Source organism: Caballeronia sp. BR00000012568055, assembly GCF_029439455.1.
Classification (GTDB): domain Bacteria; phylum Pseudomonadota; class Gammaproteobacteria; order Burkholderiales; family Burkholderiaceae; genus Caballeronia.
Genome location: NZ_JAQFVG010000299.1, coordinates 1 through 56,144, shown reverse-complemented (window position 1 = coordinate 56,144; position 56,144 = coordinate 1). Strand labels below are relative to the sequence as shown.

Below are 56,144 nucleotides of genomic sequence, written 5' to 3'. Positions count from 1 at the left end.
GTCAGCAGCAAAACCAGTTCGGTCTGCGTCTGATTGTTGGCGCGGTCGCCGAAAATGCGGTCCAGCAGCGGAATGCGGCTCAGACCCGGCAGCCCCGAACCCGTATCGCGGTCATTGCGCTGGAGCAGACCGGCGAGCATCTGCGTTTCGTTGTTGCGCACGCTCATCACGGTTTCCGCCGTGCGCGTGCCGATCTGATACGCGATCAGTCCCGTCGAAGTCGTGATGGTGTCCGTAACGTTCGACACTTCCATATGCAGCTTCACCTGCACTTCATCCGGATTGACGATCACCGGCGCGACTTCCAGCGTCAGCCCGACATCCTGATAATTGACGCTCTCCGAACTGAAGTTGCCCGACAGCGTGGTCGTGACCACCGGCAGCCGGTCACCGATCAGCACTTTCGCCTTCTCGCGGTTGCGTACGCGAATGCTCGGATTGGCCAGCGTCCGCGTGAGGCCGTGCGTCTGCAAAAAGTTCACGCCGACCGGTCCGATGCGCACCAGCACGTCGCTGCTGTTCAGGTGATGCAGCTCCTGCAAGGTGACGGTGTTCTGCGGCAGCGTGGTCTGATCGTTGGCCTGTCCCGCCTGCAGGCCGAACTGAATGCCGTCCGGATACTGAATGCCCAGATGCAGCAGATCCGACGACGACACTTCGAGAATCTGCGCATCGATGACGACTTCGGCGGGCGTCACGTCCAGCGCGCGGATAATGCGCTCGGCCACTTTGATGGCATCGGGCGAGTCGCGCAGGATGATGGCGTTGGTGCGCTCGTCGAGCACGGCGTCGCGCGTCTTGACCATCTGCTTGAGCGAGGCGAGCACTTGCGCGGCCGTCGAGTTCTGCAGGTAGAACGTGCGCACCACCAGATCCTTGTACTCGGTCGCCTTGTCGGGGCGGTTCGGGTAGATGAGGATCGAATTGCCGCCTACCACTTTGCTGGCAAGCTGATTGGCTTGCAGCACCATCGCCAGAACCTGTTTGACGGGCGTGTTGGCGGCGAAGATTGTGGTGGGCGCGGCGGCCTGGACTTCCTTGTCGAAGGTGAAATTCAGCCCGGTGATATTCGACATCAGTTCGAAAATGCTGATGAGCGGCTGATCGCGGAACTGCACGGTGATCGGCTGATCGAGATCCTTGTTGAGCTTCGGCGCGAATTCCTGCGCTTTCGGCGCGAGCAGCGTGTCGCGCAGGCGGATGGCGCGGGCGTTGTCGGGCTGCTTCGACAGCACATCGGTGACGATGGACAGCGCCGCCTGCGGCTGTTCGCCGTAGATCGATTCGGCGTAGGTCATGGCGGTGTCGATCGGCGCCTGCTTCTGGATGTAGTCGATCATCTCGCGCGCATTGTCGTCGCCGGGCGCGGCTTGCTCGGCACGGCGCGCCCACGCCAGCGCCTGCGACGAATCGCCTGCGCGAAACGCGATCGTCGCGCGTTGCAGATACTCTGCCGACAGCTTGCGTTTCAGACTCAGATACCAACTGCGGATTTGCAGATCGTCCGGATACTGCGCGCTCTGCTGCGCGAGCAGATCGAGTTGCGCATCGGGCGGCATACCGGAAAGCCGATTCTGCAAGTCCTGCCGATGCAGCTCGCTCGCGCACGCGGTCAGCAGCGGAATCAGCACCCACACGGTGAGTTTTTTGAGCCGGCTCATTTGAGTTCTCCGAGTGGCAGCGTCTGCCGGCGCTTCAACGGCAAATACGTGAACAGCACTTGCTTGCGGCTGATGTCGTCGATCTTCCAGGCGTTGAGAATCACATCGCCCTTATGCAGAAAGCCTTTTTTCTGGCAGTCGATACACAAGGGAAACTCGCGCCCCGTTCCCGCGAGCACGATATAAAACACGCCGTTCTGATCGAGCCAGAGCGTGCGTACGGTAAAGGGCAGCGGCGGCGGTTCGGGCGGCGGCGGAGGCTTCACCGATCCGGGCGGCGGAGGCGGCGGGGGAGGCGGTGGCGGCGGCAGCCAGTTCTGGCTTGGAAACAGATCGACGATGGTCGCGGCAGGCGGCGCAGAAGCGGCATCCGATGCCGCTGCGGGCGCGGACGCGGGCGATGTCTTCGCGGCCACGCGCGGCGGCGCGGACGCGGGCGCAGGCTCGTCTTTGCCGCCCCGGAAATACGTGAACGCGATCAGACCCGCCGTGACCACCAGCAGACCGAGAATCGGCCACGAGACTTTCATGGTGCGCATGTCGAGGCGGTTCATTGCGTGGCCTCGACCAGAAACGAGCATTGAAGACGCACTTCGACTTGCGTCACCGATATGTTGGGGCGCGAGATCGTCAGCCGCTCGAAGCGCAGGCCCGGCAAGGTGCGCATCTCGCGCAGAAAATCGCGCAATTGCAGATACGTGCTCGTGAAGGTCGCTTCGACCGAATAGCGCCGGAGTGTCGAATCCTTGTCGGGCGCGGCGAGCGAATACGTGATCTGCGGCAGCGGAATATTGTTCTTCGCGGCGATCGCATGCAGGCTGTGCAGGAAAACGAAATAACGCTGCTCGGCGCTGACCGGCGCGACGGCTTCGTCGGGCAGCGGCGGCGGCGGTTGCCTCAGCTTCGCGGCGCGCGCATCGAGATCGATCTGACGCGCGGCGATGTCCTGATGCAAGGGCAGAATTTGCACCAGCGCGATCACGCCTGCCGCGCCGATCATAAGCATCGCCAGCAGGCCGAAGGTGCCGAGCCGCCATTGGGCGCGTCGCACTTCCCATAGCAGGCGGTTCATTTGCGCGCTCCCGGCGAAGCGGCGACGGCCGCTGAAGCAACCGAAGCAGCCGAGGCAACCGAAGCACTCGCCAGCGGCTTCGCCACGAACGGCTTCCACGTCACCTGCAAGGCGGTCTCGACCGACTTCACCGGCGGTCCGGGCGTTTCGGTCTGCCGCTTCACCGTGACGGTTTCCGTGCCCGGCTGCGCTTGTAACCAGTCCGCATAGGACAACGCTTCCTGCGCGGAACGCGTCTCGAACTGCATGTTGATCTGCCGCGACGCCGTAATCAGTTCGATGCTCAGGAAGGCGATATTCGGCGTCCAGCCGCCTTCGATCAGATCGCGCGCCGGTTCCGCCGCGTAACGCTGCTGCGCCATCAGTTCGGCCGCGTGCGGATTGGTCGCGCTGCGATGCGCCCGGCTGATGCGCTCGAACACCTTCTCCCGCTGCGCAATGGCGGACTCGCGATCATCGAGCGCCAGACCCTCGTCCTTGAGCGTGTCGAGGTAGCGCATCGCCATCATCAATACGACGATGCCGATCACCAGCGCCAGCAGTCCCGCCGCCGCGCCGGGCCGGTTCGGACGATGCAGATCGAGGGCGGGCGCTTTCATGCTGCGGCGTCCCACGGTGCGGCGAGCCATTCCACCATCGATGCCCCCGGCGCTGCCGCCGATGCCATCCAGCGGCTCGCATCGGCGGGGCCGATCACGTAGCGGCGCTCGGGCGGCTCGATGGCGCACAGCACGAAGGCATCGCGCAGGACATCGTCGAGCGGACCCGACACCGGCAACCCGATAAACCCGCTCCAGCCGCCCGCGCGCCGCATGCCGATATGCGCCAGCGCCGCATCGCCTTCGGTCGGTTCGAGCGTGACCACGGCGATCGCGCCATCGCGAATCCGGCGAGCGTGCTTTTGCAGCGCAAAGGTATAGGCCGGTTCGATGCCGGACAGTTGCAGCCGCCGCGACTTGCACAAACGCGCAATCCCGGCGCACAGCGATTCGGGCATCGCGGCGGCGAGCCGTCCGTGGCCCCACACGCCATCGCTGACGGCGTAGCGCCACGGCTCCGCGCCCGCGCCGGTCTGCGTCGTCTGGATGCGCGCCATCGATACCCAATCGGCCGGTTTCGGCAGCGCCTGCCACGGCAGCGCGTAATAGCGCGCGAACGGCGCGCCGACCACCACGCGCAACGCATGCAGACCGGGCCGCGCGGGTTTGGGCGCAAGCGCTTCGATGGCCTTCAGCGCCGCTGCGGTATCGCCGATGGAAGACAGCGGCACGGATCGGCCCGCATGATCGAGCACGCGCGCGCGTTCGCCGTCGATCCACAACGTGGTGCGGCTGAACATCGACGATCCCTTCGATGCCGCCTGCCTCAACGTTCCGATTTGATCCGACCAGCGCGACATATCAGGCCTCGACCATCGTCACGCGATTGACTTCGGCGAGCGTGGTGCGGCCATCGGCCACGGCGCGCAACGCGATCTGCCGGATCGGCACGAAGCCGCTCTGATACGCGAGTTGCTTCAGTTCCATGATCGGGCGGCGTTCGACGAAGCATTGCTTGATGGCATCGTTCAGGCGCAGCACTTCGGCAATCGGCTGCCGCCCGAGATAGCCGGTGCGTCGGCACATCTCGCATCCCGCGCCACGTCGAAAACGCCAACCCGCGACCTGTTCGCGCGTGAGTCCGGAAAGGCGCAGCGTGGCGTCATCGGGCGGTGTGTCGTCGGTGATGCAGTGCGGGCAGTTTTTGCGCATCAGGCGCTGGGCGACCGCGCCGAGCAGCGCGTCGATAAAACTGTGCATATCGACGCCCATATGCAGAAAGCGATCGAGCACGGAAAACACGTTATTCGCGTGCACCGATGTCAGCACGAGATGCCCCGTCAGCGCCGCCTGCACCGCGATGCCCGCCGTCTCGCCATCGCGGATTTCGCCGACCAGAATCTTGTCCGGATCGTGACGCAGGATCGAACGCAGGCCGCGCGCGAAGGTCAACCCTTTCTTGTCGTTGATCGGAATTTGCAACACGCCCGCGAGTTCGTATTCCACCGGATCTTCGATGGTGATGATCTTCTCGTCGCCGGTATTGATCTCGGTAAGCGTGGCGTAGAGCGTGGTGGATTTACCGGAACCGGTCGGCCCGGTGACGAGCAGCAAGCCATACGGTTCATGCGCGATCACGCGGATCGCATCGACGATCTCCGGTTCGTGCCCGATCGAATCCAGCCGCAGCGCGTTACTGCTGCCTTCGCCGCGTTGTTTATCGAGCACGCGCAGCACGGCGTCTTCGCCATGAATCGACGGCATGATCGAGACGCGAAAGTCGATCTCGCGCTGATTGATCAGCGCCTTGAAGCGGCCATCCTGCGGAATGCGCCGCTCGCCGATATCGAGATCGGCCATCACTTTCAGGCGCGATAAAACCTGCTCGGCAGTATCGATACCCGGCGCGGCGGCCGTCTCCTGCAACACGCCGTCGATGCGGTACTTGATGACCAGCCCCGTCGCGGTGCTCTCGATATGAATATCCGATGCGCGCGCCTTCAATGCGTCGTACAGCGAAGAATTGACCAGCCGGATCACCGGATGCACGTCCGAGGCCAGCGTCGCCAGCGTGATTTCGACGCCAGTATCCGCCGCCACGGTTTTGCCGCCCACGTCGATCTGCGTCAGCGCCTGATGCGCGGATTCATGCAGCGCGAGATAGGCCATCAACTCGGCGGGCACGCAGAACGCGAACGCGAAGGGCTTTTTCACGCGATGGATCGCCCATGTGCGCAGCAGCGGATCGAAGGGATCGGCGAGGACGAGCCATAGGCGCGCGGCGGGATCGGCGGCGAGCAGGCACTTGCGCGACATCGCTTCGCCGAAAGACAGCAGATCGAAACGCGGTTCGAGTGTTTCGAGCGTTTCGGCGTCGAAACCGGTCAGCCCGATGGCCTGCGTCACCAGCTTCAGATAGTCGAGCGGATCGTGTTCCGCTTCGTCCCATAGCCGCTGCTGGCGCGAACGCAGCGCCAGATCGGGTGTGTCGGCGAGAGTCTTGTCCACGATGTCACCCCACGCTTCCGGCGAGCTGAAAGATCGGCATGTACAGCAGAAAAATGATCGTCCCGACGATGCCGCCGACCACCAGCATCAGCACCGGCTCGACCACGCGCATCAAGGTGTCGATGGCGCGATCCAGTTCTTCGTCGCAGAACTCGGCGGAGCGCGTCACCATGCCGGCGAGTTCGCCGCTTTGCTCGCCCACGCGAATCAGCCGTTCGGCCACCGGCGTGGTCAGATTGGCGGCGGGCAGCGCGCCCGACAGCGGCTTGCCGGCGCGGATTTCATCGAGCGCCTGCGCCAGCGCGCTTTGCAATTGCGAGGGCAGAATCTGCGCGGCCAGTTCGAGCGATGTCACCATCGACATACCGCCCGCCAGCAGCAAGCCGAGCGTGCGATAAAAGCGTGTCAGCGCGAACAGCCGCTGATATCCCGCGAGCTTCGGCAGACGCAGAAACGCGCCGAACAGCGTCGCGCGCACCTTCGCGCTTCTCAGCGACAGCCCCGCGCCGACGATCGACGCCAGCACGGCCGCGAGGATCACGCCGCCGTGCGCCGCGACGAGGTTGCCCCAGATCAGCATCAGCTTGACGGTGACGGGCATCTCTTTCATGGTCGCGAACACCTGGCTGAACTTCGGAATCACGTAGAACGCCATGAACAGAATGATCGACGCGCCCACTGCAATCACGATGCACGGATAGACCATCGACGCCACCACTTTCTTGCGCACCGCCGCGAGCCGCGCGTCGTAGTGGTGATAGCGTTTGAGCGCCTCGGCCAGATGGCCGGTCTGCTCGGCCGATGCGACGGTCGCAACATACAGCGGCGGAAAGTGATCGGGCTGACGTTCGAGCGCGCGCGAAAGCGGCTCGCCTTCGTACAGCGCGGACACGATCTGCTGCAGCACGGTGCGGTTGAGCCCTTCCTTGCTTTTATCGCGCAGGGTTTCCACCGTTTCGACCAGACTCAGGCCCGCTTCGAGCAGCGCGATCAATTCCTGCGTGAACAGCGCGCGCTCGAATACCGGCTTTTTGAACGACAACGCCAGCTTCTTTTTTTCGACGGGCGATGCCTCGATCAGCGATAAACCCATCGCCGTCACGCTTTGACGGAGCTGAGTCTCGTCGGCGGCATCCAGTTCGAGTTCCTGTGGACCGCCGTCGGATTGGACCCGGACGCGATATCGCATGGCGGCCGCCGCGACGGTCATGGAGCCACGATATCCGCGTCCTCGCCGCTTCCCCCGGGCTTGCCGTCCGCGCCATAGGTCATCAGATCGTAGTCCTTGCCGTTTTCGCCGGGGGCGCGGTAAACATACGGCTTGCCCCACGGATCGTTGGGGACGGCGGTGCTCATGTAGGGACCATCCCAGCCGGACGCATTGCCGACGTTGGTCGTCAGTGCGGCGAGACCGGCTTCGGTAGTGGGGAAATGGCCGGTGTCGAGCCGGTATCGATCCAGCGCGCTCTCGATACCCTTCATCTGCGATGCCGCCGTTTTGCTGCGCGCCTTGCCCACTTCACCGAACAGCTTCGGGCCGACATAACCCGCCAGCAGCGCGATGATCAGCAGCACCACCAGCAATTCGAGCAAGGTGAAACCACGCCGGCGCAGGCCGATATCGCGTCTCGCCAGCGTTCCGTTCAGAACGGTCAATCGTCCGTGCATGACTGCCCCCGCTGATTCGCTTGCCTCTGCATGCGCGCGGCCGGCTCGCAGACTGCCGGGCGAGCCGCGCGGCCGTCGCGCCTTTACTTCAGTCCGTCACTTAGCACTTTCATCAACTCCGCGTTGGGGCCGTCGCCATCCAATTCCCAGGCGAAGCCGCCGCGCAGGCTTTGCGCCTTGATGTAGTCGGTCTTGAGTTTCACGGTGTTGGGGGTGTCGTAAGACCACCAGACCTTGCCGTCGTACTTGTAGGCCGTCTTCGCGACGGAGCTTTCATACACCGTGCCGGCAGCGCTCTTGAGGAGCTTGTAGTCCTGAATGCCGGATTCGTATTTGCCGGGCGCGGGACTGGTGGCCTTCTGGAACAGGCCGTCGCCCTTCGTTCCGGCGGCGACGCCGGTCCAGCCGCGTCCGTAGATCGGGATGCCGACCACCAGCTTGTTGGCGGGCGCACCGGCGGCGAGCAGCGCCTTCACCGCGCCGTCGATGTTGTAGGTCGGCCCGTAGCCGCCCGCCTTGCTGTTCGGGCTGTCGGGATCGTTATAAAGCGGCGCCTGGAAGTCGGTCGGCCCGGTGGCTTCCCAGCCGCCGTGGAAGTCGTAGGACATGATGTTGATCCAGTCGAGCGACTTGCTGTACTCCGCCGGTTCCGTCATGGCGATCTTGTCGCCGCCCGCACCGATGGCCACCGTCAGGTAATAGTGCTTGCCGCCTTGCGAGCCCATCGCGTCGAGTTGCTTGCGGAACTCGGCGAGCAGCAGCGTGTAGTTCTTCTTGTCGTTCGGGTCGATGGTGTTGTACGGCTGGCCGCCGCCGCCGGGGAATTCCCAGTCGATGTCGATACCATCGAACACGTCCGCGGCCATGCCGTCGCCACCGGCGTTCGAACCGGCATCGAACGGAATATTGCCCTTGATATAGACGTTGATGCACGACGTCACGAGTTGCTTGCGCAGCGCATCGGTGGCGGCGGCTTTGCCGAACCACTTCGACCAGGTCCAGCCGCCCAGCGAGATGATGATCTTCAGGTTCGGATACTTGGCTTTCAACTGCTTGAGCTGGTTGAAGTTGCCTTTCAGCGGACCGACCTTGCCACTGTTGTAGCGAGGATCGTTCGATGGGAAGTCCCAGGTGTCACCTTTCCCGTTGACCGATTCGTTCGCGCTGAAGTTCTTCTGGTAATCCGCCCAGCCGTCGCCGCCGGTTCCTGCATCGGCCGCGTTCGGATCGGTTGCGCCCGGTTCGGCCTTGGTGATGATGCCGCACTCGTAGCCGCCGTTCTTCTGGTAGATGTTGCCGAACGCGTAGTTGATGAAGGTCATCGCCTTGGCCGCGCCCGTGGTATCGACGTCCTTGACCTTGTAGTTGCGATCGTAGATGCCCCACTGCGCGAAGTAACCGCCGACTTCACGCCCGGTGATGTCACCGCCTGAGGGGCTGGGGGCGGGCGTTGGTGTGGGCGTCGGGGTTGGCGTCGGCGTTGGCGTTGGCGTAGGTGTGGGTGTTGGCGTCGGAGTAGGCGTTGGCGTCGGTGTTGGCACCGGGACCGGTACTGGAGTCGGTGTCGGAGTTGGTGTTGGCACCGGAGTTGGTGTTGGCGTCGGCGTTGGTGTTGGCGTCGGTGTCGGCACCGGAGTTGGGGTCGGTGTCGGCGTCGGCGTCGGCACCGGCATTGGAGTCGGTGTCGGAGTTGGCGTAGGCGTAGGCGTCGGTGTTGGAGCAGGCGTCGGCGTGCCCGAGCATGCGCCGATGTCTTGCCACACGCCGTATTGTCCCGATGACGCCGGGTTATCGCCCTGAGTCCACCACTTGTTCTGATAGTTGCGGCCGTTGTACGTCACCTTGCTGCCGGTGTTCGCATAGACCTGCGAACTCGACCATGCCGAGAAACATGCCGTCGGAGACGGAGTTGGCGTCGGCGTCGGCGTGGGTGTCGGTGTTGGCGTGGGAGTTGGCGTCGGCGTAGGTGTCGGCGAAGGAGCCGGCGTCGGCGTTCCGCCGCTTGCGCCCAGATCCTTCCACAGGGTCGGCGTGTTGGACGGCGTCCATCCCGCGCCCGGATAAGCGGTATGCGTCTGCAGCGCCTGATATGTGTGACCCTGATAGGTCACTTGCGTGCCCGCCGAATAAGTCTGGCCTTCCTGCCATTCGGCGCCGATCGCGCTAATGGAGTAAGCGGCGAGAAGCGCCAAGATCAGAGTAGTGGCTTTGGACTGCTTACAAAGGCGATTCATGACAATGGACTCCTTCGCTTGATACGTATGGTTTGTTTCGCTTCCTTGTATTTTCAGCGCCGGTCGATAATCCGAAGCGAGTCGCATCGACGGTCTTGCGAATATATAGATAGCCCAGGCCAATGGGCGGCGCAAGACTTAAATCGAATATTAGGTTTCCTATTAAAGCGATATTTTATATTTCCGATTTCGAAATCCACGCGGCATTTTGATTTGATCAATCGCAGTGGTAAATGTGAATCGGCCGTATCGAACGAAATGCAATAGTTCCTAAATCATGACCCGTCAGAAGACGACGGTAACGGTCGCCACGCCCAGCACGCTATCGGCGGGAACGATGAGGCTGGGGATGTCGCGCGCATCGAGCGTGATGTCGTAGGGCGTCGCGACCGTGGTGCATTCGACGCTGACGCGGCGTGTCGGATCGCGATTCAGATTCGGTGGAAACGAGTGAGTATCGAGCGCGCAGGTATTTTCTATAGTCAAAGAAATCTGCATTTGCGACGTTCTGCCAGTCGCTGACGATTCACCGGATGCGACGAAGGCTTCCGCGACCAGTATTGCAGTGACGGCGGCGTGTTTGAGTGTGCGGGTTTTCATTTTGGCGCTGGACGGTAAATCGGAACACGCCATCATGAATCCGTACCGCGATACCGGCGATGAGCAAAGTCTCAATCGCGATGTGATTTATTTGAATAAGCTGTTTCGCATTTCAAGACGGTGATGGATTTGCGCCATAAAACGCGCCATAAAAAACGGACCTTCGCAAAGGTCCGTTTCGATTTCTGATCAACGCGAGAATGCGTTTCAGCTCAATGCCGCACGCGCCGCTTTCGCCGCCGCGCGAACCTGGTCCGGCGCGGTGCCGCCCGGATGATTCCGGCTCGCCACCGACCCTTCCAGCGTCAGATACCCGAACACGTCCTCGCCGATCAGATGCGCGACGTTCGGCAATTCCTGCTTCATCTCCTCGAGCGACAAATCCGCGATATCGCAGCCGCGAACTTCACAAATACGCACCGCGTGCGCGACGGCTTCGTGCGCGTCGCGGAAGGGCAGGCCGCGCTTGACGAGATAGTCCGCGAGATCGGTTGCGGTCGAAAAACCCTGCAAGGCGGCCGCGCGCATATTGTCCGCCTTGACCGTGATGCCCGCCGCCATCTCCGCGAAAATGCGCAGCGTATCGGCCACCGTATCGACGGTATCGAACAGGGGTTCTTTGTCTTCCTGATTGTCCTTGTTGTATGCGAGCGGCTGGCCTTTCATCAGCGTGAGCAGCGCCATCAAGTGACCATTCACGCGGCCGGTCTTGCCACGCGCGAGTTCGGGCACGTCGGGATTCTTCTTCTGCGGCATGATCGATGAACCCGTGCAGAAACGATCCGCCAGGTCGATGAAACCGACGCGCGGGCTCATCCACAACACGAGTTCTTCCGAGAAGCGCGACACGTGCGTCATGACGAGCGCGGCCGCCGCGGTGAATTCGATTGCGAAGTCGCGGTCGGACACGGCATCGAGCGAATTGGCGCAGATGCCGTCGAAGCCGAGCGTCTTGGCGACCGCGTGACGATCGATCGGATAGCTGGTGCCCGCGAGCGCCGCCGCGCCCAGCGGCAGTCGATTCACGCGCTTGCGTGCATCGACCATGCGTTCGGCGTCGCGCGAAAACATTTCGACGTAGGCGAGCAGGTGATGGCCGAACGTCACCGGCTGCGCGACCTGCAAATGCGTGAAGCCGGGCATGATCGTGTCGGCGTTCTTCTCGGCCATGTCGATCAGCGCGAGACGCAAGTCCTTCAGCAAGTCGCCAATACGATCGATCTCGCCGCGCAGCCACAGGCGGATATCGGTGGCGACCTGATCGTTGCGCGAGCGGCCGGTATGCAGACGCTTGCCTGCATCGCCGATCAAAGCCGTCAAACGCGCTTCGATATTCAGATGCACGTCTTCCAGGTCCAGCTTCCATTCGAACTCGCCGCGCTCGATTTCGCCCTTGATCTGCGCCATGCCGCCTTCGATGGCCGCGAGGTCATCGGCGGAAATGATTTTCTGGGCCGCGAGCATGGACGCGTGCGCGAGCGAGCCTTGAATATCGACCAGCGCCAGCCGCTTGTCGAAGAACACCGACGACGTGTAGCGCTTGACGAGTTCCGACATCGGTTCGGAGAAGCGAGCCGACCAGGCTTCGCCTTTTTTGTGAAGTTGGGACGTCATGGTGTTTTCTCAGCGGGTTTGTGCGGTTTGTGCTTCTGGGAAGTCCAAAATTTTAACATTCGACACTAATCGGACCCGACCAGAATCACCAGCTTCAAATCCTCCCGATGCGCGGGCTTGAACGTGATTTGATTGAACACCACGCGCCCGCGCGACGGATGCTCGAACGCGCGCTCGCCGCCTTCGCGCTCGAACACGTCCTGCGAGGCCCAGAAGCGGGCGAAGGCATCGCTGGCGGCGCTTAGGTTGTCGATGAGCGCGCGCATCGGGGCATCGTTCAGATGGCGGATCGAATCGGCGCGGAATTCGGCGGCCAGGCGGCGCGCGCGCGTTTCCCAGTCCGCAATCAATGCGCGGGCATCGGGCGAGGTGAAGGTGTAGGTGAGCAGGTTGCGGTCGTGCGTGCCGTCCAGCCAGCCGACAAACAAGTCCGTTGCGGGCGCGTTCCAGCGCAGCGCGTTCCACTGGCGATCGAGCACGTACGCGGGCGCGTCGATCAAACCGACGGTTTGCAGCAGCGCAGCGGGCGCATCCTGCGATGCGGGATCGGGCTCGGCGGGATCGCGCTGAGCGGCGAGTTCGAACAGATACGCCCGCTCGGCGCGCGACAGTTGCAGCGCCACCGCGATCCGCGCGAGGGCATCGGCGGAAGCGGAGACGGGGCGTCCCTGTTCGATCCACGTGTACCAGGTCGGACTGACGCCGCACAACTGCGCGACTTCTTCGCGCCGCAAACCCGGCGTGCGGCGGCGCGGACCGGGCGCGAGACCGACCGCTTGCGGCGACAGCCTTTCGCGATGCGCGCGGATGAATTCGCCGAGCGCGTGCTCGGGCGTTTCGGAGGCGTTCTTATTGGATGTGGGCATGCGAGCGGCATCGGCTAGTGGTTCGGATACCAGCATAAACTGTCAGCTTGTACTGGTACAAAGCGGGCTCTATTGTAGCGGGACGCTTCCCCACAAACGAAGAACGGAGTGAACGATGAAACACCACGATCAGGTCGCCGATGCGTTCGGCTCGACCGCCGCCGCGTATCTCACCAGCGCCGTCCACGCGAGCGGCGCGGATTTGCAGAACCTCTCGGCGACCTTCGCCGCGACCTGCGGCAACGCGCTCGTGCTGGATATGGGCTGCGGCGCGGGCCACGCGAGCTTCGCGGCCGCGCCGCATGTGAAAGAAGTGGTGGCCTACGACATCGCGCCGCAAATGCTCGAAACGGTCGATACCGCCGCCCGCGAGCGCGGCCTCACATCGATCCGCACGCAGCAGGGCGCGGCCGAAACGCTGCCGTTCGACGATACATCGTTCAACTGGGCGATCAGCCGGATGAGCGCGCACCACTGGCGCGATGTGCCTGCCGCCTTGCGCGAAGTGCATCGCGTATTGAAGCCGGGTGGGCGCGTGAAATTTATCGATATCGCGGGTATCGACGATCCGCTTTACGACGTGCATATTCAGGCGATCGAATTGCTGCGCGATGCCTCGCATATTCGCGACTATCGCCCGGATGAATGGATCGCCATGTTCGATGCCGCGGGTTTCGATGCGCAGATCACCGAGCGCTGGCGCATTCCGCTGGAATTCGATGCATGGGTGACGCGCATGCGCACGCCGCCCGAACGCGTAACGGCGATTCGATCGATGTGGGAACGCGCGCCGGATGAAGTGCGGCAGTATTTCGCGGTCCAGCCGGACTTTTCCTTCGAGCTGGACGCGATGATGATCGAAGCGAAGCGGCGGGATTAAGCACCGCTTCGTTCTCAGGCAGCTAGAAGACGATCAGCCCGTATTGCGCAATCCCGCCGCTATCCCGTTGATCGTCAAGTGAATGCCGCGCCGCAGACGCACATTCTGATCGCCCGCGCGATGCCGCTTCAGCAGCTCGACCTGCAAGTGATTGAGCGGATCGAGATACGGGAAGCGGTTCTTGATCGAACGCGCGAGCAGCGGGTTATCGGCGAGACGCTCGCTTTTGCCGGTGATTTCCGCCAGCACTGCTGAGGTCCGCTCATGCTCCGCGACGATGCGATCGAACACGGTCTTGCGCAGCTTCTTGTCGGTGACCAGCGCCGCATAACGCGATGCCACCGCGAGATCGGTCTTCGCCAACACCATGTCCATATTCGACAGCAGGTTCTTGAAGAACGGCCACGTCTTGTGCATCTTGCGCAGCGCGTTGAGACGCTTGGCGCGTTCTGCATCCGAACCGGCGTGGTCGAGATAGGCGGTCACGGCGCTGCCGAAGCCATACCAGCCCGTCAGCAGGAGACGGCATTGGCCCCACGAAAAGCCCCACGGAATCGCCCGCAAATCTTCGATCTTGCGTTGCTTCGGGTCCTGCAATTTACGCGATGCCGGCCGGCTGCCGATATTCAACTCCGCGATCTCCGCAATCGGCGTCGATGAGAAGAAGTAGTCGGTGAAGCCGGGTGTTTCGTAGACCAGCGCGCGATACGCGGCCATCGCGGAATCGGACAGCGTTTGCATCGCGGCTTCGAACTTCGGCAAGTCGGCGGGCGCGTTTTCGTGCGGCATCAGCGTGGCTTCGAGCGTTGCTGCGACGACCGTTTCCAGATTGCGTCGGCCGATTTCCGGATTGCCGAACTTGCTCGAAATCACTTCGCCTTGTTCGGTGAGACGGATTTGGCCATCGACCGTGCCGGGCGGTTGCGACAAGATTGCCTGATACGTCGGGCCACCGCCGCGACCGACCGTGCCGCCGCGTCCGTGGAACAGACGCAGCGTCGTGCCGCGTTGCTTGAACAGCGCGACCAGCGCCAGTTCCGCGCGATACAACTCCCAGTTCGATGTCAGGAAACCGCCGTCCTTGTTGCTGTCCGAATAGCCGAGCATGACTTCCTGCTCGTTGCCCTGATTCGCGATCAGCTTGTCGATGCCCGGCAACTTGAAGAACTCGCCCATGATGACCGGCGCGTTACGCAAATCGGCGATGGTTTCGAACAGCGGAATCACCATCACGCCATCGCGCGGGGAATCGGTCTTGCTGCCGAGATAGCCGCGCAGCACGCCGGTTTCCTTCTGCAACAGCATCACTTCCAGCAAGTCGCTGACGGTTTCCGTGTGCGAGATGATGTAGTTGCGCACAGCGCGCGTGCCGTACTTTTCACGCGTGATGCGCGCTTCTTCCAGCACGCCGAGTTCGCTTTTGGCAAGCTCCGAATATTCGACGTAAGGCAGACGCAGCGGACGCGGCTGCGCCAGTTCTTTCAGCAGCACCTTGCGCTTTTCTTCTTCCGACAGCGCCGCGTAATCCGCCACGACGCCCGCCCGCGAGAACAGTTCGCTGATTACGGCCTCGTGAATATCCGAGCTTTGCCGCAAGTCGATGCTCGCCAGATGAAAGCCGAACACTTCCGATGCCCGCACCAACGGCGACAGACGCAGCATCGACATGGACGCGCCGTGATGTTCGGCGAGCGAATCGGTGAGCACGCGCAGATCGCGGGTGAAATCTGCTGCATCGGCGTAGGGCGTCGCGCGGATCGGTGCGGCACCGCGGCCCGCGCTGCGCACGGACACGACGCCTTCGCCCAGCCGCACGCGCGCGCTCGCCGCCAGCCGCGTATAAATGCCGATCAACGCCCGCCGATACGGCTCGTCCGTGCGATGCGGCGACTGATCCGGCGAGGCATCGGCCAATGCTTTCAGCGCATCGCTCGATCCGGCCAGCAGATTGGACACGGACAATTCCGCGCCCAGCTTGTGCACCTGTTCCAGATAGTGCTCGAAGATCACCGTGGCCTGACGCGTGATGGCGGCTTCAAGCGTCGGCCCCGTGACATTCGGATTGCCATCGCGGTCCCCGCCGATCCAGCTTCCCATTTGCAGAAACGCCGGCAGACGCGCGGGCAGACCATGTTCGGCGAGCGCCGCTTCGATATCGGCATAAAGCGCGGGAATCTCTTCGAGAAAGGTCACGCGATAGTACGAAAGCGCGTTCTCGATTTCATCGGCGACAGTCAGGCGCGTTTCGCGCAGCATGCGCGTCTGCCACAGCGACGTCACACGCGCGCGCAGCACCGCTTCGTTCTGCGCACGTTCGCGCGTGGTCAGTTCCTGATCGCGCTCGGCCAGCAAGCGGGCGATATCGTTTTGCGCGTCGAGAATGCTCTTGCGCGAGACTTCGGTCGGATGCGCGGTGAGCACCGGCATGATGAGCGCATCGCCGAAAAATTTTTCCAGCTGCTTGCGTGTCTTGCTGACGTTCGACTGCTCGCGCATGCGCTCGATCGCGTTGATGATCGTGCCCCGCTGCGGCGCGGAACCGGCCAGCGCGTGAATGCGGCGGCGTCGATTGTGATGGCGGTCTTCCGCGATATTCGCCAGATGCGAGAAATAACTGAACGCGCGTACGACAGAGACGGTTTGCTCCGGCGACAACGCGCGCAGCTTTTTCTCCAACGCCTGCGATGCCTCGTTATCGTCCTCACGGCGGAATTTCACGGCCGTCTGACGAATGGCTTCGACCACATCGAAAACAGCGTCGCCTTCCTGTTCGCGCAGCACGTCGCCCAGCAGGCGGCCGAGATAGCGAATATCTTCGAACAGCGGGCGGTCTTTATCGTCGCGCGCGCGGTTGGCGGACCTGGCGCGCTCGGGCGTCTCAATGGCCGTGCCATTGACAGCCTTTTTCGCTTTGGATTTCTTCTTGCCGATGCTGACGGAAGCGGCGGCGTCGGATGAAGACAACGCCTCCACCGGCGCGTCAGGGAGTGATTCGGTCGATGCGGCAAGGCGGCGCGCTGAGCGAGCCGGTGCGGAAGACGTCACGTGGGTTCTCCTGTGAAGCAGCGTCACCAAGGAACAGTCGCAAGGTACATCGACAAAAACGGACGTGCGGCGCGGCAAAGGCCAGGTCTGCAAGGACGATACGGCGCGAACGGACGTGCGCAACGCATTCGGCGGCTCGGCATGCAAAAGCCGCCGAAGGTCCCGTGAAGGACGTCCGGCGCACGCCGAAAGGCGTATCAGACAAGGCTTTGAGCGCCGCGAGCCCGCAATTGGACCGTGGCGTGCGTGCTACCATTGTTCGTTATTCCATCCCGTCATCCGATCGAGCTTCAATGGCATCAATGAATTCCGGAATGCATTCCACGACACCGCCCGACACGCTCGTCATTGCTTCGCGTGAAAGTCGCCTGGCAATGTGGCAAGCCGAGCATGTGCGGTGTGCGCTGCACAAATTATATCCACGTTGCGACGTGAAAATCCTCGGAATGACGACGCGCGGCGATCAGATTCTCGATCGCACCTTATCGAAGGTCGGCGGCAAGGGCCTTTTCGTGAAGGAACTCGAAGCCGCGCTTGCCGAAGGCCGCGCCGATCTCGCCGTGCATTCGCTCAAGGATGTGCCGATGCGACTGCCCGATGGCTTCACGCTCGGCGCCATTCTCGAGCGCGAAGATCCGTGCGATGCGTTCGTGTCGCCGCACTATGAATCGCTGGATGCGTTGCCGGCGGGGAGCGTGGTCGGCACGTCGAGTCTGCGCCGCGAAGCGATGATCCGCATGCGCTATCCGCATCTGGAAGTGCGGCCGTTGCGCGGCAATCTGGACACGCGTCTGGGCAAGCTGGATCGCGGCGATTATGCGGCGATCATTCTTGCGTCGGCGGGCTTGAAGCGGCTCGGGATGGAGCATCGCATTCGCGCCGTGCTCGATCCGTCGCAGAGTTTGCCGGCGGCGGGGCAGGGCGCGTTGGGCATCGAGATTCGTGCGGATCGCGAAGATCTGGCTGCATGGCTCAAGCCGCTGCACGACGATAAAACCGCGCTGGCGGTAGAAGCGGAGCGCGCGGTATCGCGTGCGTTGGGCGGAAGCTGCGAAGTGCCGCTCGCCGCGTTCGCGCAGTGGAACGGCGATGCGTTGCATCTGCGTGGCGCGGTCGCGATGCCCGATGGCAAGCGCGTGTTGCGCGCGGAAGAATCGGTGCAATCGCCGGATCTGGCGGCGGCGCTTGCGTTAGGCCAGCGCGTTTCGTCCGATCTGGAAGCGCAAGGCGCGATGGACATCGTCAACGCGCTGACGACATCGAGCGGACCGAATACGCCGCCTTCATCGGAGCGTGACTCCTGATGGCGAGCGAGCGCCGCGCTACCGTCATCGTCACGCGTCCGGGCGGGCAATTGTCTGCATCGTCTGCGCTCATCGCGCAATTGAGCGATGCAGGCTTCGACACGCTCGAGTTTCCGCTGATCGATATCGCGCCCGTCGCAGATGAAGCGCCCTTGCGCGCCGCGCTCGACGAGCTTTACGGACCGCAGCGCTACGCGCTGGTCGTGTTCGTGTCGCCGAATGCGGTCGATCATGCGTTCAGCCGTCTGCATGGGCCGTGGCCCGCTGATGTACCGGTGGCGGTCGTCGGTCCCGGCAGCGTGGCGGCGCTCGCGCGACAAGGCTTGAGCGCGCCGGGGCATCGCGTGATCAGTCCGTCGGCCGAACATGCCGATCCGCGTTTCGATTCCGAAGCGCTCTACACCGCGATCGAAGCCGAATTCGGTGAGAACGGACTCGAAGGCAAACGCGTGCTGATCGTGCGCGGCGATGGCGGGCGCGAATGGCTCGCCGAACGTCTGACGGAAGCGGGCGCGCAGGTCGAAAAAGTCGCGGCGTATCGGCGCGTACTTCCCGAACCGTCGATGCAAAAGTGGGAGCGCATCCACACGCTGCTGACGGGCGAGCCGCACGCGTGGCTGCTGACCAGTTCCGAAGGCGTGCGCAATCTCGACGAACTCGCGCGCGAGCATCTCACCGACGACGAAATCGCGCGCCTCAAACGCGCGCCGCTGGTCTGCCCGCATCCGCGCATCGCGGAAGCCGCGCGCCAGACGGGTTTTGATAGGATGACGGTGTCCGGCGCGGGCGACGAGCGCATCGTTCAGTCGATCGATGCGCTTTTCCCGCGAGCATCCGAACCGAATCCGGACTCTTCCACGATTCACCAACCGGCTCCATCACCGGCTCAATCACGCATGACTGATTCGAACGATTCCAAAAAAGATTCACCTCAGCCGAACGTGACACCGCCCCTGCCGCCGAACACGCCGTTCACGCCTTTCGAGCAGCAGAAGCGGCGCGGCGGCGCGGGTATCGCGCTGTTGTGGTTAGTGGTCGTCATTCTCGCCGTTGCGGCGGGCGCGGGCGCCTTCGTGCTGAACCGCAAGTTCGAGCGCAATAACGCGCAAATCGCGCAGCAGGTGCAGCAAAACGAGGCGCAGGACGCCGAGTTGCGCGCCAAAGCCGATCAGTCCGCGAGCGCCACGGCGGCGCTCAACACGCAGCTTATCCAGCTACAAGGCAAACTCGCCGATGCCGAAGCGCATAGCCAGGCTTTGCAGCAGCAGTATCAGGATTTGGCGAGCAATCGCGACGACTGGACCGTGGCTGAAGTCGAGCAGATTCTGTCGAGCGCGAGCCAGCAGCTTCAGTTGACGGGCAACGTTCAGCTTGCGCTGTTCGCGCTGCAAAGCGCCGACGAACGGCTCGCGGCCACCAACGGCCCGCAGGTCGTGGTGATCCGAAAGGCCATCGCGCAGGATATGGACAAGCTCAAGTCCACGCCGAGCACGGATCTCACGGGTCTGGCCATCAAGCTCGATACCGCCATCGATCAGATCGATCAGTTGCCGCTCGCGGGCGAAGCGCCGATCGCGCATGCGCGTGCGCAGGCGGCCGAACCGGCGGACAGCGCATCGATCGCGGCGGCGACGGGCATGCCGCGCTGGAAGGTGCTGTGGCAGCAGATTACGGCGGGCATCGGGCAGCAGTTGTCGAGTCTCGTGTCGGTGCGGCGTATCGACAACGCAGATGCGATGCTGACATCGCCCGATCAGGGCTATTTCGTGCGCGAAAACGTGAAGCTGCGTTTGTTGTCGGCGCGTCTTTCGTTGCTGTCGCGCAGCGAACCCACGCTCAAGTCCGATCTTCACGCCGCGGATGCCGCGTTGGCGCGCTACTTCGATCCATCGTCGAAGAAGGTTCAGGCCGCGCGCGATCTCGTCAAACAGGTCGATGATGCGTCGCTCGCGGTCGCGTTGCCGAATCTGAACGCGAGCCTCGCCGCCGTGCATCAGTTCAAGCGAGGCGGATGATGACGATTCGTGGACTCATCTGGCTGGCGCTGCTGTTCGCCGTCGCGGTGATCGTGGCGACGGTCGGCGGCTTCAACGACGGGCAGGTTCTGCTCGTGATGCCGCCGTATCGTGTGGACGTGTCGCTGAATCTGTTCGTGGTGGCGCTCGTCGTGTTGTTCATCGTGCTCTATGGCTTGATTCGCGCCGCGCGCAGCGTCTGGGCGATGCCGTCGCGCGTGTCGGCGTATCGGGCGCGCAGCAAGCAGAGCAAGGCGAACGGCTCATTGCGCGATGCCATCGGCCATCTGTATGCGGGGCGTTTCTCGAAGGCGGAGAAATCCGCCCGCGACGCGCTTTCCGTCGATAACAACAAAGGCGCGGCCAGTCTCGTGGGCGCGAGTGCGGCGCATCGGCTGCACGAATATGCGCGGCGTGACGAATGGCTCGCGCAGGTGTCGGGCGCGGACTGGCAGGACGCGCGCCTGATGGCCACCGCCGATATGCGCGCCGATGGCCGCGACGCGGATGGCGCGCTGATCGCGCTGACGGAAATGCAGGCGACCGGCGGCAAGCGCATTCACGCGCAGCAGATCGCGTTGCGCGCGCAGCAGCAGTTGAAGAACTGGAGCGAAGTGCTCAAGCTCGTGCGCATGCTGGAAAAGCGCGAGGCGCTGCATCCGGCCGTTGCGGTGCGCTTGCGGCAGGTTGCGGCGGAGAATTTGCTGCGCGATCGTCGCCACAATCCGGATGCGTTGATGGAGCTGTGGCAGTCGCTATCGCCCGCTGAGCGGCAGTCGCCGCGTCTGGCTGATTTGGCTGCGGAGTTGTTAATCGCGCTCGATCGTCGCGCGGAAGCGAAGAAGATCGTCGAAGATGCGCTGGCGCAGAATTGGGATGCGCGGCTGTTGCGGCGCTATCCGGATTGCATCGTCGGTGGCGATGCGTTTCCGCTGATTCAACGCGCCGAAGCCTGGCAGAAGGAACGCACCGAGGACGCCGATTTGCTGTTCACGCTCGGGCGTTTGTGCCTGCATCAGCAGTTGTGGGGCAAGGCGCAGGCGTTCCTCGAGCGGGCGCTGAAGCTTGCCGATAACGAGCCGTTGAAGATTCGCACGCATCGCGCGTTGGCGCGTTTGTTCGAGCAGATCGGCGAGGCGGATAAGGCTGCAGAACATTACCGCGCGAGCGCGCTGGCGATGAACGTGGTTTGATTTTTATCGCGCTTCAAACAGAAAGGCCGCATTTGAAAAAATGCGGCCTTTCGTTTTTTCAGCGATGCAAGCGATCAGTAAGTCGGCACGCCCGGATCAACTTGTTTGGACCACGCATCGATCCCGCCGTACAGATTGAACACGTTCGTGAATCCACGCGACTCCAGAAACATGCCCACATTCGCACTGCGCGCGCCGTGATGGCAGATGCAGACGATCGCCGCATCGTCTTCCAGTTCTTCGCTGCGGGCGGGGATATCGCGCATCGGGATCGAAACGATATTGTCCATCTTCGCCGTCTGCAATTCCCACGGCTCGCGCACGTCGAGCAGAACGGGAGCGGGGCGCGAGGCGTCGGCGAGCCACGCGGCGAGTTCGGGTGCGGTGAGATTTTTCATGAGCGATAAAAGCAAAACGCCGGGTGAGTTGGAACTGACCCGGCGTTGAAAGAAGAAAAATTCAGAACTTGAAGAGCGACGGATGCACCGCGTTCTTCAGCGGCGCAACCAGCGTTTCGAAGATATCCGACACGCGGAACTGCTTTTCATCGACGCGCGTAATGATCTGCGCCTTCATGACCGGCGCGGAACCCACGAACGCCGCGATCCGGCCGCCCACCTTCAACTGCTCCAGAAATTCCTGCGGCATCACCGGCAGACCGCCCGATACGCAGATTACGTCGTAGGGCGCGCCGTCGGTCCAGCCGCGTGCGCCGTCGCCTTCGATCACTTCCGCGTTGGTCACGCCGTTCGCGGCCAGATTCTGCTTTGCCAGCGCGGCCAGTTCCGGCGAGATTTCCACCGTCGTCACGCTGCGTCCGCGATGCGCCAAAAGCGCTGCCATGTATCCCGAACCCGCGCCGATTTCCAGCACCGTTTCGCCCTTGTGAACGGCCAGCTCTTGCAGCACGCGTGCTTCGACGCGCGGCGCGAGCATGCGCTCGCCGCCGGGCAGCGGAATTTCGAGGTCCGCGAAAGCGATGTTGCGATAGGCCGCGGGAACGAAGTTCTCGCGCTTGACGATAGACAGCAGATTGAGCACGTCCTGGTCCAGCACTTCCCACGGACGAATCTGTTGCTCGATCATGTTGAAACGCGCTTGCTCGAAGTTCATGTTCTGTGTGCGTGCTATTTGCGTAGGGGAACCGGCGGCGCTCGGATGCGGCCTGAGCGGGGCTGGGAAACTTCTGGATTGTAGCAAAAAGAGGGGTTTTCCCGCCCGTTTCGTGCCGTGCTTGTGCCGCTGCGATGCCGTGTGTCAATGCGGCAGGCGAATATCGAACTTAAACGTGATAAGCCGCGCGATCAGGATAAAAGCGGTCGAAATCAGCACGTTGTAGATGGTATCGACGTCGAGTTCGGAAAGGCCGAGATAGATCCAGCAGCCCGCGAAGGCGCAGACCGCGTAGGGCCGCGAATCGCGGAGAATCAGCGGGATTTCATTGCACAGCACGTCACGGATGATGCCGCCGAATACGCCAGTGACCACGCCCATCATCGTGGCGGTGAAGGCGGGCATTTGCGCATCGAGCGCGATGGAGGTGCCCGATACGCTGAACAGTCCGAGGCCGATGGCATCGGTAATGAGGAGGGCGCGCTGATCGAACAGGCGCGAGGTCACGCGCAGGAAATACGGCGCGAAAATCGCCATTGCAAAAACGACGAGCACGTAATCCTGATGAATCACCCAGTAAAACGGCCGCCGCGACAGCAACACATCGCGCACCGTGCCGCCGCCGAACGCGGTCACCAAAGCGACGAAAAACGCGCCGACCGAATCGAGCCGGCGCTTGCGCGCTTCGATCAGGCCGGAGAAGGCGTACGCGAAGATCGCGAGCGCCTCCATGATGGAAATGGCGAGGGTGAGTCTGGGATGCACGTTCAGCGGGCGGGATGGTCTTGCGGGTGGTTATGATGCCGCGTTGCACCGCCCGGCTGCAAGAGCACGAGCACCGCGCCCGCGCCGCCGTCGTTGGGCCGCGCCTGACAGAACGCGATCACTTCCTGTTTCTGCACCAGCCACGCGCGCACCTTGCCTTTGAGCACGGGTTCTTTTCCGATGGAACCGAGTCCCTTGCCATGGATCACGCGCAGACAGCGCAGCCCGCGTTTCACCGCCTCGCGGATAAATTCCGCCATCGCGTCACGCGCTTCTTCGCGTCGCATGCCGTGCAGATCGAGCTGCGCCTGCACGATCCACGCGCCGCGCCGCAGCTTTCTCACCACTTCCTGACTGACGCCGGGGCGACAGAAGGACAACGTTTCGTCGATATCGAGCAGGCTTTCGGGATCGTATTCGTCGGAGAGTGCTTCGTGGAGCACGGCTTCTTCGTCGAGCATGCTTTGCAGCGGGATTGGCGGAGGCGGTGTGCGCGCGATGGTCGAACGCGGCGGCGTCTTCAGCGGCTCGACTTCGCCGATGGCGTGACGGAACTCGTTGGCATCGGTGGCGGCTTCGCGTTCGGCGCGCGCAGCGGCGACGCGCTGGACTTCGCGTTTGGCGGCATCGGCTTTCAAGGCGCTTTTCAGCGATGCGAGGCCCGCGAAGCCTTCGCGTTTGACCGCATCGGCGAGATTGGCGGGTTCGGGCGCGGGCGCGACGGCTTCACGCGGCGCACTGACGCGACGCGGCTTCGGTTCGTTCGGATGAGGGTGGTTCTTCGGCATCGTTCGGCCAGCTCAGGAGTCGAGAAAGTGGAACGTCCGATGGCGCATGCACAAACAAAAACGGGCCGATGGCGTCAAGCCGTGGCCCGTTCTTTTACACGCCAGGCGGCTCTCATTCTAGCCGCTCACGTCGCTCAAGCAGATGAAATCAGCGATCCGCTTCGTGGCTCATCGAATGCGGCGTCGAGGTTTCATGGATGCTTTCCAGATAACGCTGTGCATCGAGCGCGGCCATGCAGCCCGTGCCGGCGCTGGTGATCGCCTGACGATACACGTGATCCTGCACATCGCCCGCCGCGAACACGCCCGCGATGCTGGTGGAGGTTGCATCGCCCGTCGTACCGCCCTTGGTGATGATGTAGCCGCCCTTCATTTCCACCTGGCCGGCAAACAGATCGGTGTTCGGCTTGTGGCCGATCGCCACGAACACGCCTTGCAGCGCCACGTCCGTGGTCGCGCCGGTCTTGGTGTGCTTGACGCGCAGGCCGGTCACGCCGGTATCGTCGCCGGTGACTTCATCGAGCACATGATCCCACTTGATTTCGACCACGCCTTCCTTCTCTTTCGCCAGCAGACGGTCGATCAGGATAGGCTCGGCGCGGAACTTGTCGCGACGGTGAATCACCGTCACTTTTTTTGCGATACCCGCGAGGTACAGCGCTTCTTCCACCGCCGTATTGCCGCCGCCGATCACCGCGACTTCGCCATTACGATAGAAGAAGCCATCGCAGGTGGCGCAGGCGGACACGCCCTTGCCCATGAACGCTTCTTCCGAAGGCATGCCCAGATATTGCGCCGACGCACCCGTCGCGATGATGAGCGCGTCGCAGGTGTATTCGCCCGAATCGCCGATCAGGCGGAACGGGCGTTCGGTCAGCTTGGCCGTGTGAATATGATCGAACACGATATCCGTGTTGAACGCGCGCGCGTGCTCTTCGAGACGCTGCATGAGTTCCGGGCCTTGCACGCCGGACGGATCGCCCGGCCAGTTTTCGACGTCGGTGGTGGTCATCAACTGGCCGCCTTGCGCGAGGCCGGTGATCAGCAGCGGCGAGAGATTCGCGCGCGCGGCGTAGACGGCAGCGGAGTAGCCGGCAGGGCCGGAACCGAGAATCAGCACTTTGGCGTGTTTGTGCGCGGTGTTGCTCATGATGATGGTCCGTGGTCGTGGGTCTCGTCGGAGGCAGCAAGATCGACGCCAGAAAAGACGTCGCGCGCTTCCGACCAACCTTAGTTGGATGCAAAGCATCGATTATAAAGGCCGTCGCAAAAGGCTTCCCGAGTGATCCTTTCAATCGGTTTGATAGGTGAAGGGGCAACAATCGACGCCGTGACCCGCGCGTGACGAGTGTTACAGGTTGCAAGAAGCGCCCGGTTTTTGCGCCTTTCCCCGCAATGCAGCGTTTACAATAGGTCACCGTTCAAAAGGCGTTCTACAGGCCGCGCAACACGCGCCAGCCTCAGAAAAGCGACATCGAATCAATGGCCAAAGCTACTTATTCCGCGAGCCCGCAGGCGCTGCCGCACCGCATGTCGCGGCTCTTCACCGAGATTCGCTGGATTCTCCAGGTCGCGCTCGGACTGTTTCTCGTCATGGCGCTGCTGTCGTACAGCCGAAAAGATCCGAGCTGGACGCATGCGGTAAGCGTCGATCACATCTCCAACTGGGCAGGGCGCTTTGGCGCTTACACGTCCGATATCCTGCTGCTCGTGTTCGGCCTCTCGTCGTACTGGCTGATCGTGCTGCTCGGGCGGCGGATTATTTCCAACTATCGGCGGATTACGTTGCCTGCGGCACCGCGCGATGAAAACGCGCCGAAGGATCGCACCTGGCTTGCCGAAGCGTTTGCCTTCGTGCTCGTGCTGCTCGCCAGCGACGGCATCGAAGCGCTGCGCATGTGGTCGCTCAAGCTGCCGTTGCCGCGCGCGCCGGGCGGCGTGGTTGGCGATATCGTCGCGCGTCATGTGTCGCATGCGCTCGGGTTCACCGGCGCGACGCTGTTTCTGCTGATCGTGCTGGGTATCGGCTTGTCGCTGTATTTCCGCTTCTCGTGGCTGTCCGTGTGCGAAAAAGTCGGCGACGGCATCATGAACACGATCACTGGCGCGCAATTGCGCCGTGAAGCGGGACGTGATCGAAAGATGGGCGAAGAAGCGGCATCGAAACGGGAAGGCAAGGTCGTGCGTTCGCGCGCGAAGACCGAGGACCACGAACCGGTGATGATCGTGCCGCCGGTCGCCACGCCCGCGCGTTCCGAACGCGCCGAAAAGGAAAAGCAGGTGCCGCTGTTCAAGGACCTGCCGGGCGATTCCACCTTGCCGCCGCTCGCGTTGCTCGATCCGCCGCCGAAGACGCAGGAAACCATCGCGGCCGATACGCTCGAATACACCTCGCGTCTGATCGAAAAGAAGCTGAAGGACTTTGGCGTGGAAGTGAGCGTGGTCGCGGCGTATCCGGGGCCGGTGGTCACGCGCTATGAAATCGAACCGGCGACGGGCGTGAAGGGCAGTCAGATCGTCGGTCTGGCGAAGGATCTGGCGCGTTCGCTGTCGCTGGTGTCCGTGCGCGTGGTCGAAACGATTCCGGGCAAGAACTACATGGCGCTCGAATTGCCGAATCAGCGCCGGCAGACGGTCAAGCTCTCTGAAATTCTCGGCTCCGAGGTGTACGCGAACGGCGCATCGCCGCTGACGATGGGACTGGGCAAGGATATCGGCGGCAATCCGGTCTGTGCCGATCTCGCCAAGATGCCGCACTTGCTGGTCGCGGGCACGACCGGCTCGGGCAAATCCGTCGGTATCAACGCGATGATTCTCTCGCTGCTCTACAAGGCGAGCGCGGATCAGGTGCGGCTGATTCTGATCGATCCGAAGATGCTCGAAATGAGCGTCTACGAAGGCATTCCGCATCTGCTCTGCCCGGTCGTGACGGATATGCGGCAAGCCGGCCACGCGCTCAACTGGGCGGTCGCCGAAATGGAGCGCCGCTACAAGCTGATGAGCAAGATGGGCGTGCGCAATCTCGCCAGCTTCAACACCAAGATCGACGAAGCGAAGAAGCGTGACGAGAAGATCCCGAATCCGTTCAGCCTGACGCCGGACGAGCCGGAACCGCTGACGCGTCTGCCGAATATCGTCGTGGTGATCGACGAACTGGCCGATCTGATGATGGTGGTCGGCAAGAAGGTCGAAGAGCTGATCGCGCGGATTGCGCAGAAGGCGCGCGCGGCGGGCATCCACTTGATTCTGGCAACGCAGCGGCCTTCCGTCGATGTGATTACCGGCCTCATCAAAGCCAACGTGCCGACGCGGATGGCGTTTCAGGTGTCGTCGAAGATCGATTCGCGCACGATTCTCGATCAGCAGGGCGCGGAATCGCTGCTCGGCATGGGCGATATGCTGTATTTGCCGCCGGGTTCGGGTCTGCCGGTGCGCGTGCACGGCGCGTTTGTATCGGATGAAGAAGTGCATCGCGTGGTCGACAAGCTCAAGGAGCAGGGCGAGCCGAATTACATCGAAGGCATTCTCGAAGGCGGCGTGACGGGCGAGGGCGATGAAGGCGGCGCAGGCGGAACCGGCGCGGCCGATGGCGAGTCCGATCCTTTGTACGATCAGGCGGTCGAGATCGTCATCAAGAACAAGCGCGCGTCGATTTCGCTGGTGCAGCGGCACTTGCGCATCGGTTATAACCGGGCGGCGCGGCTGCTGGAACAGATGGAGAATTCGGGGCTGGTGTCGGCGATGTCGTCGAACGGCAATCGCGAGATTCTCTCGCCGGCGCGCGACGCCGAATGAATGAGCATTACGCAAGGAACGAGAGGAACACACGCATGAAACGAGTCACGGGGAAAACACTGCTGCTGTCTATGCTGCTGGTTGCATCGCACGCATTTGCAGGCGGCACGGATCAATTGAAGGCGTTTGTGTCGCAGGTTCACGCGGCGCGCGGCGACTTTATGCAGCAGGAAATCAAGGCGCCCAGCAAGGCCAACAACGGCGCGAGCGCCACGGCCACGTCCGCCACGCCAACCAAAGGCGCAACGTCCACGGGCACGTTCATGTTCGCGCGGCCGGGCAAGTTCATCTGGTCGTATGAGAAGCCCTACGCGCAAATCCTTCAAGCCGATGGCAACAAGCTCTACGTGTACGACAAGGACCTGAATCAAGTCACCGTGCGCAATCTGGGCGGCTCGCTCGGCGCAAGTCCGGCCGCGATCCTGTTCGGCAGCAACGATCTGGACAAGAACTTCAATCTGCGCGATGCGGGCGAGAAGGGCGGCATCGACTGGCTGGAACTGACGCCCAAGTCGAAGGATACGCAGTTCGAAACCGTGGGCATCGGCTTCAAGGATGGCATTTTGCAGGCGATGGAATTGCACGATGTTTTCGGCAATGTCACGCTGCTGACGTTCTCGAATATCCAGAAGAACCCGCCGATCAACGCGAACACGTTCAAGTTCACCGTGCCGAAGGGCGCGGACGTGATCGACGGGTAATGCTCTATCCGGTGCGGTCTTCCGCTGAAGGCCGCGCCGCGTTTCAGTCGTACGTGGTGACGATCGTCGCCGCTTTCTCGCTTTTTATCGACAACACGCCGCCCGCCGCGCCAATGCGATACGCCCCATTCGCATCATGCGCGATGCGCTTGCCGTGGCCATCCATCAAGCTGACGTTCGTGGCGTTGAGCGCCGACACATGCGCGCTCGGCGGATTCGCTGGCGGCGCAACGAACGATACGGTCATTTGCCCGTCAGCGCCGGCCGAGCCTTCCGTCTCGAAGTTCGTGTCCTTCGAACCCGCGCGCCCGGACATCGCGCTGATCGAATACGACGGCGCGAGCAACATGCCCTGAAAGTAGATCGTTCCGCCCGGCGCGGCCCATGCCATCGCCGACACGCACACACCCGCTGCGGCCACCGACACCGCGATCCCCGCAAACCAGCCTGCTTCTCTCAATGTTCTATTCATCATCGTTGCCCTCGGTCAAAGGTTTTTTATTGGCGATACGAGTGACGCAATCACGATCGATCGGCCGTCGAGCGGCTGTCGAGCGGCTGTCGAGCGGCTGTCTTAAGCGAGCGCGATTCGCCGTCAGATGATGATAGGAGAAGTCTGAGGAATGATGCAAAGATTTTTTGGGATGATCCCGAAAAGGCTCGTCAGTGCTGGCTTTCAGGCATTCGGTATCCTGATTATCTTGCCTTTAAGCATTCGAAATGCCGTGTGCTGAAACCATGTCGTCAACGAACGCATCGACTATGTCGCGGCGCGTTGCACGTGCGCGCGTGACCATCTGGAACGCCACGCGGTATCGCATGGTTTGAGCGTTCAATGGCGCGAGTAATCCGTCCTTCACGTACGGCGCGGCGAAATGTTCCGGCAGATAGCCGAGATGCTTGCCGGAAAGCACGAGCATGGCGACGGCTTCCATGTTGTCGGCAACCGCGCCGATATTTCGCGGCGCAAGCGCGGCGGCTTCGGGCAGCGGATAGCTGCGCCATGCCCACGCGTGTTCATCGGCGTCTTGCATGGTCACGCGGCCTGAATACGCGAATAAAGGATGCATGCGCGCGCAATACGCAAGCTGATCCTCGCTGAAGATTTCCGCGTAATCGAGCGATGGAACCCGATGCCAGAAGTAACCGATCGCCATCTGAATGCGGTCGGCGAGCAGCATTTCTTCGAGTTCACCCGGCGAGCGCACGAGCACCGAAAATCGCACGGATTCGTCGCGTTCGCGAAAGCGCGCGATCGCCTCGCTGATGCGCGCATTCGCACTCACCGGCGTATTGCCGATGATGCCCAGCGTCAGCGTTCCGACCAGTTTCTTGCCGACATTGCGCGCGGTGGAATCGAAGGTATCGACGGCGGTGAGCAGGGTGCGGCAGGCATCGACGAATTGCTCGCCACGTGAGGTGAGTGCGAAGCCGCCGCGTCCTCGCTCGCAGAGCCGATAGCCGAGGCGCGTTTCGAGTGTCGCCAGTTGCGTGCTGATGGTCGATTGGCCGACGTTCAGCGTGGCCTGCGCGGACGAGACGCCGCCTGCATCGACGATGGCGAGGAACACGCGGATCAGGCGCAGGTCCAGATCGGAGAGGTTGGCGAACATGGCAATACATCGACGGCGATCGATGTGAAGGTGAGTTTGGCGCTATTTTATCGGCGGTTGAATCGGCGTATTAATGGCGATATCGCACTTTTTCGCTCATTCACTGCCATGAATACATCTTCGCTTTTCGCGCCCGCCGAACATTTCGATAGCCGCCTGCCCGAGCGTCCGCAACCGCTGTCCGGCAATCAGATGCAACGCTGCGGCGGCATCACGACGATGATGCGTCTGCCGCACGTGCCGTCCGCCGAAGGACTGGACGTGTGCTTCGTCGGCGTGCCGTTCGATCTGGGCACGTCCAATCGCACGGGCGCGCGCTTCGGGCCGCGTCAGATTCGCGGCGAGTCCGTGCTGCTGCGTCCGTACAACATGGCGACGCGCGCCGCGCCGTTCGATTCGCTGCGCGTCGCCGATATCGGCGATGTCGCGATCAATCCGTACAACCTGCTCGATTCGATCGATCGTATCGAACGGGCATACGGCGAAATTTTTTCGCACGGCTGCAAGCCGCTGACGCTGGGCGGCGATCACACCATCGCGCTGCCGATTCTCCGCGCGATTCACGCGAAGCACGGCAAAGTCGGCCTGATCCACGTCGATGCCCACGCCGATGTCAACGACACCATGTTCGGCGAGAAGATCGCCCACGGCACGCCGTTCCGCCGCGCGGTGGAAGAAGGTTTGCTGGATTGCGAACGTGTGGTGCAAATCGGTCTGCGCGGCACGGGCTACGAAGCGGGCGATTTCGACTGGTGCCGCGAGCAGGGTTTTCGCGTCGTGCAGACGGAGGAATGCTGGAACAAGTCCCTCGCGCCGCTGATGGACGAGGTACGCGCGCAAATGGGCGACGGGCCGGTGTACATCACCTTCGATATCGACGGAATCGATCCGGCGTTCGCGCCGGGAACGGGGACTCCCGAGATCGCGGGGCTGACGGTGCCGCAGGCGCTGGAGATCGTGCGCGGCGCGTGGGGATTGAATATCGTCGGGGCGGATCTGGTGGAGGTCGCGCCGCCGTATGACCCGTTCGGTACGACGGCGTTGCTGGGGGCAAATCTGGCGTTCGAATTGTTGTGCGTGATGCCGGGCGTGGAGCGGCGGGCCTGATCTGGCCTGAGCGCGCTTATCCACAGTTTCGCTGGACAAGCATGTGGATATCCTGAGCATCGACGCGCCAACGCGTTGATGCTCAAGACTTTTCATCCGATGCCTCTACGACGCCAGCGCCGCCCGCCTTGTCGACACCAGCACCAGATAACAAACCGCTCCGAGCGCGAGCGAAGGCAACGTCGCGCCCAGATTCGGCAGCCATTGATTGATCGCGTGATAAGCCGCAATCCCGATCGCCCACGCGATAAACGCGCTTACATGCCATCCGCCTGAAAAACCATAGCGGCCATTCACATCCCCGACCGCGTTCGAATCGATACGCCGTTTGCGCACGATAAAGTGATCCGCGAGCACCACGCCGAACAGCGGCGCGAACACCGAGCCGATCAGCAGCAGGAAGTTCTGATACTTGCCCATCGCGACCAGCAGCGCCACCAGCGTGCAGAGCGCACCGAAAGCAGCCGACAACATCGGCACGCTGAGCCGCCCCCAAAACGTCCCCGTCGATACCGCCGCCGAGTGGATATCCGCGAACGCGTTGTCGATTTCATCGATCAGGATCAGCAGCAGGGCGATGCCGCCGCCCGCCTGCGCGAGCGCGACGGTCAGCAGCGCATCGCCGCCGCCCGCCGCCAGGCCGTACACCGCGCCAAGCGCATAGAACCACAGATTTGCGATGCCATAGCCGAACAGCGTGCCACGGAACGTGCCGCCCGCGCTGCGGCCGAAGCGCGTGTAATCGGCGATTAGCGGCAGCCACGACAGCGGCATCGCCACGACCAGATCGATGCCCGCGCCGAATGCCATCTCGCCATTGCCGGGACGCGCCATCAATGCGCCGAGGTCTTGTTTGGCGAGCAGATTCCACGTCAGCCAGCCCGCGCCCGCGAGCAGCAGCCAGATGCCCCATGTGCGCAGAAAGCGCCGCACGAAGGACAGCGGACCACTCACCGCCAGCAGCGTCGCCAGCGCGCCGAACAGGATGGTCCAGACCAGCGGCATCGACAAATTGAAGGATTGCTTGGCGAGGGCGTCGGCGGAATCGCGCATGACGATGATTTCGAACGAGCCCCAGCCGACCAGCTGAATGGCGTTCAACACCGCCGGCACCGACGCGCCGCGCACGCCGAGCGTCGGCCTGAGCGATGACATCGCCGCCAGTCCCGTGTCCGTGCCGATCACGCCCGCCAGCGACAGCAGCACCACGCCGATCACCGTGCCGATCACGATCGCCATCAACGCGTGCGGCAGCGACAGCCCCGGGACTAGCAGCGCGCCCGCCTGCGCGACCAACAGACCGATACCGAGCGAGAACCACAGCGCGAAGGCATCGCTGGTGCCGAAGGCGCGTTTTTGCGCCGGCACGGGAGTGAGCGGTGCGTAAGTGTTGTCTTGCTCCATGCGTTTGCGTCCCTATATACGATTGAGCGTCGGCCATCGCGTGCGCGTGGCGACTGTCATAATGACCCGATTTTGCGGCGTCGCGCGTCGCCTGAACATTAGGCCATTCGGCTAGTTGTGCTTGTTCGGCGCGAAAGGGCAAGATTATCGCCGCGTTTGACTCACCATTGCGTCTCCAAACTCATGTTCGAAGAAAACCGTGGCAACGTTCCGTTAGCGGAGCGCCTGCGCCCGCGCACTATCGATGACGTCATCGGGCAGAAGCATCTGCTCGGCGCGGCCAAGCCGCTGCGCGTCGCGTTCGAATCGGGCGAAGCGCATTCGATGATCCTCTGGGGCCCGCCCGGCGTCGGCAAGACCACGCTCGCGCGTCTCATGGCCCGCGCCTTCGACGCTGAATTCATTTCGCTGTCGGCGGTGCTGTCGGGCGTGAAGGATATCCGCGAGGCGGTGGAAACGGCGCAGATTCATCGCGCGAACGGGCGGCAGACGCTCGTGTTCGTCGATGAAGTGCATCGCTTCAACAAGAGTCAGCAGGACGCATTTTTGCCGCACGTGGAGTCCGGCTTGTTCGTGTTCGTCGGCGCGACCACGGAGAATCCGTCGTTCGAAGTGAACAGCGCGTTGTTGTCGCGGGCGGCGGTGTATGTGCTCAAGAGTCTCGACGGCGACGAACTGAAGGAATTGCTCGAACGCGCCACAGCGGAACTCGGCGGCCTCACATTCGCCGATGAAGCCCGCGACGCGCTCATCGGTTCCGCCGATGGCGATGGCCGCAAGCTGCTCAACAATCTGGAAATCGTCGCGCGCGCGGCGGCGCAGCAAAAGACCACCGAGATCGATGGTGCGTTGCTCGGCAGCGCGCTCGCTGAAAACCTGCGTCGTTTCGATAAAGGCGGCGACGCGTTCTACGATCAAATCAGCGCGCTGCACAAATCGGTTCGCGGCAGCAATCCGGACGCGGCGCTCTACTGGTTCTGCCGCATGATCGACGGCGGCGCGGACGCGCGTTATCTGGCGCGGCGTATCGTGCGGATGGCGTGGGAGGACATCGGCCTGGCCGATCCGCGTGGCGCGCGTATCGCGCTGGATGCATCGGAAACGTACGAGCGTCTTGGATCGCCCGAAGGTGAATTGGCGCTGGCGCAGGCGCTCATTTATCTCGCGGTCGCGCCGAAATCGAACGCGGGATACAACGCGTATAACGAGGCGCGGCGTTTTGTCGGCAAGGACCAGTCGCGCGGCGTGCCGGTGCATTTGCGCAACGCGCCGACCAAGCTGATGAAGGAACTCGGCTACGGTCACGAGTATCGCTACGCGCACGACGAACCCGACGCGTACGCGGCAGGCGAAACCTATCTCCCGGACGGCATGCGCGATCCGCACTGGTATCAGCCGACGCCGCGCGGCCTCGAAGGCAAGATCGGTGAAAAGCTCTCCCGCCTGGCCGATCTGGACGATGCGTGGCGGCGCGAGCATCGCGAAGACAAGAAGCGCTGATTCTTTTCGCTGGCGTGCGCGCCGTGTTTCAGGCTTCGCACGTCTGAGCGAGCGAAAGCGTGCACTAAACTCGACGTTTAGCCGACGCTTAGCCAACACCAAAGCGCCCACGGCCGTGCGCTAGAATCGACTATTCCGAATACTTAACAACGCAGCCCCGACATGCTCGACATCCAACATCTCCGCAAAGACCTGGACGGCGTCGCAAAACGCTTAGCCGATCGTGGTTTCACGCTCGACGTGGCCGCCTTCTCCGCGCTCGAAGCGGAGCGCCGCGACATCCAGACCCGCACCGAAGAGCTTCAGGCGCGCCGCAACAGCCTGTCCAAGCAGATCGGCGCGATGAAAGGCCGCGGCGAAGACACCTCGGCGGTGATGGCGGAAGTGAGCGGTATCGGCGACACCATGAAGGAATCGGCGGCCAAGCTCGACGACGTGCAGAAGCGTCTGTCGGATCTCATGCTGACGGTGCCGAATCTGCCGCACGAGAGCGTGCCGCAAGGCAACGACGAAACGCAGAACGTCGAAGTGCGGCGCTGGGGCACGCCGCGCTCGTTCGACTTCGAAATCAAGGATCACGTCGATGTCGGCGCGCCGCTCGGCCTCGACTTCGAAACGGGCGCGAAGCTCTCCGGCGCGCGTTTCACGATGCTGCGCGGGCCGATTGCGCGGCTGCATCGCGCGTTGGCGCAGTTCATGATCGACACGCACACGGAGCAGCACGGTTATACAGAGGCGTACACGCCGTATATCGTCAATCCGGAGATTCTTTACGGCACGGGTCAGTTGCCCAAGTTCGCCGACGATATGTTCCGCGTGGAGAAGGGCGGTGACGAGAACACGGTCACGCAATACCTGATCTCGACGTCCGAAATTTCGCTGACCAACACGGTGCGCGACAGCATTCTCGAAGCGAGCGCGCTGCCGGTGAAGCTCACCGCGCATTCGCCGTGTTTCCGCTCGGAAGCCGGTTCGTACGGACGCGATACGCGCGGCCTGATCCGTCAACATCAGTTCGATAAGGTCGAAATGGTGCAGGTGACATCGCCCGAGCATTCGTACGCGGCGCTGGACGAAATGGTCGGTCAGGCGGAAACGATCTTGCAGAAGCTGGAACTGCCGTATCGCGTGATTACCTTGTGTACTGGCGATATGGGCTTCTCCGCAGCGAAGACCTTCGATCTGGAAGTGTGGTTGCCGGCGCAGAACACGTATCGCGAGATTTCGAGCTGTTCGAACACCGAGGCGTTTCAGGCGCGTCGCATGCAGGCGCGCTTCCGCAATGCGCAGGGCAAGCCGGAGTTCGTGCATACGCTCAACGGTTCGGGCCTGGCGGTCGGGCGTACGCTGGTCGCGGTGCTGGAGAACTTCCAGAACGCGGATGGATCGGTGACGATTCCGGCGGTGCTGCGTCCTTATATGCGTGGCGCGGAACGAATCGAAATTGCTGCGTCTTGATGCTTAATTGCAAAAAGGCCCTTGGAAAGGGCGAAAGAGTTCGATATACTCTCGTTCTTCGTTGAGCAACGACCGGCTGACGAAGACCAGTTAAGTCTGGTGAGTTTTTGGAAGCAAGGAGAGGTGGCAGAGTGGTCGAATGTACCTGACTCGAAATCAGGCGTACGGTTTTCCCGTACCGTGGGTTCGAATCCCACCCTCTCCGCCAAGACATAAAACCCCGCAAGTTGAAAAGCTTGCGGGGTTTTTCATTTTGCAAGTCAGGTCGTGCAGCGTGCGATATCGAAGCGCAGTTCCGGCTCTGGCACACCGCCGTCATCGCTCGATGACTGCTGCACCTTCACGATCGACCCATAAGCCGACGGCGTCAGCGTCACGAGCCACGCGTTCGAGCCCACCAGCAACTCCGTCGATCCCTGATCGCGCACCGCCTGCGCCGAGGGAATCATGCGCTGCAGACAACTCGAAATATCCGACGCCGCCCGCGCCGACGAAACGTGAATCACCGGCTTGGATGCGCGCAATTCAGGACCACTGGTCGAACTGCATGCGGCCAGCGCGAATACCGCAGAAAACATAGCGAATCGATACAAGGTAATACCCTCCAACAAGGTCGAATGCGCGCTCAATAGACCACAAACCTTCACACATCACAAGAACGTCCGAGACTGACGTAAGACAAGCCCGAAAAAGGCCGTCGCGCGCTCAGGTGCTATCATCGGCCCCATTGTCCTCGGTGCGGCATTCCGCCCCGGGCGATCCGAACACCTCTGCATTGCTCAATGGCCATCACGCTCAAGTCATCCGCCGACATCGAAAAGTTGCGCATCTCCGGCCGCATGGCCGCCGAAGTCCTCGCGATGATCGGCGAACATGTGCGTCCGGGCGTCACCACCGACGAACTCGACGCCATCTGCAACCGTTTTATCGTCAATGAATTGAAGGCCGTGCCGGCGAATGTCGGCTACATGGGTTTTCCGAAGACGGTTTGCACGTCGGTGAATCATGTCGTGTGTCACGGCATTCCCGGACCGAAAGAACTGAAGGACGGCGACATCATCAATATCGATGTCGCCATCATCAAGGACGGTTATTACGGCGATACCAGCCGCATGTACTACGCCGGCACGCCAACCAGTGACGCACGCCGCCTGTGCGAAACGACGTATGAAGCGATGGTCGCGGGCATCCGCGAAGTGAAGCCGGGCGCGACGCTCGGCGATATCGGTCATGCCATTCAGACGGTCGCGCATCGCGAGGGCTTTTCGGTGGTGCGCGAGTATTGCGGGCACGGCATCGGCCGCGTGTATCACGAAGATCCGCAAGTGCTGCACTACGGTCAGCGCGGCGCAGGTTTGCGTCTGAAGCCGGGTCTGGTCTTCACCATCGAGCCGATGATAAACGCCGGGAAACCGGCCACGCAGCAATCGCGCGATGGCTGGACCGTGACCACGAAGGATCGTTCTTTGTCCGCGCAGTGGGAGCATATGGTCGCGGTCACGGAAGACGGGTTCGAGTTGCTCACGCCGTGGCCGGACGGAACCGGTCATCACGCTGCGCCATGACGGTGCCTGAGCGTAATAAGAAGCGCTGAGACAGAAGCAATTCGTGTGCGTTGCAAAGCACTTTCCGAGATTTAGGAATTGACGGGTCCGCCCGTTCGGTTAAAGCTACGGAATGGCCGAAAAAAGCTCGAAAAGAGCATAAGAGCCATCAAGGTCAAGCAGGCCACAAGCCAGAGAGAATCGTCCGCATGAGCGCCCGCATGAGTCCTTCATTGACTGTCAGCCGCATTGCCGCGCAACAGGGTTCCGTCCTTCGCGAACTGCGCACGGCGTCGCTGCGCGAAGCGCCCTATGCATTCGGCGAAACACTGGCCGACGCGCTGCAAGTCGATCCCGCCTTATTCGATGCCACCGCTTCGCTACAAGCCAATTCCGCGAATGCCGCTACCTTTCTGCTTTATACCGAAGGGCATCCCTGCGGGCTGGTGAATGCGTTTATCGAAGAGAGCGAGGCCGAGCGCGCGTTTGTGAGCGCGCTGTGGGTCGCGCCGGCGGTGCGTCATTTGCGCGGCGGCGAGTTGCTGGTGAATGTGGCATCGCAATGGCTCGCGGAGCAGGGCGCATCCGAAGTGCATGCGTGGATCGCCGAGGAAAACCGCACCGCGGTACGCTTCTACGAGCGATTGGGCTTCGGTCCCACCGGCGATCGCCGCGCGATGCCCGCCAACGAAGCCGAACCCGAGCAGCTATACGTGCGACATATGCAGGTCAATCGCGACGCTTGAAAGACACATAAGCGACGCCTGAATCCGCAGCAAATCATCTCCCATCGCACGCACTCATCGTTTTCGATAGTTTGAAATCGGCCTGAAAAAATATGGCCGCGTGCGCGTACGCCTGTAAAATACGCAAAATTTTTGGCCGTTCTTATGTCGCTCAACAAAACGCCCTTCTTCGAACTGCGCAGCGGCTCCGTCGACACGCTTCTCTTCGTCGTCAAGACTCCCGACCTCGATGCCGTGCGCACCGAACTCACGCGGCGCTTCGAAGCCACTCCCGAATTTTTCGCACATGACGTCGTCGCCATCGACGTGCGTCGTCTTGCGGAAGGCGCGAGCGTGTCGCTCGCGGAGCTGGAAAAGCTGCTGAAGGAAGTGCGGATGCGTCCCATCGGCGTGTGCGCGCTGCCGGCGCAGACGTGGGCGATTCAATGGGCGAACGAAGGCGGCCTGCCGATTCTCGAAGCGCGCGATCGTCGCGGCGCGCCCAAGCCTTCGGTGGATGAAGCGAAGCCGAACGAAGACGCCGCCAAGGTCATCGAAGCCGCGGTCGCGAATGTGCCGCCGCCACCTTCGGTGCCGCAGCCCGCGACCATTATCGACCGGCCGCTGCGTTCGGGGCAGCAGGTGTACGCGAAGGGCGATCTGATCGTGCTCGGACTCGTGTCCTACGGTGCGGAAGTGATCGCGGAAGGCAATATCCATATCTATGCGCCGTTGCGCGGGCGGGCGCTGGCAGGCGTGCACGGCAATCTCGACGCGCGGATTTTCTGCACGTGTCTCGAACCGGAACTCATCTCCATCGCGGGAATCTATCGGACCACCGAGAACCCGTTGCCCGCCGATGTCGCGAGCAAGCCGGTGCAGATCTGGCTGGACGAAGAAAAGCTCATGATCGAACCGCTGCGTCTGACGTGATGAAGTGAATCGCCGCGCGCCGGATGCGGGGCGCGCGCTCACGGTCGCGCGAGCGGACTTATTTGACGAACACAAGGTACTTGTATGGCAAAAATCATTGTGGTGACTTCGGGGAAGGGCGGCGTCGGCAAGACGACCACCAGCGCGAGCTTCGCATCGGCGCTCGCATTGCGCGGCCACAAGACGGCCGTGATCGACTTCGACGTCGGTCTGCGCAATCTCGACCTCATCATGGGTTGCGAACGCCGCGTGGTGTACGACCTCATCAATGTCATCCAGGGCGAAGCGAACCTGAATCAGGCGCTCATCAAGGACAAGAAGTGCGAAAACCTGTACATCCTGCCGGCATCGCAGACGCGCGATAAAGACGCGCTCTCGCTCGAAGGCGTGGAGAAGGTCATCGACGATCTGACCAAGATGGACTTCGAATACATCATCTGCGACTCGCCCGCCGGTATCGAACATGGCGCGCTGATGGCCATGCATTTTGCGGATGAAGCGTTGATCGTGACGAATCCGGAAGTCTCGTCGGTGCGCGACTCGGACCGCATTCTCGGCATTCTGTCATCGAAAACGAAGCGCGCGATGGAAGGCAAGGATCCTATCAAGGAACATCTGCTGATCACCCGCTACAACCCGAAACGTGTCAGCGAAGGCGAAATGCTGTCGCTGTCGGATATTCAGGAAATTCTGCGCATCGATCTGATCGGCGTGATTCCGGAATCGGAAGACGTGCTGCATGCGTCGAATCAGGGCATGCCGGCGGTGCATCTGGATGGCACGGCGGTCGCCGAATCGTATAAGGACGTGGTGTCGCGCTTTCTCGGCGAAGAGAAAACGCTGCGCTTTACGGATTATCAAAAGCCCGGTCTGCTGCAACGCATCTTCGGCACCAAGTAAGGGGACGCAATGTCGATTCTTTCGTTTTTGCTGGGCGAGAAGAAGAAGTCCGCCACGGTTGCGAAGGAACGCTTGCAGCTGATCATTGCGCACGAGCGCGCAGGTGGCAAAGCCGCCGCCGATTATCTGCCGGCGTTGCAACGGGAACTCGTTGCCGTGATTTCGAAATACGTGAAGATTTCCGACGACGACATTCGAGTGAGTCTCGAACGTCAGGACGATCTCGAAGTGCTGGAAGTGAAGATCGAAATACCGCAGGCGTAAGTTGGTTTGCGTGGTGAATTGAAGCGGCCGGAATCGTGTGATTCCGGCTGTTTTATTTGGCTGGCGAAACGTTTGCGCATATCGACAAAACGTTCCACTTTCAGCGTCAATTTCCGGCTGGTCTCAGGCATCGTGACGACTCGCGGGCGCACACGTCCGTGAACATGTATCCGCGCTGTTCGGCGCGTTCAATGTGTTCTGTTTTATCGTCACGAGGTCAAAATTATGAAGCTTTCCCTTCGTCGTGTGCTCACGCAGGCTGCGTTCGTCGCTGCCGGTCTGGTGAGCGTGTCGGGCGCGTATGCCGCTGCCGTCATCATTGCGCCGACTGCGCCGCCCGCCGAGCGTTATGAGCCGGTGCCGCCGCCGCGCGTCGGTTTCGTGTGGGATGCGGGCCACTGGAACTGGGAAGGGCGCTACGTGTGGGTGCCCGGCCACTGGGTCGCGGCAGAAGAGCGCCGCCGCTGGGTCGCAGGCGTGTGGACGCCGTATCGCGGGCAGTATCGGTATGTGCCGGGGCACTGGATTTAAGGCGATTTGAGCGTCTATGAGCAAACTGCTTACCCTTGCGCTCTTGTCGTGTATCGCTGCGCTTGACGGCTGCGCTGCTTTGCCTCTCCTGCAGCTAGTCCCCACCACGATCTACTATTGATCATTATCTCTGCGGCGCAGGGTCTTCTTCGACCGGCACCGCAGCTTTGTCCGAGCCTTCATCCGGTACCTCCGGTGACGGCGCGGGCGTCGGCAGCGGCGTCATATAGCGCTCCGACAGCGCCTCGTACAGCGGCGGCGCGAAGAAGCGCGATACGCGGCTCGAAATCAGCGCGGTCGCCATCAGCGAGATCACGAGGGCGTGGCCGTTGATCATCTCCATTACGATCACGAAGGACGTGATCGGCGATTGCGTGACGGCGGCGAGATAACCGACCATTGCCAGCGCGATCAGCATGGGCAACTGCATCTGCGAAAAGATCATGTGCAGCACGTTGCCGAATCCCGCGCCGATCGACAGCGACGGCGCGAAGATGCCGCCCGGAATGCCCGGCAGATATGAGCCGATCATCGACACCATTTTCAAGAGCGGATAGAACATCGACAGATGCTCGCGTCCTTCGAGCAGACCGCGCGCTTCCGCGTAGCCGCTGCCGAAGGTCGTGCCGCCCGACGCCACGCCGACCGCCGCGATAATCAGCCCGCAGATCGCCGCGAAGATCACCGGACGCGATGCGTGCAGCGCGCGCAAAGGCGCGGGGATCCATTTCGATGTATTGAGCAGCAGCCAGCAGAACAGCCCGCCCGCGATGCCGGTAACCACAGCCGTCACACCCACCGCGACCGCCAGCAGACTCGGAAAGTGCGCGCCGACGTCGATGGTGCCGAAGTACGTGTAATTGCCGTTCAGCCCCAGCGCGATAATCCCCGCGATGATGATGCCGGTAATCAGCACGCCGCTGGTCCGCACTTCGAAGCTGCGCGTCAGTTCTTCGATCGCGAACACGATGCCTGCGAGCGGCGTATTGAACGCCGCCGACAAACCCGCCGCCGCGCCCGCCAGCACCAGTTGCCGTTCGATTTTCGCGTTCGAGCGCGGATAGAAGCGCCGCATATTGAACATCAGCGCCGCGCCGACCTGCACGGTCGGCCCTTCGCGCCCGATGGTGAAGCCGCCCAGAATCGCCACGAAAGATACGGCGATCTTGCTCAGCAGAATCCGTATGGTCAGCAAGCGTCCGCCCGCAGCCGATGTTGGACTATGCAGCACGGCAATCACCTGCGGAATGCCGCTGCCTTCGGAACCGCGAAAGAATTTGCGCGTGACGAACACGCAGAGCGCAGCCGCCGCCGGCGTGATGATGAGCGGCAGCCAGACGTGATCCTGACGCGCTTCGTTGAAGAGGCCGAAACCGTAGTCGATCAGCCGCGCATAGTAGACGGCGACCACGCCGACCAGAATCGCGCCGAGCCAGAAAATGCCGTATCGGCGCCAGAGACTGCGCGTGCGTCGCGCGGTGAGGATCGACAGAGAGCGAAGCGATCGGAACATGCGGCGGCTCGTCGGCAAAGCGCTGATTATAACGGCCGTCTCAAAATGGCGAGCCGCGCGCGGAGAATTGGTGCGAATTGAGAAGACAAAAAGAAATAGGCGCGAGGCTTTCGCCGGGCGCCCATGAAACGCTCCCGTCAACAACAGGAGCGGAGAGGAGAAGGTTGCCGATAAATCGCGGCATTAACCTCTCTGAACCCGTGCTCTGGCGAAAGTTCAACTCGTTTGAAATTTTTCTGCGGACGTTGAAGTCTCTCGCGTCGTGGACAACTCACTGGCAACTCAGGCGGTCAGCATCTCGAAGGCGATCACCGCGACGATCGCGCCGACATTCGCAATCACCGCTTCGCAGGCGACGCCGCGCCAGGTGGCGGGTTTGAACTTCACCGCGAGCATCAGTGCTGTGAGCAACGCGATGGCGATCATCGCGACGAGATGCGAACTTTGCAGATGAAAGCGCATGGCGGCCTCCCGGTCCTGCTTTTTGCTTAGGTGTAGTACCAATCAGCAGATATCGAAATGCGATCGGCAGCAATGAAAAAGCTTTCGGCATTCCTTTCTTACGACCGATTTTTGTCGAGTATAGGCATCGGCAAATTTTCTTGAAAGCCGACAAAAAAGTCATTTTCCCGCCAGCTTGTCGTCGGGCTTCGAGTGTTAAGTTAAACAGACGTTGATTCAGGGAATTTTCTTTCTGCCGTAGGTACAAACCCCGTATGCGCGCAGGGCCGTTCCGGCAGCGCGTCCCATCGCAAGCAAGTTCGTGGAGCAGTCCCACATGACTTCCCCGACCACACGTTCCCTCGAAGTCGACTTCTTTCGAGGCGTCGTGCTGCTCATCATCGCGGTGGATCACATCACGGGCAGTGTGCTGTCGCACTTTACGCTGCATCAATACGCGTTCTGCGACTCGGCAGAGGTTTTCGTGTTTCTTGGCGGTTATGCGTCGGCGGCGGCTTACACGGCGCTTGCGGCTCGCCGTAGCGATTCAGCCGCTCGCCGACGCTTTTTCAAACGCAGCTGGGAGATTTATCGCGCGTATCTGTTCACGGCCTTTTTGATGCTGATCGGCGGCGCATTGCTGATGGCGCTCAAGGTCGATACGCCGATGCTCCAGTACACCGAATGGCCGACCTTCCTCACGCGTCCTGTCGGATTGCTGACGGATATCGCGTTGCTCAAGCAGCAGCCGTATCTCTCCGCGGTCTTGCCGATGTACTGCGTGTTCGCGCTTGCCGTGCCGGTGATCGTGCCGCTCGCGCAACGCAAGCGGATCATCGCGATTTTCGGCAGTTTGCTGGTGTGGCTCGCGGCGGTGCCGTTGCTGCATCTTCTGCCCGGAACATGGGCCGATGCGTGGTCGTTCAATCCCTTTGCCTGGCAATTGATGTTCATGACCGGCGTGCTCGCCCGCGTCCAGCCGATCAGCGATGAATTCCACGCCGGCATGACCGCGCGCTGGCTCACTTGCGGCGCGATCGCGCTTGCGCTGACCTTCGCGTTCTACAAGCTCTTTCTCGAAGTGCAAGCGCCGCCGGGATACCTGAAGCAGAACCTTGCGACGCTGCGTATCGTGAGTTTTGCGGCGATGGCGTGGATCGTTGCGCGGGCCGTGTATGCGGGATGGATCGGCAAGCTCGCACGCAAGCTGCCGGGCGTCGTGACGATCGGGCAGCAGGGATTGGTGTGCTTTATCGCGGGCGCGTGCGTGTCGCTGGTGCTGGATTCGGCGCTGCGCGCGATGGGCGTGCTCGGCCTCGGACGCTATCCGTCGCACTACATTCTGGGCTTGATCGCCGATGGCATCGCGATCGGCACGCTGCTGGTGCTGGCGCGCTTCTGGGCGGATCGCAAGGCGGCGAAGGCGCGGCCTGCTGTCGAACGTCGGAAGCCCGCGCGTTTCGCGTTGATCAACGGCCGGCCGGTGCCCGTGCATGCTGGCGACCAGCGCGACCGTTGAAAGTAACGTTATTCGAGCGTGATATCGCGCGTTTCGCGCATACATAGCACGGCGATCAGACTCACCGCCGCCGCCGCCGATACATACCCGCCCACCCACGTCAGCCCGCCGCGATTCGCCAGCAATTGCGCGATATACGGCGCGACTGACGCACCCAGAATCCCGCCGAGGTTATAGGCGACGCCCGCGCCGGTGTATCGCACGTTCGTAGGGAAGAGTTCGGGCAGCAGCGCGCCCATCGGTGCGAACGTGACGCCCATCAGGAACAGTTCGATGGTCAAGAACAGCGCGACCTGAATCGTGTCGCCGCTGCCGAGAAGCGGAGCCATCGCGAAGCCGGAGAGAATCGCCAGCAGGCAACCGACGATCAGCACCGGCTTGCGTCCGAACCGATCGCTGGCGATGGCCGAAATCGGCGTGGCGATCGCCATGAAAATCACCGCGAAGCACAGCAAACCGAGGAATTTTTCGCGCGCGAAGTGCAGCGTGGCGACGCCGTACGACAGCGAAAACACCGTCGAGATATAGAACAGCGTGTAGCAGACGACCATCGCGAAAGCGCCGAGCAGCGTCGGCATCAAGTGACGGCCGAGCAGCGCGGCGATCGGCACCTTCACGCGCTCATGACGTTCCATCGCCGTACGGAACGCGGGCGTTTCCGCGATCTTCAATCGCACATACAGACCGAGCGCGACCAGCACCGCGCTGACGATAAACGGCACGCGCCAGCCCCACGCGCGAAACTGCTCGTCGTTCAGCGACAGCGCGAGGCCGAAGAACAATCCGTTCGATGCGAGAAAGCCGATCGACGGCCCTAGTTGCGGGAACATGCCGAACAGGCCGCGTTTGCCTTTCGGCGCGTATTCGGTGGCGAGCAGCGCCGCGCCGCCCCATTCGCCGCCCAAGCCGATGCCCTGACCGAAGCGCAGCACGCACAGCAGAATCGGCGCGAGCGAGCCGATCGAATCGTAGCCGGGCACGAAACCGATCAGCGTCGTCGATACACCCATCACGAGCAGCGAGGCGACGAGCGTCGATTTACGACCGACGCGATCGCCGAAATGCCCGAACAAAAACGAGCCGATCGGCCGCGCAAAAAACGCGATACCGAACGTGACGAACGCCGATAAGGCCTGCGCCGCCGGCGATCCGTGCGGAAAGAACACCGGTCCGATCACGAGCGCGGCGGCGGTCGCATAAACATAGAAATCGTAGAACTCGATCGCGGTGCCGATAAAGCTCGCGAAAATCACGCGCGATGCGCTTTGTTTTTCGTCCGCGGGCGTGGCGGCCGAAAAGGAGGGTGAGGACATGGTGTCTCCGTCTGTCGTGTGGCTTATGTGTGCTGCAATGTGATGAGGCGCGCGACTTCGCTGCGGTTCTTGAAGGACGCCAGAGCGCTTCGCGCGGCACGCGGGGTGAGCGTGCGGCGAAGGCCGTGCCGGAGCCATGTCCGGCGGGGGTGTCAAAAATTATAACGATCGTGCCGCGCGCGCGCCAAATTAATCGATGGTCGTCGCTTGCGGCGAGTGGGACGTTTGCAACTGAAACTGGCCGTTGTCGTTGAACATCCAGCCTTCGAATAGCTCGATCTGGCCTTTGCCGTTCAGCAGACGCGACGGCGGCACGGGCAGCGGCGCGGCGCGTCGCAATGAGGCCAGCGCGGTGGCTTCCGCCTCATCGTCCCCGTTCGTCCGATACACCGACGAATTCACCAGACGCCCGGTTTTATCGACGGTGAAGGAGACGAGCACGAAGGAGCGCAGCATGGCTTGCGGCGTGCCGTGCAGCACCAGCGACGGATTGCGCTCGAAGATGCGCTGCGCAATCCGCGATTTGTAATCGTCGAGTGTGGCGCTCGGCGCGGGCGTGGCGGTGTTGCGCGCTTCCACGACGCTCGGCGGCGGCGTGATCGTGCAGGCCGCCATCATCAAGCCGATAACGAACGCTCCGGCTGCGCGACGCAAATAAGGCATTGAAAACATGGCGGAAGCAGGCAGGCTGCAAACAATTTCAATACTTTGATGGTAGTCCTCCGCTCACACAAAAACCATGGTCGGGCGCGTGATTTGCTGCTTAGGCTTACAGGTCAATATCACGGAGGAGAACGCCATGAACAGCGATCCAAATCAGGCAGCAGACGCCACGCCCGCCGAACATAGCGATAACGAGAAGAGCAAGTTGCCCGAGCGCAATGACGAAGGTCGCAAGCAAGGCCCGAACGACCAACCCGGCAAAAAGCCAGGCGAAGGCGAAGCGCCGGTTGGCTAAAAGGCGAACAAGGAGAACATCATGTCACCTGTCACTCAACCCGCACCCGTACGTCAGCCGGTTACCAAGCCGACGACGCCATCATCGAAAAACGATCCGAAACGCAGCGCCGCCACGCCTGACGCGGCCAAAGCCGAGCCGGTGCCGCACAAGCGCCCGCCCGTGCGAAGCGACGACAACTGATCAGTCTCGATAGGGCTTGACGAGCTCGGCGCAGCGCAAAGGACTGCTTGCGCGCGTCGCGCTCGTTTCGGCGGCGCGTGTTTCGATGCATCGGAACACGCTGTTGTTCTTTTGCAGGATATACGTGTCCTCGGGCAAGCCCGTGCTGCGCGCCGCCACGCTCGTCACCGCGACGATGCTATAGCCGTTCTGGATCAAATCGAAGAAGGTGGTTTCAGCGACGCGCCATTGCGCGTTGGCATCGGCTTGGGCGTGTGCAGTCGAAGCAGCGGCGATACCGGCGCAAACCAGCGCCATGATGCGGCCTGCTTTCATAGGCGAGTCTCCTTTTATGGACATGTTGAGCGCGGTTAGATGATGAACGCGCAACGATGTTCACGGAAATTTCGCTGATCGTCTGCGGATCGCTCATAAAAAAGGCCTCGCACGAAAGGCGAGGCCAAATACTTCGAACGGCTCACGCCGCGAGAAACACGGAGATCAAACGACGCGAGCAGGTTCGAGCATAAGCATCCAGTCGATCCGCTCACACTAGAAAATTCCGATCAATGGATGTTTTTGGGCAAGCAATCCAACTCATCACGCACAATTGAAAACGCCCCGCAGGCCGAAAAGCGTGCGAGGCGTTTGAATGCGTGGCGGAGGCGGTGAGATTCGAACTCACGGAAGGATCACTCCTTCGCCGGTTTTCAAGACCGGTGCCTTAAACCGCTCGGCCACACCTCCAGCAAGGCGCGTATTGTAGCGCAAGAACCCAGCGCACGGCAGAACCTAGCCTTCCAGCGATTGCGTCTTTTTGAGCGATGGAAACAATCGCATCCACAGCAGCGCGATCACGATCGTGCCGATCCCGCCGATCAGCACCGCCGGCACCGTGCCGAACAATCCCGCCGTCATGCCCGATTCGAATTCGCCAAGCTGATTCGATGTGCCGATGAACAGCGAGTTGATCGCGCCGACGCGTCCGCGCATTTCATCCGGCGTCTGCAACTGCACGAGCGATGTGCGCACGACGACGCTGATGACATCGGATGCGCCCAGCGCCGCCAGCGCGATCAGCGACAACGCGATATTGCGCGACAGCCCGAACACGATGGTCGCGAAGCCGAACGCGATTACGCCGCCGAACAGCGCCGTGCCCGCGCGCTTGCGCAGCGGAAAGTGCGCCAGAAAAATCGATCCGACGAGCGCGCCCGCCGCAGGTGCCGCGCGCAACACGCCCAATCCCCACGGTCCCGTGTGCAGGATGTCGCGCGCGAACACGGGCAACAGCGCCGTCGCGCCACCGAGCAGCACGGCGAACAAATCGAGCGATAACGCGCCCAGAATCACCGGCTTGCTCTTGATAAAGCCGATGCCCGAGAACAGCGCTTCGAACGACAAAGGCGCACGCATGCGCACGGCTTCATCGATCTTGATCGCGGTGACCGCGAACGCTGCCGCGAGAAACGCGATGGTCACCGCGCCGTACACGACGAGCGCGCCGAGTCCGTAGAGCAAGCCGCCCATCGCGGGGCCCAGGATCATCGCGGTTTGATTGGCTGATGTAGACCACGCCGTTGCTTGCTGAAGCTGCGAGCGCGGAATCAGGTTCGGCAGCAGCGCGGCCATCGACGGGGATTCGAACGCGCGCGCCGCGCCCGTGACGGTGGCGATCGCATAGATCGGTGCGACGCTGGACCAGCCGTGCCACGCGCCCGCGCACAGCAGCAACGCGCCGATGCCCTCGATCGCCTGACACACATACGCAATCGTGCGCCGGTCATACCGATCCGCAACGTGGCCGACGACCAGCGTCAGCACGAACATCGGTACGAACTGAGCGAGGCCGACGAGACCGAGCGCGTACGCGCTATGCGTGATCGAATAAATCTGCCAGCCGATTGCCACTGACATCATCTGAAACGCAACCGACGACATCACCCGCGCGCTCCAGAAAAGCGCAAACGGGCGATGCCGCATCACGGAGTCCGACGCCACCAACGGCGCGCTCACTTCGCGGCATCCTTCAAGAACATCTCCTGGAGATCGTTGAGAAAGCGCTGACCGAGTTCGGTCGGCGCAATACGTTCGAAATTGCGCGTGATGAGGCCGCGCTTTTCCGCCGCGACCAAAGCCGGTTCGATCGTCGATAAGGCAAGGCCAGTACGTTCGACGAACGCATGCACCGGAAAGCCTTCGACCAGCCGCAACGTGTTCAGCATGAACTCGAAGGGCAGATCGCGCGGACCGACTTCGCGCTCTTCCTGAATCGGGCTTTCGGTCGAGGAAAGCGCCTGATCCATATACGACAAAGGATGCTTGAAACGCGCCTGCCGAAGTATCTTGGATGGAAACGACAGCTTCGTATGCGCACCCGCGCCAATGCCTAAGTAATCGCCAAAGCGCCAGTAATTCAGATTGTGCTTGCTCTGCTTCAGTGGCTTCGCATACGCCGATACTTCGTAGCGCTCATAACCCGCATCGCGCGTGCGTTCGTGAATCCACTCCTGCATATCGGCGGAAGCGTCGTCGTCGGGGAGCGCGGGCGGGTATTTGGCGAACAGCGTGTTCGGCTCCATCGTCAGGTGATAGAGCGAGAGATGCGGCGGCGCAAAGCTGATCGCGGTATCGATATCGTGCCGGCATTCTTCGAGCGATTGCTGCGGCAGCGCGAACATCAGATCGAGATTGAAGTTATCGAAATGCTTGGCGGCAATTTCGACGGCTTTGCGCGCCTGCGTCGCGTCATGAATACGGCCGAGCGCTTTCAGATGCGCCTCGTTGAAACTCTGAATGCCGATCGACAAACGGTTCACGCCGCTCGCCCGGAACGATGCAAACTTCGCCGCTTCAAACGTGCCGGGATTCGCTTCGAGCGTGATTTCGGCATCGGCATCGATGGGCAGCAAGGCGCGTGCATCCGACAGCAATCGATCGAGACCCTTCGCCGATAACAGCGAAGGCGTGCCACCACCGATGAATATCGTATGCACCTGACGGCCCCACACCAGTGGCAACGCGCGTTCGAGATCGGCGCGCAGGGCATCGAGATAACGGTCTTCGGGGAACGCGTCGTCCTTCCACGCGTGCGAGTTGAAATCGCAATACGGGCACTTGCGCACGCACCACGGGAAATGCACATACAGCGACAACGGCGGCAGCGACGTCAGCCGAATGCTTCCCGGCGACGTGAAAGCCTGCACGACATTGATCGTCTTCGGTCCGGCAGCGCTCACGCGAGTTCCTTCAATCGTTGCAGCAAGTCTCGCAACGCCAGCGCGCGATGACTTAGCGCGTTCTTGCGGGCGGGATCGAGTTCGGCGGCGGTGGCGTTCAGCGTCGGCAGGAAGAAGTGCGGGTCGTAGCCGAAGCCGTGGTCGCCGCGCGGGGTATCGATCACTTCGCCGTGCCAGCGGCCTTCGGCGATCAGCGGTTCGGGATCGTTCGCATGGCGTACGAGTACGAGCACGCAGAAGTAATACGCGCGGCGGTCGGTTTTATCGGCGAGTTCTTCGATCAGGCGCGCGTTGTTCGCGGCATCGCTTTTGGCGCCGCCGTTCATCGATGCAAAGCGCGCCGAATACACGCCCGGCGCGCCATTCAATGCGCGCACGCAAAGACCGGAATCATCGGCGAGTGCGGGCAGACCGGTAAGCGTCGATGCGTGTCGCGCCTTCGCCAGCGCGTTTTCCACGAACGTCGCGTGCGGCTCGGGCGCTTCCGGCACGCCGAGTTCGCCTTGCGCGATCAGTTCGATGCCCGCGGCATCGAGCAAAGAGGCGAACTCGCGCAACTTCCCCGCATTATTCGATGCGAGCACCACGCGTCCCAAGGAAGCCGCAGCATCAGACACTTTGAATCCCCAGCGCTTCCTTCTGCTTGACGATCAGCGCCTTGATGCCGCTGTCCGCCAAACCGATCAGTTCGTTCATCTCGTCGCGCGTGAACGGCGCGCCTTCCGCCGTCCCTTGCACTTCGACCAAACCGCCCGCGCCGGTCATGACCACGTTCATATCCGTATCGCACTGGGAGTCTTCGTCGTAGTCCAGATCGAGCACCGGTTTGCCTTCGTAGATGCCGACGGAAATCGCCGCCACGAAGTCCTTCACCGGCGACTTCGCGATCTTGCCCGCCGCGAGCAGTTTGCCGACAGCATCGTGCGCGGCGACGAACGCGCCGGTGATGCTCGCCGTGCGCGTGCCGCCGTCGGCCTGAATCACGTCGCAGTCGATATGCAGCGTGCGTGCGCCGAGCGCGTTCAGATCGAACACCGAGCGCAGCGCGCGGCCGATCAGACGCTGAATTTCCTGCGTGCGGCCGGTCTGCTTGCCGCGCGCGGCTTCGCGGTCGCTGCGCGTGTGCGTGGCGCGCGGCAGCATGCCGTATTCGGCGGTAAGCCAGCCTTGCTCGCGTCCGCGCAGAAATTCCGGCACTCGCTCGGCGATGCTCGCCGTGCAAATCACCTTGGTATCGCCGAATTCGACGAGCACCGAACCTTCCGCGTGCTTCGTGTAATGCCGCGTGATGCGCACATCGCGCAATTGATTCGCGCTGCGGCCGCTCGGACGCGGAACGGAAGGCTTGAGCAGGGGAGAGTCGGTCATGGGATGAGATGAGTTGGCGAAGAATCCCGCGATTTTATCGTCAAATATGCGCAGGCGTTGCGCCCGCGAAACGCCGATCCGCGCGGCTCTGGCACGGAAAATGGGATAATGCGCATTCCTCGCCCGGCGGCCATCCATGCGCCCATCCCAGTGCGCCACATTCGCGCCGGGCGTTTCGTTGAACCGGCCTTCGCAACGAAGGCTCACATCGCGAGACGTACCATGATCTACAGCATGACAGGCTATGCCAGCGCGACGCGCGAAGTCGTCGCGGCGGCCGCGGGTTCCAATGGCGGCGCGGGATCGAGCATCGGGGTATCGGTGGAATTGCGCACGGTGAATTCGCGCTTTCTCGACCTGAATTTCCGCATGCCAGAAGACGTGCGCGTGACCGAACCGCAATTGCGCGAAATGCTGATGAACAAGCTCTCGCGCGGCAAGGTGGATATTCGTATCAACCTGAATCGCGTGGAGCAGACGGCCAACGCGGGCGCGCTGAATCGCGACGCGCTCACGCAACTCGCCACGCTCGAACGCGCCGTGCTCGATATTTTTCCCGATGCCGAACGTATGCGCACCGGCGAAATCCTGCGCTGGCCGGGCGTGCTGGCGGAAAGCAATGTATCGCCGGAAGCGTTGCGCGAAGCGGTGCTCGCGTGCGGCAAGCAGGCCATCGCCGATCTGATCGATGTGCGTGCGCGCGAAGGCGCGGCGCTCGGCAAAGTGCTGATCGACAATGTGACGGAAATGGAAGCGATCGTCGCGCGCATCACGCCGCTGGTGCCGGAACTGATCGCGAAACATCAGCAGAAGATCGTGGAGCGCTTGCAGGACGCGCTGGGTATCGCGACGACGGACGGCGCAACATCCTCCAGCGTGCCGCGTGAGGAAATCGCCGAACGCATCCGCCAAGAAGTGACGATGTACGGTATTCGTATCGACATCGCGGAAGAATTGCAGCGCCTGACCGCGCATCTGACGGAAACGCGCCACGTGCTGCAAAAGGGCGGCAAAGTCGGCAAGCGGCTCGACTTCATGATGCAGGAACTGAACCGCGAAGCAAACACGCTCGGCTCCAAAGCCGCCGCGAAAGAACTCGCCGACTCGTCGATGACGCTCAAGCTGCTTATCGAACAGATGCGCGAACAAGTACAGAATCTGGAGTAACGCACCATCATGCCGAACACGACACATCGCTCGCATAGCCACTACACGGGCATCTATCCCGGCAATCTGTTCATGGTGGTCGCGCCCTCGGGCGCGGGCAAATCCACGCTCGTGAACGCGCTCCTCGCCGAGGACGCCGCCATTCTGCTGTCCGTTTCCTACACGACGCGTGAAGCGCGTTCCAAGGAAACGAATGGCGTGCAATACCACTTCGTTTCCGTCGATGAATTCATGGAGCGGCGCGAGCGCGGCGAGTTTCTCGAATCCGCCGAAGTGCACGGCAACTACTACGCCACGTCGAAGCTCTGGATTGCCGAACAAATGAAACAGGGCCACGACGTGCTGCTGGAAATCGACTGGCAGGGCGCGCAGCAGGTCAAGAAGCAATTCCGCAACGCGGTGGAAATTTTCATTCTGCCGCCGTCGCTGGATGCGCTCGAAGACCGGCTCAAGAAACGCGGCCAGGATTCCGAAAAGGTGATCGTGCGTCGATTGCTCGCGGCGGGTAGCGAGATGGCGCATGCATCGGAAGCGGAGTACGTGGTCATCAACGAAAACTTCGATCGCGCGCTGACCGAACTGCGTTGTCTCGTGGCCGCGACGCGTCTGCGCTTCACCTCGCAATACGCACGCAATACGCAGCTCTTCGTCGACCTCGGCATTCACTCGACGGCTGCACAGTAAGGGACGCAATAAGGCACGCAACAAAGCACGCAGTAAAGCAAGGCGGTGGCCGGGTCATATCGGTCACATAAGGTAGAATAAAACCCATATACCGAAGGAAACGAACATGGCCCGCATCACCGTAGAAGACTGCCTCAAACAAATCCCGAATCGCTTCGAACTCGCGCTTGCGGCGACGTATCGTGCGCGTCAGCTCGCGCAAGGTCATACTCCGAAGATCGAGAGCCGCGACAAGCCGACCGTCGTTGCGCTGCGCGAAATCGCATCGGGGCAGGTGGGCGTCGAAATGCTGAAGAAAGTGCCGGTTTAAGCGGCGCTTTTTAATATCGTTTCAATTTGAATCACAACGCGTCATTCACCACGGAGGCGAACATGAGTCCGACACCTTTGCCCGCCTCCGTGAATGTGGAAACCGATATCGAGCCGGACGCAGACGCGCTGCTCGATGCGGATAAACCCCACGCCGCACGCAAGTACATCGACGCGGTCCTCGAACAGTCGTTTCGCCATCTGTTCGGGCCGACCGCTACGCCGGAAAAGCCTCGCCGCCATGACGTCGTTTCCATCGCGAAACTGACGAATACGCTCGCGGGCTACATCTCTCCGGAAGAGATCAAGGAAGTCAAATCGGCTTTCCATTTCAGCGACGAAGCGCATCTCGGGCAGTATCGCCAGAGCGGCGAGCCGTACATCACGCATCCGGTCGCGGTGGCGGAGATTTGCGCGGGCTGGAAGCTGGATGCGCAATCGATCATGGCGGCGCTACTGCATGACGTGATCGAAGATCAGGGCGTCACCAAGACCGAGATCGCGGAGCGCTTCGGCGCGAAGGTCGCCGAATTGGTCGATGGCTTGTCCAAGCTGGACAAGATGGAATTCCGCAATCGCGAGGAAGCGCAGGCGGAAAACTTCCGCAAGATGCTCTTGGCGATGGCGCGCGACGTGCGCGTGATTCTCGTCAAGCTCGCCGACCGGCTGCACAACATGCGCACGCTCGGCGCGGTGCCGCCGGAGAAGCGCCGGCGTGTGGCGCGTGAGACGCTGGATATTTACGCGCCGATCGCGCATCGGCTTGGTCTGAACAATACGTATCGCGAGTTGCAGGACTTGAGCTTCGCGAACTTCAATCCGAATCGTTACGCCACGCTTGAAAAAGCGGTGAAGGCGGCGCGCGGGAATCGGCGTGAAGTGGTCGGCAAGATTCTGGAATCCGTGCAGCGCACCATTGCGGATGCCAAGATCAGCGCCGAAGTCACCGGGCGCGAGAAAACCATCTTCAGCATCTACAAGAAGATGCGCGACAAGCAGTTGTCGTTCTCGCAAGTGCTCGATGTATACGGGTTCCGCGTGGTCGTGGAGAGTGCGCTGGAGTGCTATACGTGCATCGGCGCGCTGCATGCGTTGTACAAGCCGGTGCCGGGCAAGTTCAAGGACTACATCGCCATTCCGAAGGTGAACGGCTATCAGTCCTTGCACACCACGCTGGTCGGTCCGTTCGGCGCGCCAATCGAGTTCCAGATTCGCACGCGCAAGATGCACGAGATCGCCGAGGCGGGCGTCGCGGCGCATTGGCTTTACAAGAACGGCGGCGCAGATCTGAACGATGTGCAGAAGCGCGCGCATCAATGGCTGAAATCGCTGCTCGACATCCAAAGCGAAGCGGGCGATTCGAGCGAATTCCTCGAACACGTCAAGATCGACCTGTTCCCGGATGCAGTCTACGTGTTCACGCCAAAGTCGAAGATCATGCCGCTGCCGCGTGGCGCGACGGCGCTCGACTTTGCGTATTCCATTCACAGCGACCTGGGCAATCAATGTGTCGCGGTGAAGATCAATAACGAGCTCCTGCCGCTGCGCACGGAGTTGAAAAGCGGCGATATCGTCGAAGTGATCACCGCGCCGTATTCGAAACCGAATCCCGCGTGGCTCGGTTTCGTGCGCACCGGCAAGGCGCGCTCGGCCATCCGTCACTATCTCAAGACGATGCGCCTGAACGAGTCCGTTCAGTTGGGCGAACGTCTCGTCGATCAAAGTCTCAAGGGCTACGGTCTCGCGCTGTCCGACGTCACGCCGGAAGTGTGGGAAAAGCTCGTGCAGTGGACCGGCAACAAGACGCGTCAGGAAATTTTCGCGGATATCGGTCTGGGGCGGCGTGTGGCGGCGGTCATGGCCAAGCGCATCGAAGTGCTGATGAACGGGCTGGATGACGACGAGCATCCGCATCGCGAGCATCACAATACGAATACTGCGCCGCCTGTGGTCATCACGGGTACGGAAGGCATGTCGGTGCAGTTGTCACCGTGCTGCCGGCCGATTCCCGGCGACGACATCATGGGCTATATCGGCATCGGGCTCGGGATGGCGATTCATACGACCGAGTGCCGCGTGGCGCAGCGTATTCATCGGCGCGATCCGGGCCGTTGGATCGACGTGGCGTGGGCGCCGCAGCCCGGCCGTCTGTTCGATGTCGCCGTGAAAGTGCTGGTCAAGAACACGAAGGGCGTTTTCGCGCGCGTTGCCGCCGACATTACCTCTGCGGATGCCAATATCGTGCATATCGCGATGGACGAGGACGTGTCGCAGGAAGCCAAGCTGCTGCGCTTTGTCATTCAGGTCAGCGACCGCGTGCATCTGGCGAATGTGATGCGCCGCGTGCGCACGAATCACGACGTCATGCGTATCGCGCGCGAGCGTCCAAGCGACGAGCCGCATCATCGCAATCAGGACGGCGGCATGCGCATCGACCGGGAACGCGCCGACTACTGATCCTCCCATTTCCCGTTCGGCGCGGGAACGCGGCGTGCATGGCTGTCGTCGATCGATTCATTCATCGATGCACAGGAGAATGCGCCGCAATGAACACTTCCGATCTCGAAGGCCCCACGCTCGATTACTGGGTGGCGCGCGGCCTGCACGATTTCATTCGGGAAATCCACTTCACCGACAGCGGAGAGACGCTCTCCATTCGCGGCAACGATCGCGGCAAGCCCTGGGACGGACGGTTCCTGCCGTCGACGTCGTGGGATGCGGCGTCTGTCGTGCTCGAGCGCGCGTGCAAGCTCGAAATGCACGATCACGGGCGCGGTGAAGTCGTATGCACGGTGAGCTTTGGCAAGGACGGCGAAACGATGGAAGGGCGCGGCGAGTCGCTACGGACCGCGTTGCTGCGGGCCTTCGTGCGGCATTCGTTTGGCGACAGCGTCGAGGATGAATACCCGCGTCGCCCGCAAGCGCTGACGGGCCTGCAAGCCGATCCGATCGAAGAGTCGAGCGCGGTGACGTCGTTATCGGTGGAGGATATGCCGCGGCCGGAAGCGCATATCGGCGATATTGGTTCAACGCCTCGGCAATAAAGCGCCGCAGAAACAAAAAGGGCCTTCCGTCCGGAAGGCCCTTCGAAAAATGGCGCGGCTGGCAGGATTCGAACCCACGACCCCTTG

General features: G+C 61.9%; 54 protein-coding genes and 2 tRNA genes (1 of these 56 running past the window's edge). 24 read left to right on the top strand and 32 right to left on the bottom strand.

The window, feature by feature from the left end:
* The 12 genes from P7F28_RS19020 to P7F28_RS18965 form a co-directional block, all read right to left on the bottom strand.
* On the bottom strand, positions 1 to 1,661 hold the 5' portion of the coding sequence (locus tag P7F28_RS19020) for a secretin N-terminal domain-containing protein (protein ID WP_277186138.1). 286 nt of this gene lie to the left of the window's left edge; the window shows 1,661 of its 1,947 coding nt (coding positions 1-1,661); it begins with the start codon at positions 1,659 to 1,661; its stop codon lies beyond the left edge, outside the window.
* Positions 1,658 to 2,215, bottom strand: coding sequence for a hypothetical protein (locus P7F28_RS19015; protein ID WP_277186137.1), 558 nt, complete (start codon positions 2,213 to 2,215; stop codon positions 1,658 to 1,660). Before P7F28_RS19015 ends, P7F28_RS19020 begins: the two co-directional genes overlap by 4 nt.
* Positions 2,212 to 2,733, bottom strand: coding sequence for a hypothetical protein (locus tag P7F28_RS19010; RefSeq protein WP_277186136.1), 522 nt, complete (start codon positions 2,731 to 2,733; stop codon positions 2,212 to 2,214). The genes P7F28_RS19015 and P7F28_RS19010 overlap by 4 nt, the downstream gene beginning before the upstream one ends.
* A complete protein-coding gene (locus P7F28_RS19005) occupies positions 2,730 to 3,332 on the bottom strand; it encodes a hypothetical protein (RefSeq protein ID WP_277186135.1) in 603 nt (200 codons plus the stop codon). Before P7F28_RS19005 ends, P7F28_RS19010 begins: the two co-directional genes overlap by 4 nt.
* Entirely contained in the window at positions 3,329 to 4,132 is an 804-nt protein-coding gene (locus tag P7F28_RS19000; protein ID WP_277186134.1) for a hypothetical protein, read from the bottom strand. Before P7F28_RS19000 ends, P7F28_RS19005 begins: the two co-directional genes overlap by 4 nt.
* A gap of 1 nt (position 4,133) precedes the next feature.
* Entirely contained in the window at positions 4,134 to 5,780 is a 1,647-nt protein-coding gene (locus P7F28_RS18995) for a GspE/PulE family protein (RefSeq protein WP_277186133.1), read from the bottom strand.
* 4 nt (positions 5,781 to 5,784) lie between these two features.
* Positions 5,785 to 6,969: a type II secretion system F family protein gene (locus tag P7F28_RS18990; RefSeq protein WP_277186132.1), complete on the bottom strand. Its 1,185-nt coding sequence runs from the start codon at positions 6,967 to 6,969 to the stop codon at positions 5,785 to 5,787.
* Between the two features lie 17 nt (positions 6,970 to 6,986).
* Complete coding sequence (gene gspG / locus P7F28_RS18985) at positions 6,987 to 7,448, bottom strand: type II secretion system major pseudopilin GspG (RefSeq protein ID WP_277186131.1); 462 nt, start codon at positions 7,446 to 7,448, stop codon at positions 6,987 to 6,989.
* A gap of 83 nt (positions 7,449 to 7,531) precedes the next feature.
* Entirely contained in the window at positions 7,532 to 9,682 is a 2,151-nt protein-coding gene (locus tag P7F28_RS18980) for a glycosyl hydrolase family 18 protein (RefSeq protein WP_277186130.1), read from the bottom strand.
* 285 nt (positions 9,683 to 9,967) lie between these two features.
* Positions 9,968 to 10,282 (bottom strand): hypothetical protein, encoded by a 315-nt coding sequence (locus tag P7F28_RS18975; RefSeq protein ID WP_277186129.1) that lies wholly within the window; start codon positions 10,280 to 10,282, stop codon positions 9,968 to 9,970.
* 207 nt (positions 10,283 to 10,489) lie between these two features.
* A complete protein-coding gene (gene argH / locus P7F28_RS18970) occupies positions 10,490 to 11,896 on the bottom strand; it encodes an argininosuccinate lyase (RefSeq protein ID WP_277186128.1) in 1,407 nt (468 codons plus the stop codon).
* A gap of 65 nt (positions 11,897 to 11,961) precedes the next feature.
* Positions 11,962 to 12,762 (bottom strand): helix-turn-helix transcriptional regulator, encoded by an 801-nt coding sequence (locus P7F28_RS18965; protein WP_277186127.1) that lies wholly within the window; start codon positions 12,760 to 12,762, stop codon positions 11,962 to 11,964.
* Between the two features lie 115 nt (positions 12,763 to 12,877).
* On the opposite strand from P7F28_RS18965, the gene P7F28_RS18960 reads away from it, so the two are divergent.
* A complete protein-coding gene (locus P7F28_RS18960) occupies positions 12,878 to 13,642 on the top strand; it encodes a class I SAM-dependent methyltransferase (RefSeq protein ID WP_277186126.1) in 765 nt (254 codons plus the stop codon).
* Between the two features lie 33 nt (positions 13,643 to 13,675).
* Here P7F28_RS18960 and ppc read toward each other — a convergent pair whose 3' ends face one another.
* A complete protein-coding gene (ppc, locus tag P7F28_RS18955) occupies positions 13,676 to 16,687 on the bottom strand; it encodes a phosphoenolpyruvate carboxylase (protein WP_277186125.1) in 3,012 nt (1,003 codons plus the stop codon).
* A gap of 302 nt (positions 16,688 to 16,989) precedes the next feature.
* On the opposite strand from ppc, the gene hemC reads away from it, so the two are divergent.
* Genes hemC through P7F28_RS18940 form a run of 3 tightly spaced genes read left to right on the top strand, consistent with a single transcriptional unit; the run spans position 16,990 to position 21,199 of the window.
* Entirely contained in the window at positions 16,990 to 17,991 is a 1,002-nt protein-coding gene (gene hemC, locus P7F28_RS18950) for a hydroxymethylbilane synthase (RefSeq protein ID WP_277186146.1), read from the top strand.
* A complete protein-coding gene (gene hemDX / locus P7F28_RS18945; protein WP_277186124.1) occupies positions 17,991 to 20,006 on the top strand; it encodes a fused uroporphyrinogen-III synthase HemD/membrane protein HemX in 2,016 nt (671 codons plus the stop codon). Before hemC ends, hemDX begins: the two co-directional genes overlap by 1 nt.
* Positions 20,006 to 21,199, top strand: a complete 1,194-nt coding sequence (locus P7F28_RS18940; protein ID WP_277186145.1) for a heme biosynthesis protein HemY — start codon at positions 20,006 to 20,008, stop codon at positions 21,197 to 21,199. Before hemDX ends, P7F28_RS18940 begins: the two co-directional genes overlap by 1 nt.
* A gap of 74 nt (positions 21,200 to 21,273) precedes the next feature.
* Here P7F28_RS18940 and P7F28_RS18935 read toward each other — a convergent pair whose 3' ends face one another.
* The 5 genes from P7F28_RS18935 to trxB form a co-directional block, all read right to left on the bottom strand.
* Positions 21,274 to 21,597 (bottom strand): rhodanese-like domain-containing protein, encoded by a 324-nt coding sequence (locus P7F28_RS18935; RefSeq protein WP_277186123.1) that lies wholly within the window; start codon positions 21,595 to 21,597, stop codon positions 21,274 to 21,276.
* A gap of 61 nt (positions 21,598 to 21,658) precedes the next feature.
* On the bottom strand, positions 21,659 to 22,312 hold the full coding sequence (locus P7F28_RS18930; RefSeq protein WP_277186122.1) for a protein-L-isoaspartate O-methyltransferase: 654 nt from the start codon (positions 22,310 to 22,312) through the stop codon (positions 21,659 to 21,661).
* Between the two features lie 144 nt (positions 22,313 to 22,456).
* The gene (locus tag P7F28_RS18925; RefSeq protein ID WP_277186121.1) at positions 22,457 to 23,077 is read right to left on the bottom strand and encodes a trimeric intracellular cation channel family protein; all 621 of its coding nucleotides are present in this window, start codon (positions 23,075 to 23,077) and stop codon (positions 22,457 to 22,459) included.
* A 2-nt stretch (positions 23,078 to 23,079) separates the two neighbouring features.
* Positions 23,080 to 23,865 (bottom strand): Smr/MutS family protein, encoded by a 786-nt coding sequence (locus P7F28_RS18920; RefSeq protein WP_277186120.1) that lies wholly within the window; start codon positions 23,863 to 23,865, stop codon positions 23,080 to 23,082.
* A 148-nt stretch (positions 23,866 to 24,013) separates the two neighbouring features.
* Positions 24,014 to 25,015 carry a thioredoxin-disulfide reductase gene (gene trxB, locus P7F28_RS18915; RefSeq protein WP_277186119.1) on the bottom strand — a complete coding sequence of 334 codons (1,002 nt, stop codon included), beginning with the start codon at positions 25,013 to 25,015 and terminating at the stop codon, positions 24,014 to 24,016.
* 332 nt (positions 25,016 to 25,347) lie between these two features.
* On the opposite strand from trxB, the gene P7F28_RS18910 reads away from it, so the two are divergent.
* Together P7F28_RS18910 and lolA are read left to right on the top strand one after the other, a co-directional pair.
* Positions 25,348 to 27,660: a DNA translocase FtsK gene (locus tag P7F28_RS18910; protein WP_277186118.1), complete on the top strand. Its 2,313-nt coding sequence runs from the start codon at positions 25,348 to 25,350 to the stop codon at positions 27,658 to 27,660.
* A gap of 35 nt (positions 27,661 to 27,695) precedes the next feature.
* Positions 27,696 to 28,361, top strand: coding sequence for an outer membrane lipoprotein chaperone LolA (lolA, locus tag P7F28_RS18905; protein ID WP_277186117.1), 666 nt, complete (start codon positions 27,696 to 27,698; stop codon positions 28,359 to 28,361).
* A 43-nt stretch (positions 28,362 to 28,404) separates the two neighbouring features.
* Here lolA and P7F28_RS18900 read toward each other — a convergent pair whose 3' ends face one another.
* Positions 28,405 to 28,836 (bottom strand): hypothetical protein, encoded by a 432-nt coding sequence (locus P7F28_RS18900; protein ID WP_277186116.1) that lies wholly within the window; start codon positions 28,834 to 28,836, stop codon positions 28,405 to 28,407.
* Positions 28,837 to 29,068: 232 nt separating this feature from the next.
* A complete protein-coding gene (locus tag P7F28_RS18895) occupies positions 29,069 to 29,974 on the bottom strand; it encodes a LysR family transcriptional regulator (protein WP_277186115.1) in 906 nt (301 codons plus the stop codon).
* 108 nt (positions 29,975 to 30,082) lie between these two features.
* On the opposite strand from P7F28_RS18895, the gene speB reads away from it, so the two are divergent.
* Positions 30,083 to 31,081, top strand: a complete 999-nt coding sequence (gene speB / locus P7F28_RS18890) for an agmatinase (protein ID WP_277186114.1) — start codon at positions 30,083 to 30,085, stop codon at positions 31,079 to 31,081.
* 105 nt (positions 31,082 to 31,186) lie between these two features.
* Here the strand turns inward: speB and cytX are convergent, their stop codons facing one another.
* A complete protein-coding gene (gene cytX / locus P7F28_RS18885; RefSeq protein WP_277186113.1) occupies positions 31,187 to 32,485 on the bottom strand; it encodes a putative hydroxymethylpyrimidine transporter CytX in 1,299 nt (432 codons plus the stop codon).
* A 183-nt stretch (positions 32,486 to 32,668) separates the two neighbouring features.
* Between cytX and P7F28_RS18880 the strand changes: the two genes are divergently transcribed.
* The 3 genes from P7F28_RS18880 to P7F28_RS18870 all read left to right on the top strand — a co-directional run bounded on the left by P7F28_RS18880 (position 32,669) and on the right by P7F28_RS18870 (position 35,651).
* Entirely contained in the window at positions 32,669 to 33,985 is a 1,317-nt protein-coding gene (locus P7F28_RS18880; protein ID WP_277186112.1) for a replication-associated recombination protein A, read from the top strand.
* A 162-nt stretch (positions 33,986 to 34,147) separates the two neighbouring features.
* Positions 34,148 to 35,443, top strand: a complete 1,296-nt coding sequence (gene serS, locus P7F28_RS18875) for a serine--tRNA ligase (RefSeq protein WP_277186111.1) — start codon at positions 34,148 to 34,150, stop codon at positions 35,441 to 35,443.
* A 117-nt stretch (positions 35,444 to 35,560) separates the two neighbouring features.
* A tRNA-Ser gene (locus P7F28_RS18870) sits at positions 35,561 to 35,651 on the top strand.
* Between the two features lie 52 nt (positions 35,652 to 35,703).
* Here the strand turns inward: P7F28_RS18870 and P7F28_RS18865 are convergent.
* The gene (locus P7F28_RS18865) at positions 35,704 to 36,021 is read right to left on the bottom strand and encodes a hypothetical protein (RefSeq protein WP_277186110.1); all 318 of its coding nucleotides are present in this window, start codon (positions 36,019 to 36,021) and stop codon (positions 35,704 to 35,706) included.
* 204 nt (positions 36,022 to 36,225) lie between these two features.
* Between P7F28_RS18865 and map the strand changes: the two genes are divergently transcribed.
* From map to P7F28_RS18835, 6 genes are all read left to right on the top strand, one after another.
* The gene (gene map, locus P7F28_RS18860; RefSeq protein WP_277186109.1) at positions 36,226 to 37,008 is read left to right on the top strand and encodes a type I methionyl aminopeptidase; all 783 of its coding nucleotides are present in this window, start codon (positions 36,226 to 36,228) and stop codon (positions 37,006 to 37,008) included.
* 200 nt (positions 37,009 to 37,208) lie between these two features.
* Entirely contained in the window at positions 37,209 to 37,733 is a 525-nt protein-coding gene (locus tag P7F28_RS18855) for a GNAT family N-acetyltransferase (RefSeq protein ID WP_277186108.1), read from the top strand.
* Positions 37,734 to 37,877: 144 nt separating this feature from the next.
* Positions 37,878 to 38,645: a septum site-determining protein MinC gene (minC, locus tag P7F28_RS18850; RefSeq protein ID WP_277186107.1), complete on the top strand. Its 768-nt coding sequence runs from the start codon at positions 37,878 to 37,880 to the stop codon at positions 38,643 to 38,645.
* Positions 38,646 to 38,729: 84 nt separating this feature from the next.
* On the top strand, positions 38,730 to 39,545 hold the full coding sequence (gene minD, locus P7F28_RS18845; protein ID WP_277186106.1) for a septum site-determining protein MinD: 816 nt from the start codon (positions 38,730 to 38,732) through the stop codon (positions 39,543 to 39,545).
* 9 nt (positions 39,546 to 39,554) lie between these two features.
* Positions 39,555 to 39,809 carry a cell division topological specificity factor MinE gene (minE, locus tag P7F28_RS18840; RefSeq protein ID WP_008350955.1) on the top strand — a complete coding sequence of 85 codons (255 nt, stop codon included), beginning with the start codon at positions 39,555 to 39,557 and terminating at the stop codon, positions 39,807 to 39,809.
* A gap of 225 nt (positions 39,810 to 40,034) precedes the next feature.
* A complete protein-coding gene (locus P7F28_RS18835; protein ID WP_277186105.1) occupies positions 40,035 to 40,340 on the top strand; it encodes a YXWGXW repeat-containing protein in 306 nt (101 codons plus the stop codon).
* Positions 40,341 to 40,464: 124 nt separating this feature from the next.
* On the opposite strand, the gene P7F28_RS18830 is transcribed toward P7F28_RS18835, so the two are convergent.
* Both P7F28_RS18830 and P7F28_RS18825 read right to left on the bottom strand, forming a co-directional pair.
* Positions 40,465 to 41,853, bottom strand: coding sequence for a chloride channel protein (locus P7F28_RS18830; RefSeq protein WP_277186104.1), 1,389 nt, complete (start codon positions 41,851 to 41,853; stop codon positions 40,465 to 40,467).
* 282 nt (positions 41,854 to 42,135) lie between these two features.
* Positions 42,136 to 42,315 carry a hypothetical protein gene (locus P7F28_RS18825; RefSeq protein WP_277186103.1) on the bottom strand — a complete coding sequence of 60 codons (180 nt, stop codon included), beginning with the start codon at positions 42,313 to 42,315 and terminating at the stop codon, positions 42,136 to 42,138.
* 316 nt (positions 42,316 to 42,631) lie between these two features.
* Here P7F28_RS18825 and P7F28_RS18820 point away from each other — a divergent pair, with 316 nt between their 5' ends.
* Entirely contained in the window at positions 42,632 to 43,813 is a 1,182-nt protein-coding gene (locus tag P7F28_RS18820) for an OpgC domain-containing protein (protein WP_277186102.1), read from the top strand.
* Between the two features lie 8 nt (positions 43,814 to 43,821).
* Here the strand turns inward: P7F28_RS18820 and P7F28_RS18815 are convergent, their stop codons facing one another.
* Together P7F28_RS18815 and P7F28_RS18810 are read right to left on the bottom strand one after the other, a co-directional pair.
* A complete protein-coding gene (locus P7F28_RS18815; RefSeq protein WP_277186101.1) occupies positions 43,822 to 45,126 on the bottom strand; it encodes an MFS transporter in 1,305 nt (434 codons plus the stop codon).
* A 189-nt stretch (positions 45,127 to 45,315) separates the two neighbouring features.
* Positions 45,316 to 45,798 carry a TonB family protein gene (locus P7F28_RS18810; protein WP_277186100.1) on the bottom strand — a complete coding sequence of 161 codons (483 nt, stop codon included), beginning with the start codon at positions 45,796 to 45,798 and terminating at the stop codon, positions 45,316 to 45,318.
* A gap of 127 nt (positions 45,799 to 45,925) precedes the next feature.
* Here P7F28_RS18810 and P7F28_RS18805 point away from each other — a divergent pair, with 127 nt between their 5' ends.
* Together P7F28_RS18805 and P7F28_RS18800 are read left to right on the top strand one after the other, a co-directional pair.
* On the top strand, positions 45,926 to 46,084 hold the full coding sequence (locus P7F28_RS18805; RefSeq protein WP_277186099.1) for a hypothetical protein: 159 nt from the start codon (positions 45,926 to 45,928) through the stop codon (positions 46,082 to 46,084).
* Positions 46,085 to 46,105: 21 nt separating this feature from the next.
* Positions 46,106 to 46,267, top strand: a complete 162-nt coding sequence (locus P7F28_RS18800; protein ID WP_277186098.1) for a hypothetical protein — start codon at positions 46,106 to 46,108, stop codon at positions 46,265 to 46,267.
* On the opposite strand, the gene P7F28_RS18795 is transcribed toward P7F28_RS18800, so the two are convergent.
* From P7F28_RS18795 to rph, 6 genes are all read right to left on the bottom strand, one after another.
* The gene (locus P7F28_RS18795; RefSeq protein ID WP_277186097.1) at positions 46,268 to 46,582 is read right to left on the bottom strand and encodes a hypothetical protein; all 315 of its coding nucleotides are present in this window, start codon (positions 46,580 to 46,582) and stop codon (positions 46,268 to 46,270) included.
* Positions 46,583 to 46,903: 321 nt separating this feature from the next.
* Positions 46,904 to 46,993, bottom strand: a tRNA-Ser gene (locus P7F28_RS18790).
* Positions 46,994 to 47,038: 45 nt separating this feature from the next.
* Entirely contained in the window at positions 47,039 to 48,229 is a 1,191-nt protein-coding gene (locus P7F28_RS18785; RefSeq protein ID WP_277186144.1) for an MFS transporter, read from the bottom strand.
* 29 nt (positions 48,230 to 48,258) lie between these two features.
* A complete protein-coding gene (hemW, locus tag P7F28_RS18780; RefSeq protein ID WP_277186096.1) occupies positions 48,259 to 49,485 on the bottom strand; it encodes a radical SAM family heme chaperone HemW in 1,227 nt (408 codons plus the stop codon).
* On the bottom strand, positions 49,482 to 50,102 hold the full coding sequence (gene rdgB / locus P7F28_RS18775; protein ID WP_277186095.1) for an RdgB/HAM1 family non-canonical purine NTP pyrophosphatase: 621 nt from the start codon (positions 50,100 to 50,102) through the stop codon (positions 49,482 to 49,484). The genes hemW and rdgB overlap by 4 nt, the downstream gene beginning before the upstream one ends.
* On the bottom strand, positions 50,095 to 50,853 hold the full coding sequence (rph, locus tag P7F28_RS18770) for a ribonuclease PH (RefSeq protein WP_277186094.1): 759 nt from the start codon (positions 50,851 to 50,853) through the stop codon (positions 50,095 to 50,097). The genes rdgB and rph overlap by 8 nt, the downstream gene beginning before the upstream one ends.
* Positions 50,854 to 51,075: 222 nt before the next feature.
* Here rph and P7F28_RS18765 point away from each other — a divergent pair, with 222 nt between their 5' ends.
* The 5 genes from P7F28_RS18765 (at position 51,076) to P7F28_RS18745 (ending at position 56,057) form a co-directional block, all read left to right on the top strand.
* Entirely contained in the window at positions 51,076 to 52,020 is a 945-nt protein-coding gene (locus P7F28_RS18765; protein WP_277186093.1) for a YicC/YloC family endoribonuclease, read from the top strand.
* 9 nt (positions 52,021 to 52,029) lie between these two features.
* On the top strand, positions 52,030 to 52,704 hold the full coding sequence (gmk, locus tag P7F28_RS18760; RefSeq protein ID WP_277186092.1) for a guanylate kinase: 675 nt from the start codon (positions 52,030 to 52,032) through the stop codon (positions 52,702 to 52,704).
* A 106-nt stretch (positions 52,705 to 52,810) separates the two neighbouring features.
* Entirely contained in the window at positions 52,811 to 53,014 is a 204-nt protein-coding gene (gene rpoZ / locus P7F28_RS18755; RefSeq protein ID WP_044848533.1) for a DNA-directed RNA polymerase subunit omega, read from the top strand.
* Between the two features lie 62 nt (positions 53,015 to 53,076).
* Positions 53,077 to 55,470 carry a bifunctional (p)ppGpp synthetase/guanosine-3',5'-bis(diphosphate) 3'-pyrophosphohydrolase gene (locus P7F28_RS18750; protein WP_277186091.1) on the top strand — a complete coding sequence of 798 codons (2,394 nt, stop codon included), beginning with the start codon at positions 53,077 to 53,079 and terminating at the stop codon, positions 55,468 to 55,470.
* Between the two features lie 89 nt (positions 55,471 to 55,559).
* Positions 55,560 to 56,057 carry a phage protein NinX family protein gene (locus tag P7F28_RS18745; protein WP_277184219.1) on the top strand — a complete coding sequence of 166 codons (498 nt, stop codon included), beginning with the start codon at positions 55,560 to 55,562 and terminating at the stop codon, positions 56,055 to 56,057.
* The last annotated feature ends 87 nt before the right edge of the window (positions 56,058 to 56,144 follow it).

What these genes read in the sequence shown, in the direction of transcription:
- serS (WP_277186111.1), top strand. Translation starts at nt 34,148, where the DNA reads ATGCTCGACATCCAACATCTCCGCAAAGACCTGGACGGCGTCGCAAAA.
- P7F28_RS18745 (WP_277184219.1), top strand. Translation starts at nt 55,560, where the DNA reads ATGAACACTTCCGATCTCGAAGGCCCCACGCTCGATTACTGGGTGGCG.
- P7F28_RS19000 (WP_277186134.1), bottom strand. Translation starts at nt 4,132, where the DNA reads ATGTCGCGCTGGTCGGATCAAATCGGAACGTTGAGGCAGGCGGCATCG.
- P7F28_RS18765 (WP_277186093.1), top strand. Translation starts at nt 51,076, where the DNA reads ATGATCTACAGCATGACAGGCTATGCCAGCGCGACGCGCGAAGTCGTC.
- gmk (WP_277186092.1), top strand. Translation starts at nt 52,030, where the DNA reads ATGCCGAACACGACACATCGCTCGCATAGCCACTACACGGGCATCTAT.
- trxB (WP_277186119.1), bottom strand. Translation starts at nt 25,015, where the DNA reads ATGAGCAACACCGCGCACAAACACGCCAAAGTGCTGATTCTCGGTTCC.
- P7F28_RS18810 (WP_277186100.1), bottom strand. Translation starts at nt 45,798, where the DNA reads ATGTTTTCAATGCCTTATTTGCGTCGCGCAGCCGGAGCGTTCGTTATC.
- P7F28_RS18990 (WP_277186132.1), bottom strand. Translation starts at nt 6,969, where the DNA reads ATGCGATATCGCGTCCGGGTCCAATCCGACGGCGGTCCACAGGAACTC.
- P7F28_RS18795 (WP_277186097.1), bottom strand. Translation starts at nt 46,582, where the DNA reads ATGAAAGCAGGCCGCATCATGGCGCTGGTTTGCGCCGGTATCGCCGCT.
- minD (WP_277186106.1), top strand. Translation starts at nt 38,730, where the DNA reads ATGGCAAAAATCATTGTGGTGACTTCGGGGAAGGGCGGCGTCGGCAAG.
- P7F28_RS18750 (WP_277186091.1), top strand. Translation starts at nt 53,077, where the DNA reads ATGAGTCCGACACCTTTGCCCGCCTCCGTGAATGTGGAAACCGATATC.
- P7F28_RS18815 (WP_277186101.1), bottom strand. Translation starts at nt 45,126, where the DNA reads ATGTCCTCACCCTCCTTTTCGGCCGCCACGCCCGCGGACGAAAAACAA.
- argH (WP_277186128.1), bottom strand. Translation starts at nt 11,896, where the DNA reads ATGACGTCCCAACTTCACAAAAAAGGCGAAGCCTGGTCGGCTCGCTTC.
- P7F28_RS18855 (WP_277186108.1), top strand. Translation starts at nt 37,209, where the DNA reads ATGAGTCCTTCATTGACTGTCAGCCGCATTGCCGCGCAACAGGGTTCC.
- minC (WP_277186107.1), top strand. Translation starts at nt 37,878, where the DNA reads ATGTCGCTCAACAAAACGCCCTTCTTCGAACTGCGCAGCGGCTCCGTC.
- P7F28_RS18805 (WP_277186099.1), top strand. Translation starts at nt 45,926, where the DNA reads ATGAACAGCGATCCAAATCAGGCAGCAGACGCCACGCCCGCCGAACAT.
- P7F28_RS18935 (WP_277186123.1), bottom strand. Translation starts at nt 21,597, where the DNA reads ATGAAAAATCTCACCGCACCCGAACTCGCCGCGTGGCTCGCCGACGCC.
- lolA (WP_277186117.1), top strand. Translation starts at nt 27,696, where the DNA reads ATGAAACGAGTCACGGGGAAAACACTGCTGCTGTCTATGCTGCTGGTT.
- P7F28_RS18820 (WP_277186102.1), top strand. Translation starts at nt 42,632, where the DNA reads ATGACTTCCCCGACCACACGTTCCCTCGAAGTCGACTTCTTTCGAGGC.
- hemC (WP_277186146.1), top strand. Translation starts at nt 16,990, where the DNA reads ATGAATTCCGGAATGCATTCCACGACACCGCCCGACACGCTCGTCATT.
- minE (WP_008350955.1), top strand. Translation starts at nt 39,555, where the DNA reads ATGTCGATTCTTTCGTTTTTGCTGGGCGAGAAGAAGAAGTCCGCCACG.
- P7F28_RS18835 (WP_277186105.1), top strand. Translation starts at nt 40,035, where the DNA reads ATGAAGCTTTCCCTTCGTCGTGTGCTCACGCAGGCTGCGTTCGTCGCT.
- P7F28_RS18910 (WP_277186118.1), top strand. Translation starts at nt 25,348, where the DNA reads ATGGCCAAAGCTACTTATTCCGCGAGCCCGCAGGCGCTGCCGCACCGC.
- P7F28_RS19005 (WP_277186135.1), bottom strand. Translation starts at nt 3,332, where the DNA reads ATGAAAGCGCCCGCCCTCGATCTGCATCGTCCGAACCGGCCCGGCGCG.
- map (WP_277186109.1), top strand. Translation starts at nt 36,226, where the DNA reads ATGGCCATCACGCTCAAGTCATCCGCCGACATCGAAAAGTTGCGCATC.
- P7F28_RS18965 (WP_277186127.1), bottom strand. Translation starts at nt 12,762, where the DNA reads ATGCCCACATCCAATAAGAACGCCTCCGAAACGCCCGAGCACGCGCTC.
- gspG (WP_277186131.1), bottom strand. Translation starts at nt 7,448, where the DNA reads ATGCACGGACGATTGACCGTTCTGAACGGAACGCTGGCGAGACGCGAT.
- P7F28_RS18895 (WP_277186115.1), bottom strand. Translation starts at nt 29,974, where the DNA reads ATGTTCGCCAACCTCTCCGATCTGGACCTGCGCCTGATCCGCGTGTTC.
- P7F28_RS18975 (WP_277186129.1), bottom strand. Translation starts at nt 10,282, where the DNA reads ATGAAAACCCGCACACTCAAACACGCCGCCGTCACTGCAATACTGGTC.
- P7F28_RS19010 (WP_277186136.1), bottom strand. Translation starts at nt 2,733, where the DNA reads ATGAACCGCCTGCTATGGGAAGTGCGACGCGCCCAATGGCGGCTCGGC.
- P7F28_RS18800 (WP_277186098.1), top strand. Translation starts at nt 46,106, where the DNA reads ATGTCACCTGTCACTCAACCCGCACCCGTACGTCAGCCGGTTACCAAG.
- P7F28_RS18930 (WP_277186122.1), bottom strand. Translation starts at nt 22,312, where the DNA reads ATGAACTTCGAGCAAGCGCGTTTCAACATGATCGAGCAACAGATTCGT.
- P7F28_RS18880 (WP_277186112.1), top strand. Translation starts at nt 32,669, where the DNA reads ATGTTCGAAGAAAACCGTGGCAACGTTCCGTTAGCGGAGCGCCTGCGC.
- speB (WP_277186114.1), top strand. Translation starts at nt 30,083, where the DNA reads ATGAATACATCTTCGCTTTTCGCGCCCGCCGAACATTTCGATAGCCGC.
- rpoZ (WP_044848533.1), top strand. Translation starts at nt 52,811, where the DNA reads ATGGCCCGCATCACCGTAGAAGACTGCCTCAAACAAATCCCGAATCGC.
- P7F28_RS18960 (WP_277186126.1), top strand. Translation starts at nt 12,878, where the DNA reads ATGAAACACCACGATCAGGTCGCCGATGCGTTCGGCTCGACCGCCGCC.
- rph (WP_277186094.1), bottom strand. Translation starts at nt 50,853, where the DNA reads ATGACCGACTCTCCCCTGCTCAAGCCTTCCGTTCCGCGTCCGAGCGGC.
- P7F28_RS18900 (WP_277186116.1), bottom strand. Translation starts at nt 28,836, where the DNA reads ATGATGAATAGAACATTGAGAGAAGCAGGCTGGTTTGCGGGGATCGCG.
- P7F28_RS18865 (WP_277186110.1), bottom strand. Translation starts at nt 36,021, where the DNA reads ATGTTTTCTGCGGTATTCGCGCTGGCCGCATGCAGTTCGACCAGTGGT.
- P7F28_RS19015 (WP_277186137.1), bottom strand. Translation starts at nt 2,215, where the DNA reads ATGAACCGCCTCGACATGCGCACCATGAAAGTCTCGTGGCCGATTCTC.
- hemDX (WP_277186124.1), top strand. Translation starts at nt 17,991, where the DNA reads ATGGCGAGCGAGCGCCGCGCTACCGTCATCGTCACGCGTCCGGGCGGG.
- P7F28_RS18785 (WP_277186144.1), bottom strand. Translation starts at nt 48,229, where the DNA reads ATGCGGCATCGCCCGTTTGCGCTTTTCTGGAGCGCGCGGGTGATGTCG.
- P7F28_RS18920 (WP_277186120.1), bottom strand. Translation starts at nt 23,865, where the DNA reads ATGCCGAAGAACCACCCTCATCCGAACGAACCGAAGCCGCGTCGCGTC.
- P7F28_RS18940 (WP_277186145.1), top strand. Translation starts at nt 20,006, where the DNA reads ATGACGATTCGTGGACTCATCTGGCTGGCGCTGCTGTTCGCCGTCGCG.
- P7F28_RS18825 (WP_277186103.1), bottom strand. Translation starts at nt 42,315, where the DNA reads ATGCGCTTTCATCTGCAAAGTTCGCATCTCGTCGCGATGATCGCCATC.
- P7F28_RS18980 (WP_277186130.1), bottom strand. Translation starts at nt 9,682, where the DNA reads ATGAATCGCCTTTGTAAGCAGTCCAAAGCCACTACTCTGATCTTGGCG.
- cytX (WP_277186113.1), bottom strand. Translation starts at nt 32,485, where the DNA reads ATGGAGCAAGACAACACTTACGCACCGCTCACTCCCGTGCCGGCGCAA.
- P7F28_RS18830 (WP_277186104.1), bottom strand. Translation starts at nt 41,853, where the DNA reads ATGTTCCGATCGCTTCGCTCTCTGTCGATCCTCACCGCGCGACGCACG.